This is a genomic window from Candidatus Nebulibacter yamunensis, from assembly GCF_024208055.1.
Lineage (GTDB): Bacteria > Pseudomonadota > Gammaproteobacteria > Francisellales > Francisellaceae > Caedibacter > Caedibacter lacustris.
This window is the reverse complement of record NZ_JAMBMW010000001.1, coordinates 1-57,671: the sequence shown is the minus strand read 5'-3', so window position 1 is coordinate 57,671 and position 57,671 is coordinate 1. Positions and strand designations below refer to the sequence as shown.

Here is a 57,671-nt window from a genome sequence, read left to right as displayed (position 1 = left end):
AGCTGCTTGCTTACCCCTAGAGTCAAAGGGTAAAGCCTAGTACCACTGCCACCTGCTAAAACTATACCTTTCATTGTACTTTGCCCATGGTTAAAAATGCTTTATACCAATCTATCGCTTCATCAATACCTTTCATGAAGTCATACTCAGGTTCATATCCCAACATTTTTTTAGCTTTTGAGATGTCCGCATTACTATGCTTAATGTCTCCTCTTCTTTCAGGACCAAAAACAGGCTTAATATCTTTGCTCAAGGCTTTACATAACACATTATATAAATCAATAAGGTATTCTCTACCACCATAAGCAATATTAAAAGCTTCACCTGCATATTTACTTTCCGCAAAACAAGCCTTTAAATTCGCTTCAATAACATTTTCTATATAAGTGAAATCTCGTGAATGCTTGCCATCACCATTAATCGTCGGGCGTTCATCATTAAGTAGTTGCTTAATAAATTTTGGAATAACTGCCGCATAGGCGCCATCTGGGTCTTGTCTTCTGCCAAAAACATTAAAGTAGCGCATACCATACGTATCTAAGCCATAGACTTTAGTATACAATCTTGCCCACTCTTCATTTGCTTTTTTGGTAAAGGCATATGGCGATAAAACATTGCCTTCCTTGCCTTCTACTTTTGGCAAATTTGGCTCATCACCATACACAGATGAGCTTGAGGCATAAACAAATTTTTTAACTCTAGATTGTTTAGCCGCTTCCAGCATATTAAGTGTACCCTTAACATTGATATCCTCATAAGTTAAAGGCATCTCAATACTTCTTGGGACACTACCCCATGCTGCTTGATGTAAAACATACTTAACATCTTCACAGGCATTTAAACACGTGTCAAAGTCTCTTATATCACCTTGTATAAAGGTATAATTTGCGTGGCTGTCAAACAATTTAACATTTTCTATTTTACCTGTTGATAAATTATCTAAACACCTAACTTGAACACCTATCTCAAGCAATGCTTCACATAAATTAGAGCCAATGAAACCCGCACCGCCTGTTACTAAAACGATATCAGACTCATTAAATGGTAAATCTTTATAATGCATTAATTTTGCTACTCCTACAGCCTAAATTTAGATAACTCTTTTTGGTATGTTGACTTCACGTCAACCAAAATATCATGCTTTGGCAATTGTAGCACGTCTTTATAGGCACTATGCGCTACGGCAACAATGCAAACATCATAATACTCACTCATCAGCTCTTGTGTTGTTTTTAACTTAATTCCCTGATATTTTTCAACCTCAAGCGGATCCGCATAGGAATCGTGTATATCTAAGCTAATGTGATAATCCTTAAGTTCATTGATTAAATCAAAAACCTTCGAGTTACGAATATCTGGGCAATTTTCTTTAAACGTCACACCCAATAGCGCAACCTTGGCATTTTTGATTAGCTTTCCCTCATGAATCATAGTCTTGACAACCTGTTCAGCCACATATTTCGCCATACCATCATTAATTCTGCGCCCTGCCAATAAAACTTCAGGATGATAGCCTAATCTCTCCGCTTTATATGTCAAATAATATGGATCTACCCCAATGCAATGCCCGCCAACAAGACCTGGATTAAGTCGCACAAAATTCCACTTAGTAGCTGCGGCATCTAAAACCTCTTGCGTATCTATTCCCATTAAATGGAAAATTTTTGACAACTCATTGACAAAAGCGATCCCTAAATCCCGTTGTGAGTTTTCAATTACTTTACTCGCTTCTGCCACTTTAATGGAGCTTGCCTTATATACACCAGCTTTAACAACAGAAGCATAAACTTCGGCAACAATATCGCAAATCTCGGGAGTTTGCCCTGAAACCACCTTAAGAATTTTGGTAAACGTATGCTCTTTATCACCTGGATTAATCCGCTCAGGTGAGTAGCCTACAAAGAAATCAATGCCACATTTTAACCCTGATTCTTTCTCCAAAATAGGGACACAGTCCTCCTCTGTCGCCCCTGGATAAACTGTAGATTCGTAAACGACAATATCGCCTTTTTTAAGTGCCTTTCCCACCGTTTTTGATGCGCTTAAAAGTGGGCTTAAATCAGGTTTGTTCGCATCATCAATTGGCGTTGGGACTGCCAGAATATGAAAATCTGCTTTTTTAAGCTCTCCAATATCATCTGTCAACAGTAAGTTCGCTGATTGTAACTCACCATCTGCTACCTCTAAGGTGTAATCATGTCCTGCTTTTAACGCTTTTATTCTATTTCGATTAATATCAAATGCGACCACTTGTTGCTTTTGACCAAAGGCAACCGCTACGGGTAAACCAACATACCCCAAACCAATAACTGAAATTTTTCTTTTTATCATCTTACGAACCTTATAGGAATTACGCACGTTGAATTTTAAATTGTGAATTAATCATAAGCAAACCATAATTTTTAATTTTTAACTCAACCTTCTATTTAACATAATACCCACCTGTCTTTGATGCCCCTCTAAATTCAACTTTATGTGCCTCTTTTAAGGTTTTAAGATGTCTTTCCAGTGTACGAAGCGCAACATGCAATATTTCACTCATTTGCTTTGAGTTCAAACCTGGGTTCTGCCTAATAAATTCATATAGCTTATTTGCTCCGCCACTTGCTCCGCCACTTGCTCCGCCACTTGCTCCGCCACTTGCTGCATTGGAATAAAAGGTCACCTTTATTGATAAGCCATCATATTCAAAGTCAGGCTTAGGTAACTTATGGTCATGAAAAGCTTGAATAATATCCAGCGTACCTTTTCCCCAACTCTCAATTAACCCTGCTTTATAAAACACATTGGCGATTACTGGATTATGCGGCATGGATGGGTGTGGTTTTGCTAATCTGGAAACGTTCATATTTTCTGGTAACGTTGCTCCGTTAAATATAACGAATTTGTTATCATACACCCTAATTTGCAGATTCACACTGATCATATAATCACGATGCACTAATGCATTAATAATGGCTTCTCGTAAAGCGGAATATGGATATTGAAGCTTTTCTCGGCGATAAATCCCTTCATAAGAAATATACGATTTTAAATATTTGCTTCTAAGCACGTCTAAAATTTTATCAACCTGATCAATTAAGTTACCCTCAATAATATCACTCGTTTGTATATCTGATTCAGTCAAAAAACGCCCTATTTTTGAATGCGATTGTATAAAGTATTTTTGTGGATTTTTAGCAAACAATAAGATAGCTGCTCTTTTGAAAAATTTACCGTCATGCAAATTCAACTTGGACAATAACTGTATAACATCTTTTTCCTGATCAATACGGGGAATCCGATCTTTAGCTAAACTTTTAAATTTCTCTATTGCGCTTAAATCTATCTCATCAAGTCCAAAACCTTCTACAGCCATATCATCCCAGGTTTTTCCATACTTTTTAAGTAAAAAATTAGTAAGGTTACCGCCATTTAACTCAATAGTATTGGCGCCACTTCTTTGATAAAATTTGCCACCATATGAAACTGGAGCGTATGTTTTGGGCACCATAATTTCAAGATACTGTTTATCATCAGCTTCTTTAATTACAACATCGACAAGAAGTCCAAGCCTACTGTTTATTTTATTTGGCAAAACCTCTGTAAACTCCGCAGCCTTACTTATCCCCACAATCGTTGCATTATCATCGACACCAATATAAAGCATTCCGCCATCTGTATTGGCAAAAGCACAAATCGTTTTGAGATATTCATCCTTCCATATCTCTTTAAATTCCAGTGTCTGCGATTCCTGTAATTTCATATCAACTCAGCTTCCTTTAATTTTGAATGCCTAATTTTAAATTTAGAATGAATCATGCACAAACCATAATTCATAATCATTACTTTTTGTCCACTTCCCCCTGTACAAAGCTGGATCGATCATCAATCTCAATAACAAGTTCTGGATAGTCTTACATAATAGAATGAGGTGCGCTTCCAGTTTTGTTATCCAAATTAAAAACTAAAACTTTTCCTCATGCTATGCAATCTCTACCTCCCAGCTTCGACCTCAAAAAGTTAAACATGGCGTTATATTAACACTAACACAAAGCCGCTTGATCAATTTTTTTGTTTCACCAAGTAGCCGAAACGCTTGGGTAGTCTCTTTCTTGATAAATTTTACCTACACAAACCTCGATTCATCATCAATTTCAACTTCTCATACAATAAAGATTGCCATTTCACATCATGTTAGCGAACTCTGGTTATTAGCTATCGTCTTTTAAGAACTTAATCTTATGATGAGGAAATATACACCCATTCGACGAAAATTAGCATTCAACGTTAATTAATTCTTTATGTCCAAGCTTAAAAAACAATAGCTTAGACTAACGATAACAAGTACATTATAGCTTTTAATATTTACTGTTTAAGCAGCTGAAATGGAGCATATTTCGTTTTTATCCGGTGCATTTGTTTTTATCATGATTTTTTTTGCTGGCTTTGTAGATTGTATTGCAGGTGGCGGCGGGATGATTACGATTCCAACTTACTTGAGTATAGGCGTACCTCCTCACTTAGTATTAGGGACAAACAAAATGGTAATGTCAATGGGCACTTTATCGGCTGTTATACGCCTTATTTATTCAGTTAAAATCTATTGGAAAACGATTATATTTGGCATTTTATTTGCGTTTTTAGGTTCACTCCTTGGAGCTAAACTTATCAGCCACTTGGTAAATTATCAATTGATGACTATTCTTCTTTTAATTGTTATCCCAACAATTTTGATTATTGGAACATTTAAAAACTATCGTGCTGAAAGTAGCTACCTACCTACAACCTTATTTTATGTGCGTTTAGTTTTGGTATGTTTTACTGTGGGCGCTTATGATGGTTTTTTTGGTCCAGGCACTGGAACTTTCTTATTTTTAAGTTTTATGTATCTTTTATCAATGTCAGCCAAGGAGTCAGTCACCAATGCCAAAATTGTCAATTTATCTGCTAATATTGGGGCGTTAATTTATTTTCTATCGATAGGCACAATTGATTGGTGTATTGTTATGATTGCTTTGCCTGCAGCAATAATGGGGTATTTGTTAGGAGCACAGTTCGTATTAAAAGCCAATGTCAAGTGGTTAAAGAAAATTGTGACATTTGTATTGCTTGGTTTAATGATTAAATTAGTATTCTTTAACTAAAAAAATAATATCTATTGACTTACTGTGTTGGCGGTTTTAAGTAAAAATAAACAACAGCGTTGCAACGCATAGCAAGCTTTTTTATAAATTCCACAGGTCATGAAAATTAAGTTATTGGTTCAAAGGCGTTAGTAAGTATATACTAGTTCATATTAATTAAGCAGCGTCAACTTAGTATTTAAACATGGAAAATAGTTTTAAGCGTGTTCCTAAAACAGGCGTTATTTATGTTATGTCTAAAGCCCAAGCACATGGGTTTTATTATGGTAATCCAGAATGGGCAAATTTAGGGCAAGGGGCGCCTGAAACCGGAAATATGCCAACAAGCCCAAAACGGTTAACAACTATCTTACTTGATCAAAATTCTTCAGAATATAGCCCTGTTTCAGGCGACGTTGAGTTAAGAAAAGCTGTAGCAGAATTATATAATCATCGTTATCGTTTTGATAAAAAATCACAATACACTTATGAGAACGTTGCCATTTCCTCTGGTGGGCGTCCTGCTTTATGTCGAATTGCAGCAACAATGAATAACATTAACCTTGGACATTTTTTACCTGATTATACGGCTTATGAAGAATTATTAAATGTGTTTGGTGGATTTGTTTCTATTCCCATCTCCTATAGAATAGCCAATGGTTTTAAGCCAGATATTGCCGAAATGGAAAGGTCAATGGTCAATATGGGCTTAGGTGCAATGCTTTTATCAAACCCTTGTAATCCTACAGGGCAGATCATTATAGGTAATGAGCTCAAGCAATTGATCGATGCAGCTAAGAAAATCGGTTGTGCGATGATTTTTGATGAATTTTATTCGCATTATTTATATGAACAGTCACAAAAAACGCTAAGTGCTGCATCCTATGTAAAAGACGTTGATAAAGATAATGTTCTGATTGTAGATGGCTTAACTAAAAATTGGCGCTACCCTGGTCTAAGAATTTCATGGACCCTTGGGCCAAAAGAAGTGATCGATGCAATTTCATCGGCTGGCTCATTTTTGGATGGTGGTGCGGTACACTCTATTCAAAAAGCAATTATTCCTCTTTTACAACCAAATCATGCTGATCAAGAGGCAGAATCGATTCAAAAGGAATTTGATAAAAAACGTAAATACATGATCCAGCGCTTAAAAGAAATGGGCTTTGTGCTACCTGGAATTCCAGAAGGCGGTTTTTATTGCTTTGCCTCACTTGAGAACTTACCAGAAACACTTGCAGATGGGATGAAATTCTTTAAAGCGTTATTACAATACAAAGTCATTTGTGTACCGGGTGAGTTCTTTGATGTCAATCCAGGGCAAAGGCGTAAGATGATCAATACGCGTTTGAAAAAGTATGTAAGGCTAAGCTTTGGACCAAGATTTGATGAAATTAAGCTTGGATTAGATAAAATACAGCAAATGTTAATAGACATTAACTTGTGAGTTTCTTGTATTTGATACGATGTGGATCGACTGAATCATCACCTAAGCGTTTTTTCTTATCTTCAACATAGGCTCCATAGTTGCCTTCAAACCAAACAACCTGGCTCTCCCCTTCAAAAGCAAGGATATGAGTGGCTACACGGTCTAAGAACCATCTATCGTGTGATATAATCATCACACATCCAGGAAAGGCAAGAATTGCTTCTTCTAATGCACGCAAAGTTTCAACGTCAAGGTCATTTGTTGGTTCATCCAATAGGATAACGTTCCCACCTTTGCGTAAGAGTTTTGCTAAATGGACGCGATTTCGCTCACCACCAGATAACTCTTTAATAAATTTTTGTTGATCGGAACCTTTGAAGTTAAAGCGACCAACATATTGGCGTGATGGAATGGTATATTTGCCAACGGTGATGATATCTAAACCATCAGAGATTTCTTCCCATACAGTCTTATTGTCATCTAGCACATCGCGCGATTGATTCACATAAGCAAGCTCAACGGTTTCACCAAAACTTACGTTACCTTGATCAGGGGTTTCAAGATCTGCGATCATCTTAAAGAAAGTAGACTTCCCAGCACCATTTGGTCCAATAATCCCGACAATTGAACCCGCAGGAACTTCAAAATTAAGCTTATCTATTAATAAGCGATCCCCAAAACCTTTGCTAATTTCATTGATATGGATGACTTTGTTGCCCAAACGTGGCCCAGGTGGAATGTATAAGTCTTGTGTGGCATTACGCTCCTGGAACTCTTGTGAGCTTAATTCTTCAAAACGTGCTAAACGTGCCTTTGATTTAGCTTGACGACCTTTTGCATTTTGGCGTACCCATTCAAGTTCTTGTTGCAATGCTTTTCTATGAGCGGTTTGTTTTTTATCTTCTTGAGCTAAGCGAGCTTCTTTTTGTTCAAGCCAGCTTGAATAATTACCTTTAAATGGAATACCTTCTCCACGATCAAGCTCTAAAATCCACTCAGCAACGTTATCTAAAAAGTAACGATCATGCGTAATCGCAACCACGGTTCCTTTATACTCTTGCAAAAACCGCTCAAGCCATGCCACACTTTCGGCATCTAAATGGTTAGTTGGCTCATCCAATAGTAATATGTCAGGTGAAGATAGTAGAAGTTTGCAAAGTGCAACGCGACGCACTTCACCACCAGAGAGTTTAGTGATATCCGCATCCCATTCAGGTAAACGCAAAGCATCCGCAGCAATTTCAAGTTTTCGCTCAATTTCCCAAGCACCTGTGGCATCAATTTTATTTTGTAATTCTCCTTGTTCAACTAAAAGCTTATTCATCTCATCATCAGACATTCGTTCGCAAAACTTCATACTGATTTCATCAAAACGTGTCAGCATTGCTTTTAGGTCAGCAAGTGCTTCTTCAACATTGCCTTTGACATTTTTTTTAGGATCAAGCCTAGGTTCCTGTGGTAGATAGCCAATTTTGACACCTTTTCGAGGAGCGGCTTCGCCAACAATTTCAGTATCCAAGCCAGCCATGATTCTAAGCAAGGTTGATTTCCCCGAGCCATTTAATCCTAAAACGCCAATTTTTGCACCATCAAAAAACGATAGTGAAATATCTTTTAAAATGTAGCGATTAGGTGGGACAACTTTGCCCACTCGGTGCATGGAGTAAATATATTGTTCAGACATGGTGATTTTAGTCCTGCGTTTGTTTATCTTAATTTAAATGGAATTTAATTTGCGTGATGATTTTAACAAAAAAACCTTAAATCCCCTTGTGCTTTTTGCTAAAAAATTTATAATCAGCCGTGATTGGTCGCTTAGCTCAGCTTGGTTAGAGTACTACCTTGACATGGTAGGGGTCACTGGTTCGAGTCCAGTAGCGACCACCAATTCAGCGCATTTCACAACGTTTTAAAAAGTCCAAAAATTCTTTTAAAAATACTGGATAGTCGAGTAAAGCAGAGGAAATTTCACTCTAGCTTTCACAAAACCGTATGCGACATATATCTATGCCTTTTCCTCGTAGTACCCTGCCTCACTTATTGTGTTTCTTGCAAGTTAACTTGACGATTATGGTCACGTTTTTTCTGTTTTTGTTCCTTTCGAAACATAGCCGCTTGCTTAGCGTCTTCACCAAGATGCGTCTCACCACGTTTATAAGCGAGTTGAGTTTGCTTTTCACGCTCTAAAAAACGCTTACGTTGCTTAGAAGTATGCTGAGCATAACATTGATGGCATGAGATGCCTTTCTCATACTCAGGTTTTAACTTATCTTCTTCAGTAATTGGCTTACGACAAGCATAACACTGATCATATTGACCTTTTTCTAGAGCATGATTAACGGCAACACGTGAGTCAAAAACAAAACACTCGCCTTCCCACATACTTTCTTCTTTTGGTACTTCTTCTAAATATTTTAAGATTCCACCCTCAAGATGGTATACCTCTTCAAAACCTTTTTCTTTCAAAAAGGCAGTTGATTTTTCACAGCGAATACCACCTGTGCAAAACATTGCAACTTTTTTGTGTTTATTTTTATCCAAATTTTTTTCAACGTACTCAGGAAATTGACGAAATGTTTCTGTATGTGGATTAATTGCATTTTTAAATGTACCAATTCCAATCTCATAGTCATTACGAGTATCAATAACTAACACATCAGGATCTGAAATAAGAGCATTCCAATCTTTTGGTTTAACATAAGTACCACATACTTTACGTGGATCAAGCCCCTCTACACCTAAAGTCACGATTTCTTTTTTAAGTTTAACTTTGGCATGGTTAAATGGGATATGATCATCATACGACTCTTTAGATGAGATATCGGCTAAGCGCTGATCGGATTTCAAATACGTAAGTACGGCTTCAATACCTTCTTTAGTGCCAGCAATCGTCCCATTAATACCTTCTTTAGCAAGCAATAGTGTGCCACGTACAAGGTTATTTTCCATCACCTTTAACAAAGGTTCTCTAAGTTCTTCAAAATCATCTAATGCGACAAATTTATACATCGCAGACACAACGTAGTTTGGCATAGCTATTCTTCATTTCCAAATTATTCAAAACTAAGCAACTGTATCCATCACAAATTTTTTTGGCATAAAACCTACAAAATCATTCGCAAAGGGACATAGCGCGTGAATATTTTGCATCACACTAGCAAAAGTGTACGCATTATACACCATTTAATCCGATCACCAAACACCTTAACTAGATTTGTTCAAGAATCTTGATTTAAAGCAAGTTTTTTGAGTGCTTTTACTACCCAAAAACCTTGCCAATTCTTTCTTTATTTTTACTTTTAATGATTTTGATATTGAGGAGTACTTTAATCTTAAAATAATCACGCCGCTTTTTTCAAAAAGCAAGTTAGTGCACGATAATGTAATTGGTCTTTACATAAATTCTATTTCAAACTTTTTACCCACACACTTATTTTTCAAAATATCACTCGTATTTTTCAGATTTTGATTACGTTCAATAAAACTAAATCACTGTCCACGCATAAAAAGCTTATCTAAATCTGCAACGCTTACTTTAACCCACGTAGGACGACCGTGATTACATTGATCCGCACGTGCAGTTTGCTCCATCTCACGTAATAAATGATTCATTTCTTGCAAAGTCAAATTATCATTTGCACGCACGGCTTTATGACACGACATCGTAGCTAAAATTTGATTAATGTAGTCATCTATCTCTTTAGATTGGGTACTCAACTCCAGACTTTTGGCAATGGTAAGCAATAAGTCCTCTATATGGCTACTTTTTAAATAAACAGGGATTTCACGCACCACCAACGTTTTCTCACCCAAAGGAGCATACACAAACCCCAGTTTACTTAACATTTTTTCATGTTGAAGAAGAACATCTAATAATATTGTACTTAACTCAAAAGTAATAGGTAACAGCAGTTGCTGAGAAACCACCTTGTTATTTGCCCATAATGCTTTTACTTTTTCATATAATACACGCTCATGTGCGGCGTGCATGTCAACAACAATTAAGCCATCTTCCGTTTGGGATAAGATAAAAATGCCATGCACTTGTGCTACAGCAAATCCTAATGGGTATTTTTTATCTTCTAGTTGCAACTGTGGAACTGTTTGTATTTCTTTTGTAGCTATCTCATGGTCGATATCTAACTCATCTAATGGCATACTCAACTGGGTTGCAGATTGCCATTTATCTTTTTTTATGGTTGTGTTTGAGGCAAGCTCTTCTGTTGATGAAAATTGATTTGCAGCTTTACCTATCAATCTTTCATACAACCTCAAATCTTGATTATGGCTTTGAGCAAGCTGGCTGTTTGAATAATTAGGTCGATTTGAATCATCTTGCCAATAAAGCCTTTTGTTATCAAGTTCATTTTTCTCCATTGGCTTTAAACTTGGTGCTTGATACGTCAGACTTTGCTCTTCTTCTATTTCTTCTTCATATAATGTTGGTCTTGTATGGGAAAGGGCATGATGAATCTTAGCAAATAGAAAATCATGCACCAAACGCGACTCTCTAAATCTCAGTTCATGTTTAGTTGGATGCACATTGACATCTACTGTGGCAGGATTGATGTTAAAGAATAAAATAAAAGCAGGATAACGTAAATGATGCAGCACATCTTTATATGCTTGTTTAATAGCATGTGCAATTAACTTATCTTTGATAATGCGTCCATTAACATAAAAATATTGTAAATCCGCACGTGATTTCGAAAACTGCGGTTTGGCAATCCAACCTTGCAGTGTCAAATCCATAGATGCCTCTTGGACTATAATCGCATTTTCAATAAATTCTTCCCCACAAATTTGTGCAATTCGAGCTTGTTGCTTTTGTGGTGTATCAGCAACTGGAAAGCTTTTCACTTCCTTGCCATTATGCAAAATTGTAAGCGCAATATCAAAATGACATAACATAAATTTCTTTATCAGATCATCAATATGTGCATATTCAGTACGCTCTGCTTTTAAAAACTTACGCCGTGCTGGTGTGTTATAAAAAACTTGAGCAACCTCTATTGATGTGCCTATTGGATGCGAAGCTGGAATAAGCTCATTACCCAACTGATTATTGATACTCCAAGCATGTGGTGCATTAGCTACTTTTGAAGTAATTTTAACTTTGGCAATTGAACCAATACTCGCTAACGCCTCACCTCTAAAGCCCATGCTTTGAATAGCTTCGAGCTCTTCTAAAGAATAGATCTTACTTGTAGCATGAGGTGTTAGTGCTAATATTAAGTCGTCTTTCTCTATTCCAAAGCCATTATCACGGAGCAATATTTTCTCTTTTCCACCATGCTCTAACTCAAGCATAATTTGAGTTGCACCTGCATCAATTGCATTTTCAAACAGTTCTTTCACAATCGAAGAGGGGCGCTCGATGACCTCTCCTGCTGCAATTTGATTAGATAGCTCCATGGAGAGCAGTTTGATTCTTCTAGCCATAGTTTAGCTCTACCTCTTCTTCCTTTTTTGCCAAGCGATTACACAGCATATGTGCAATCTGATATGCCACATCTAACTTTGACATTAAAGTCAATTCAAGCACTAAACGTCCTTTTCTATCGTATATTTGTACTTGATTTTGATCACTATAAAATGGAAAGCCCGTTTTATTATCCACTTGATTCAACACTAAATAATCAAGGTTTTTAGCACTTATCTTCTGTAAAGCATAAACTTTAGCATTGTCTGTTTCTGCGGCAAAGCCAACAACACATAATGGTCTATTCTTTTGCAAATTAGCAACGCTTTTGACGATATCTTCGTTTTTACTCAATTTGAGTATTAGCTCATCATCAACATCATTCATTTTCTTAATCTTATGAGTTGCATAACTTTGAGGTCTATAATCGGCCACTGCTGCCGCTCCAATAAATAGCTCTGCTTTGTCCACATATTCATGCACTGCATCATACATTTCTTTTGCACTTTTAACATAAATTGTATGAATACCATACGACGCACTAAGCTCCGTGGGACCTGATATCAAAACTACGCGCCAACCCAGATTATAAAAGGCATCCGCTAAAGCGTAACCCATTTTACCTGAGCTGTAATTTGAGAGATAACGAACAGGATCTAGCGCTTCGACTGTGGGACCTGCTGTAATCACAACGGTTTTATCAATTTTTGATATATTTTGCAATACCATTTTTGCAATAAGTTCAGGTTCCATTAATCGACCTTCACCTATCTCTCCACATGCCTGTTCACCTGTATCAGGTGCTAATAAGGTAAATTGACGTGCTACAAGCCTTGCAACATTTTCCTTTACAATGCTATTGTGCCACATCTGTTTGTTCATTGCAGGTGCAACATATATCGGCTTCTTTGTTGCCAATATAATATTTCCTAATAAATCATCTGCTATACCGTATGCTAACTTTGCCAAGGTATTAGCTGTAGCAGGCGCAATCAAGATTTTATCTGCCCAGCGCGCAAGTTCAATATGTTCAATCGGAGTTTCACTATATTCAAATAAATCCTGATAGCTTTTTTGTTTGCATAAGGCCTCAAAACTTAAAGGTGTTACAAACTCAAGTGCAGAGCGACTTAACACAACCTTAACATCACAACCAGCTTTGACCAACAACCTGGTTAACTCAAGCGCTTTATAAGCAGCAATACTTCCTGTTACACATAATAGGATTTTGTTCATTGAAAATACTCTCCATTAATCTAAAAAATATTCAGCATTAACAACGACGCGCACAAGCTTATATGGATCACCATCACCATATGAAGCATCTTGATTTGCAATTGTAAAGGCACCTTGTGTTGCTTGACGAATACTACCTAACTGTGTTTGTGCATTTTTAGCAAATTGTAACGCTGCTGTTTTTGCATTCTCCGTCGCTTCTTCTAACATTGTAGGCTTAATCTCATTGAGTAATGTGTACTTGTAACTGACATTGCTGTTACTAATTACAACGCCCTTTGCAACCAAATCACTTGTTTTTTGAACAAACTTCACTATTACATCCACTTGATCAGTAATAATGGTCATACTGCTATATGCACTATAATTCGAGGTATTAACTTGATCTTTATTATGTGTATTTTGATTTAATGAAATGCTTCCATATTGGAGGCTATCAATACTTAATCCTGCTGCTGTAATAAAATTTTTAATCACCAATTGATCGTGCTCAATCTTCTGATAAACTTCTTTTAAAGTATTGGCATTCACACTATAGCTGATATTCCAAATCGCTTTGTTTGCTTTTACTGTTTGTTCAGCCAACCCCTTAACACCAACATAACGGTTAAATGAATGAAAATTTAATATCCCATAAGCGATAAACGCACCACTTAACGCCACTCCAATGCCGATTGCAAAATAACCAAAAAAATTTGATTTTCTCATACTCATCACATTTTATCCTTATATAAATCACGACTAATATTAGTCAGCGCCTGTTCATAGAATCGTTCTATTTCATCGTTGGTATCAACTCCAAAAGAAATCTGTTGCAACAAACCATTCGATAATGCATAAACACAACCGTGGATCATAATCTCTTGATTTCTTTTCCACGCATCTTGAATAACTGTAGTTTTGGCAACGTTGACAACTTGTTCAACGACATTTAACTCACACATCACCGCATGTTTTTGCTGATTACAATTGATGCCTTTTGATAGTTTTTCACAACTACCACCTTGATCAAATGGAACAAGCAATGCTTTATGCTTATACTGCACATCTTGCACATGTCTTAACCAATTATCAATTAACCCATGAGATTCATTTAAAGTCGCGGCCTTTATCCCACCACAGCCATAATGACCACAAACTAAAACGTGTTTAACTTTCAACACATCAACAGCATATTGCAGAACCGACAAAAAATTCAAATCTGAATGCACTACTACATTAGCGACATTGCGATGCACGAACACATCCCCTGGCAATAATCCTAAAATCTCATTGGCAGGCACGCGGCTGTCTGAACATCCAATCCACAGATATTCTGGATTCTGCTGTTTTGATAACTTTTCAAAAAAGCCAGGATGGCTTTTGTTAATATCACTAACCCATTGGCGATTTTGAGCAATCAATTTGGTTAAATACTTCATCTTTACTCCTGTGTTTGCATTAACTAACCGTCATTTCACCACGAAGGTCTTTCTGTAAAGCCTCTTTTATTTCGTTTTGAGCTAACTCAGGAATACTTAATAAATAAAAAAGCTTGGTTAATGCTGCTTCAACGGTCATATCATAGCCTGAGATAACACCAGCTTTCACCAATCCAATTCCTGCTTCATAAGCCCCCATTTTGACACTGCCTTTCAAGCATTGCGTACAATTAATAATAATTACTCCTCTTTTACTTGCTTCGATCAACTCGTCAATAATCTCATCTGAGTTCATGATATTACCTGCACCATAGGTCTTTAAAATAAGCCCCTGTAAAGGTGGCTGTAATATCTTATTTAAAATACTGACATCCATCCCGGGAAAAATTGATAATATTGCGACTTTTGGCACACTCAAAGAATTAAATTCAATCTCAGTTGTCGCATTTTTGTTAACATGACGTATATAAGTTTCGTTTAACTCAATATCAATACCAACCTGCCCAAGTATAGGATAATTAGGCGAGCAAAACGCATCCATGCCAGATGAATTAATTTTAACTGCACGGTTACCACGTAATAGCTGCTTATTAAAGTAAATGCAAACTTCCTGTATGCGTTTATCTGCTGCCAAAATTAAGCTGTGCAGAATATTGTCTTGAGCATCTGATCTTAATTCTGAAATGGGAATTTGAGAGCCAGTACAAATAACCGGTTTGTTAAGATTCTTCAGCATAAAAGATAAACTAGAGGCAGTATAAGCAAGTGTATCTGTGCCATGTAAAACGACAAAACCATTATAAGCGTTGTAGTTTTTAATGATATCACGTGCAATTATAATCCAATCCTGAGGTCTAATATTGGCTGAATCAATTAATTTAGGGTATTCATTGATCTCAAAATCTGGAACGCCATTATGATAAAAGTCTTTAATTGTTTTAATCTTATCCAGCAAAAAACCTCGTTTAGGAGCATAGCCTTGATCGGTTTTTACCATTCCAATCGTCCCCCCTGTATAGATAACATAAATTTTTTTATCTTTAATTGAGCTTAATTGCATCTTTCCCTACCCCCATATTTGCCAGTTCATCCGCTCGCTCATTTAAAGGATCACCATTATGTCCCTTCACCCAGTGCCATTTGATGATATGTTTTTTTCGCAATTCATCTAACGTCTGCCATAGATCTTGGTTTTTAACAGGCTTATTGCTAGCTGTCTTCCAACCTCTAATAAGCCAATTATTTAACCATTCACTCACACCTTGCTGTACGTATTTAGAATCCGTATACAATTCCACTTCACACATTGTTTTAAGCGCCGATAATGCTTGAATTGCAGCTAATAACTCCATACGATTATTGGTTGTATTTTCCTCTCCCCCGTATAACTCTTTGATTTTAGATTTATACTGTAAGATTACACCCCAGCCTCCTTTACCAGGATTACCTCTACAGGCACCGTCCGTATAAATCGTTACTTTTTTAGGCTTAAAAATCATTTTGTTTCTCTTTCATTAAACCGTTTATAGCTTCCCTATTGTAGTGTTCATTCCAATTGCATATTTACCTGGGAGTTTAACCATATCTTTTGTCCCTAAAAATAATGGGCTTAGTGGGATAACTCGTTTGCTGAAGCTTGCATTAAACACATAAGAAAAACTCTCTGGTAACAAACAGGGTAACCATGTTTTTGTTTGTTGAAGTTTAAAGGTATCATAATAATGACTATCGATTTTATGCAATTTATGCTCTTTTAACACCTGATATACTAGGCGAAAAGGAAGCTCTTTATCATTAGCAGAAGTCTTGGATTGAACCACAATTAAATAACCATCATCACTTAGTACACGCGATGCTTCACTTAACAACTGTGTATACTTTGAATGATCTACGAAAGTGTTCTCCAGTAGAATGATGTCAAAAAATCGAGCAGGGAAAGGCCAATTTTCTTCTCTAAAACATGCTCCAAATGCAGCTTTAGTTTTTAAAAAACCACTTGCTGCATAGTGATGCAATGCAATTAACTTATCAAAGTATTGTGGCTTTTGATGACCTAGAAAAAACGCACGTTTAACACTAAAGCGCGATAAAACTATCTCTAAATCCTGCAATTGCTTTACTTGCATTGATCAGACCCTTTATCTAAATTACCGTTAGTTTAACGTTAATTAACGGTTTATTGAATGATTTTTTCCATCCGCTCAAAATAGTCAGGACAAGTTTTACTAACACATTCAGCTCCCTTGATGATAACTTCTGATTGTACCAGTCCAAGTAATGCTAAGGACATTGCAATACGGTGATCACTGTGTCCATCCACTTCGGCACTTTGCAAATGCGACTCTTTAGGATAAATATGTATACTGTCTTGTGTTGTTTTCACTTTAACACCTAAGCGTGTTAATCCTTCTGCCATCGCACTGAGACGATCCGACTCTTGCAAACGCGTATGAGCTAAGCCCGTGATATGCGTTTCTCCCTCAGCAAAACAAGCAATAGCAGCAACAGTCATAAAGGTATCTGAGAAATTACGCATATTGATTGTTACCCCTTTAAGCTTATCCGTACCATAAACTGTAATACCATCTTGTTCTTCACATATTTGACATCCCATCATTTTCAAAACTTCTAGAAAACGAATATCCCCTTGCTTCGCATTGAGTTTAACATGTTTCACTTTCATCTTGCCATTGGTAATGGCAGCTAGCGCCCAGAAATAGGATGCCGTTGACAAGTCTGGCTCAATTACGTAATGACAAGCTTGATAACATTGCTTTGCTGGCACACTATAAATATGATTTTGAACATTAATCCTAACACCGAAATCGCGCATCATCTGTACCGTCATATCAACGTAGGATTGTGGGTGATCAGTATTGGACTCAATGACTAAGCCTTCCTTAATAAAGGGAGCTGCCATCAGTAACCCCGATAAAAACTGGCTACTCTGACCACCATCAATAGTAAGAACACCTTGCTGGTTTAAGCTTTGAGCCTTTATAGTTATTGGTAGTTTATGTGTCACATCCTCATAAATCGCTTTCATTCCCATTGCTTCTAACACTTGTAATTGCGATTGAATTGGACGCGCCATCATTCTAGAAGCTGCATAGATATAATACTCTCCCTGCTCTTGCGCTGCACAAAGTGGAATAATAAAACGCGTTAATGTTCCAGCTTCATTGCAAAAAATGCGTGCATTTGTTTTAGGAAATTTACCTCCACCCCCTAAAATAGTGATTTTACCTTCCCATTTATTAAATGAATGTTTCACTTCCAGCGCTTTTAGTGCACCAACCGCTGCTAACACATCTTTACTTAAGGGCAGATTTTCAATAACTGATTCACCATTGGCTAACGCCGCAATCAATAACACGCGGTTCGATAAACTCTTTGAACCTGGTAAACTCACCTCTGCTTTGATTGGTTTTTTTGCAACTGATAAACTTTTTTGAGGCATCTTTTGGATTATTAACTATGCGCAATTTTAGTAGTGTATCGTCCATAATAAAATTGTCATTAGCTTTTTGCTCCTTTTGTATCCTCATGTAAAAACCTTGTTTTAACCTCGTTTTTCATATCGTCTTTTTTAAAAAACCATTACAATGTCCATTATTTAATTCAAACACATAATAATCCTCATGTCTGCTAAAAACTACAAATGGCCTTATCAACCACTTACAACAGTGTTCTTACTTGCACCTGTTGTATTTAGCTTTGCTTTAGCATTAGACACTTACATGCCTGTTATTCCTGAAATGAAACGCATTTTGAATACTTCTCAGGAAATGGTTCAGCTCACTCTGTCTTTATTTTTTTTAGTAACAGGATTTGGGCAGCTCATCTTAGGTCCTTTATCTGACCAATTTGGGCGTTATAAAATTTTGCTTAGCTCTGTTATACTCTTTTTCATTGGTTCATTATTATGTGCCAATTCTGGACATATAGGCGCCTTAATTATATTTCGCATACTTCAAGGTATAGGTGCTTGCGGGATGTCAGTCAGTGCATTTGCGATCGTTAGAGACGCTTTTTCTGGAAAACAAAGTGCAATGATTTATAGCTTTTTAAATGCAATGATCTCAGTCTCTCCTATTTTAGGACCTATCATAGGCGTTATCTTAACTACTTATTTTCCCTGGCACGCTATATTTTATTTCTTGGCAATTCTAGGGGCTTTTACCTTTATTTTGGTCATCTTTTTTGTTAAAGAAAGCTCACATCCAGATAATCGCAAAAGGTTTGATTCAAGCCTTATTGGTCGTTATTTAAATATTTGTAAAAGTTTAACTTTCTGGGCTTACACTTTTCCTGCAATTGCAGGGATTTCTGCCTTTTTCACTCTTTTTTCGATGACGCCTTATATTATCCAAACTCTTGATGAGGCACGCTCACAAATTGGAGTTTTCTTTGGAATGGCAGGTGGTGCCTTTTTAGTTGGTTCGATTATTTCAGGCACCATCGTCCATAAATTTGGAGTATTAAGAACTTCTATCCTTGGCACGATACTTATTTTATTTTCGGGCGTTTTATTAATTGTGATTTACCAGATCAATGGATTGAGTCTATGGGGATTCTTTGGTCCTAGTATGCTTGCGACTTTTGGTTGCGCACTTACTGCGGGCTCAGGCGCCAGCGGCGCGTTAGAACCATTTGGTGCATACCCTGGTGCGGCTTCCGCTATGCTTGGAGCATTACAACTAGGAGGAAGTTCAATCATAGGTTCGATTGCTACTTTATTTGCTATTAATACGTCTTATCCACTTGCTTGCACCATAATTATTACTAGTGTTATCAGCTTAGTTTTGCTTATAATTTTATCTTGGTTTTCATCTAAAACACATTAATCCTCGAATACTTAACAAAAAATTTCGAAAAATCATTCATACAGACTTAGATTATCTCTTTGCTATACGCTTATATTAGCGTTATAGTAATAAGGTTCTCTTATAGTAGTTCAACAAAAAGGAAGAAAAAAATGAAAAGACTCTCCATCCTAAGCCTTATTTCCAGTGCCACATTATTATCTGCTTGTGCAAGCTCGCCAAAAGCCGACACTCCAGCGTCACCACAACCACAAGGACCAAATAAAGTTATAACGCAAGCTATGCCTGAGACTTCTATGATAATTGAAGAGCAACCTCAAGATGTAATAAAACACACTAATCTTCCAAGCTCTAACGTTAAACTCAGCATTAAAGGCGATCGCTTGATTGCAAAAGTTTATACTAATTGGAATGGCGCAAAACAAGGCGACTTAAGACTACACTGGATTGCGCCAACTGATCCACATTGTCTCAGCAGCACTTTTCCAATCATGAAATACAAAGAAAATAACGATTATTCTTGGGCATATAGAACATTTGAGCACAATAGCGCAAACGGTACGAGCTCCTGTTATGGCACTTGGAAAGCAGAAGTTTTATACAAACCTACTAAAGTCGTAATTGGCAGCGCAACGCTTAATGTTCCTGCTAAAATCACAACAACGTCATCATCAAAAAAATAAGCTAAACCCACTTGATTTTACGCATAATAAAAATATGCACTACCATAATAATCACAAGCAAAATACAAACAATTAAAAAACCATGACGATGTTCCGAACCTGGAATACCTGCAACATTAATACCCAATAATCCTGTAATAAATCCCAACGGAATAAATATCACACTTACTAAAGACAAAATATACATCCTTTTATTGATTTGGTTTTGTTCATAGGAATGAATTTGCGCTTGAATAATTAAGCTTCTATCTTTCATTGCATCTAGGTCTTCTAGCAGCCGTATATTTGAATCCAGCGTTTGACGTAAATCAAAAATGTCATCGTCATCTAGCCATGTCAATTTATGTGCAGAGATTGCAAGAATCGCCTCCCTCTGTGGTAAAATATAACGCCTGATTCTGATGATTTTCTTACATATTTCATTGACTCTATCAGCCAAAATAATTGGTTTTTCATTTTTCACATCCTGCTCGATTTGGTCCAACTTTTGATCATACTCATCAAGTAACTGATCCGTGTGTGTGGTGATGTGTGTCAGCAAAACACTTAAAAAATCACTTGTACACTTCGGACCTTGCCCTTGAGTGAGCATCCTTTGAATCTCAATAACAGAATAAGGAGTTCTACGCTTGACCGTAATGATCAATTGTTCAGATAGCCACATCCGAATTGAAGTCATATCCTCTGGATTTTGACCTGTATTTAAATTGATTGCTCGAAAGCTAGCTAGCATGCTGTTATCAAAAATCAGCACCCTTGGGCGCGTTTCATGTGCACATAACATATCGATAATCGTTTCACTTACCAACATATGCTGTTGGAGAAACTTTTCAGCAACTGTTAAATCCAAATGGACCCACACTAATACATTTTCCTGCTTTATCTTAAACCAATCAAAAGCTTCTGGTATTATCGTTTGAGCAAAACCATTTCGATCCAGTGAATAAATGTTTACTTTACCCATCATTAACTCCATTTTGGTCTATCCTTCTAATTCTCTCATGACCACTGTAGAGAAAATAAAATCAAACTCAAGAAACTTGCCTGACAAATTATATACATTTTATGAGCAAATACACTTTATACTTTGGCAATATATTACTAAAATACCAAAAACATCTCGCTATTAAAACTAAAACAGTAAATCTGACTTATGCGTGATTATGCCAAAACCACAAAACACAATCAGCCTCAATCTAAGTACTTAAACAGTTTTAGTACACCAGAGCGTACGCTAACATCTAGAAAGCTTATTCTTGGCACGATTTTACTTACTTTAATTGCTGCATTTATTATTAGTTTCTATACCAGTAAGCCTACCACTGAAAGCACACAAAAAATCACAGCGCCATCCTCTTCGACTTTAAATACAATTTCCACGTTAACAAAGCAAGCGGAACAAATGGAAAATCAAACCACCAGAGATCATGGTGATACAGTTACCACAGCATTAGTACCTCTAAGCAAAAACAATCAAACAGACACTTCAACTTATAAACAAAACATTGACAAGGTAACAACAAATAATAAGAAACAAACCAATAATCCTTCCAAACAGGAACAAAAGAAACAAGATCAATCACTGCAATTTACTTTTTACGATACGCTAACCAATAAAACGGTCCAAGTTGATGCAAATCCTCAACCCATTAAACAATATCGTTATACCTACATGCTGCAAGTAGGTTCATATCGAAATCTAACGGACGCCAATGCCACACGTGCTAAGCTTATCTTAGCAGGGCTTAAACCCACTATTCAAAAAGTTGGGGATTGGTATCGACTTGATGTCGGACCTGTTGATAACCAACGTGATGGTGATGTATTAAAGCATAAAGTTGAAGCAGCAGGTATATCAGGTAGCATTTTACGCCAAATCGACAGGCAAGAAATAACTTAGACCACAAGTGAGTAATGATAAAATAATATTGCAACCTACATAACCGGATTATATTGATGCAGGCTTTTAAACATAATTTCACCGTTACAGAAGAATTTATCGATGTCAATAAACACGTAAACAATATTGTATACCTAAAATGGATGCAGGATATTGCTATTATGCACTCCAATGCTTGTGGCTGGACAACTCAGAGATACCATAAAAACCATTGCACATGGGTTGCTAAAACACATTACATTGATTATGTCAAACCAGCCTTCCTTGGAGAGATTATTGAAGCTCGAACCTGGGTTGAGGAAATTAAACGCTGTTCCGCTTTACGCAAATACGTGTTTACAAATAATAAAGGTGAAACAGTCGTTAAGGCTGAAACCAATTGGGTATTTATCAACACCATAACAGGGAAAGTTTTAAGCGTTCTAGCTCAGGTTCGCCACGATTTTGAGACCTTTACGTGCGTTGAATATGTTTAATAAGCTCCTTGGCAAGGTATTGATGAACAACCGTTGTTGGGTGTATTCCATTATAAAATAAAAAGCCTTGGCATAAAGGGGTTTCTTTCATTTGTACACAAGTAACTTTAACTGACTGATTCAAACCCAATTTTTGCAATATTTCATCTTTATTAAAATAAACTTCTAAAAATAATTTATCGATCGAATAAACATGGTTTGCTGGAAACACCCCAAATGTTTTTAATACAAGGTTGACACTAAGACCCGTATTATAAAGTTGTGAAACGGCTGATATTAAAACAGAGATACCTTGATACAAATATTTATTTTTTATATGTGCATCTAATAATCCCCTAACTCCTGGAACCATCGAAAAATCAGGTAAATTCAAGACGTAGATATTTTGCACAGACACACCTTTTACCATCAGGCGCTTCACCGCTTTAACAATATTATCAATCGGATGTGCTAAAGTTTGCCCATTTTGCGTTGCTATCCGAATGATGTTTTGGTAAAAGTCATTGCCACCTGCCCAAATAATGAATAACGAATTTGGATTAGGTCTATCATTGACATTTTTAAGGTATAAATCTATTTGCTTTAGTACGCCAGGCACACAATTATAATGACCATAATCACCAAGTCCATTAACACACTTAGCATTATTATCACGTCCCCAAGTGGTATCCGTTAAATAATAATCCCCAGTCTCAGCTGAAGCCACTGCAAATGAGGTATTTTGTGAATATGCACTATTGGGTGTTAGTCCCTTAATAAGCGTTAAATCTTTACCTGATTTTAAATCCATTTGTTCAATAAAATAATTTAACCATGTTTTACGCACAGGATAGTTAAGTGAGATTTCGCTTGTAATAGGAGCACCTATTTTATCCGTAATACCATATGGTTTTACCCAATAATTATTCCCTACTTGTGTCTGTGGTGGTGCACTATCGCTCAAACTATCACCAAAAACAATGATATTATCAAAAGACTTATATGAGACTTTCTTTATTGTACTTTGCTCAACTTCACAACTAATTATTACAACAATCGTAATTACAATCATAAATGCAATAAGCAAACTCCAAAAAATCCTTTTAACCATAAACACTTTCCCCTTTTATCGACTACCAAATATTGCCGAACCCACTCTTACTATCGTACTACCTACTTCAATTGCCGCTGCCATATCTTCAGACATTCCCATCGATAGCTGATCTAATTTAAGACCCAAACATGCATTAATATTATCTTTTAGTGTTGCCAATTTCTTGAAACTCACCAATTGCTTATTGTAATCGCCACTCTCTTGCAAAATACACATCAAACCGCGCAATATTAAATGGGGGCAAGCATCGTTGATTACTTTTACAAGTGCATAAATTTTATCCTCATCAGTTATTAAGATGCCCGCTTTTTGTGGTTCTAAATCCACATTGATTTGAATACACACCTGGATTTTTTTATTAAATTCTCTACAATGCAATTCCAGTTTTTTGGCATGTTTAATATCTGCTAAGGTATGTAACCAACTAAAATATTGAGCAATTTTTTTAAGTTTATTGGATTGAACAGCACCAATATAATGCCAACAAATATGATCTGACAGCTTGGGAATTTTAATCTCTGCTTCCTGGATAAAGCTCTCGCCAAAATTTCTTATTCCCTGTGAAAAAATTTCCTCAATTGCTTCAATTGTCTGCTTTTTTGATACTGATACCAACAAAGGTTTACTTGTCTTACCAATTGTTAATTGCCAAATTTTTTTTTGTAGCTGCTGTAAGTTTTGATGTAGTTTTTGTGCTTGAGCTGTATCCATCTGCTATAGTTAATTCAAAGGATCATTTGATTACGGAACATCATAGCATGAACTTGACACAATTATTATCACTTTGCGTGGAGAAAAAAGCATCGGATTTACACATTTCTAGTGGAGTTGCTCCCATTCTTCGTATTGATGGCACAATGGAAATCTGTGATCAAACGATTATTACAGCAGATGAAGTCAATACACTCATCCATAACATCCTGTGCAAAGAACAGCTTGAAAAATTTAAAACGCAACTCGAATACGACTTTTCTCTGCATAAAGATCAAATTGGTTCGCGCTTTAGAGTAAACATTTTTATGCAAAATCGAGGTCCTGCAATCGTCTTTCGTACCATTCCTGAGCAAGTCTATAGCTTAGAAGATTTGCACGCTCCAGAAATATTTAAACAAATTATTCATCAACCTCATGGACTTATTGTTGTAACAGGTCCAACAGGTAGTGGTAAAAGCACAACACTGGCTGCAATGATTGATCGTATCAATCAAACCGAAAAAGGACATATTATTTCCATTGAGGATCCCATTGAATTTATCCATAAACCTAATAAATGCCTGATTAATCAACGGGAAGTCAAACGAGACACGTTAAGTTTTAATAATGCTTTACGTGCTGCTTTACGCGAAGACCCTGACTATATACTTGTTGGTGAAATGCGTGATATTGAAACCATTCGCCTTGCGTTAACTGCGGCTGAAACAGGTCACCTTGTATTTACCACATTACACACCTCTTCAGCACCTAAAACGATCGACCGTATTATCAACATTTTCCCAGGAAATGAGCAAGCAATGGTACGTGCAATGTTATCAGAATCACTACAAGCAGTAATTGCTCAACGCTTAATTCGTCGTAAAGAAGGAGGTCGTGTTGCTGCTCATGAAATTTTAATCGCCAACACCGCAGTGAGAAACCTCATTCGTGAGAATAAAATTCCTCAGCTTTACAATGTCCTACAGACTAGCCAAAATAAAGGAATGCAAACCTTACAGCAAGCCCTAAATAAGCTATTTTTGTCTGGGATTATAGATGATAGCGAACTCAAAAAACATGAAAATACACAACCAACTTACGATTAACGTCGCCAAAAATCTGGGGTAAATAATACTAGGATAGTAAAAACTTCCAGACGCCCTAACAGCATTGCAAAATTTAATATCCAATGTGCTTGAGTAGGTAGCATTGCATAATTAACACCCACATGTCCAAGCCCTGGACCTAAATTCGAAATGCTTGCCGCTACAGCTGAAAATGCGGTAATTGATTCTACCCCCACACCCATCATACACAACCATAATATTACAAACATAATAAAATAAGCTGCCACAAATCCCCAAACACTACTCATGACAGCCTCTGACATCACTTTATTACCAAATTTAACAGGAAATACCCCTGATGGATGCACAAGCCTACGTGCCTCACGAAATGCTTGCTTGCGCAATAATACAGCTCTTACAATCTTAAGCCCACCTGAGCTAGAACCTGCGCATCCACCAATAAGACCAATCACCATTAGTAATATCGGAATAAATAAAGGCCATGAATGATAGTTTGAATCGGAAGTAAAGCCCGTATTAGAGACAAAAGAAACCACTTGAAATAAACCATCCCAAAACGCGAGATCATTACTCTTAGTTGCATCTTGAGAAATAAGTGTTAATACCACAATAACCATCATAGAAAATGCAAAGAAAATATAAGCTCTAAATTCTGGGTCCCTCCAATATACTTTTAATGATAACCTTCTAAATGCAGTAAAATGTAGCGCAAAGCTAGTGGCACTAACCATCATATAAAAGATACAAATGGAATAAATTAATGGCGTTTGCCCCCCCATTGAAGCATCACTTGGCGCAAACCCACCAGTGCCAATTGTTGAATAAGCGTAGCACACTGCATTAAACCAAGTCATGCCACCTAATTTATAACTTAAGATACAAAGGACTACAAGTAATAAATAAATACCCCACAATACCTTAGCTGTATCAGCAATTCTTGGAGTTAGCTTGTTTTCTTTCCAAGGTCCATTAGCTTCAGCACGATATAATTGCATACCCCCTACACCCAACATAGGTAAAATTGCTACCGATAAAATAATAATCCCCATTCCACCTAAGAGTTGTGTTTGTTGGCGATAGTATAAAATGCTTTTTGGTAATGAATCCAAACCATGAATCACGGTAGCACCAGTTGTTGTAAAACCTGATACCGATTCAAATACCGCATCAGAAAATTCAAGGTGCAACCCATTAGAAAGCATATAAGGAATCGAACCATATAAACCTAAAACCGACCAAATCGCAATCACAACAATAAAGCCACCTTTAATAGTAAGCTCTTTTTTAGAACGTGAACTTAGCAGCCAAAGCAGTAAACCTGAAATCATAGTGATGATAAAGCTCAACAGAAATGGCTTGCCATTGTGTTCATCATAAATCCAATTCACAATCATCGGTGTTAGCATCGTTAAGCTTAAAAACATCAAAAGTATGCCTAATACCTTAAAAATCGGACCTGGGCGCATAGAAGTCAACTTTCCTAGTATTTATTTACTCAGCATGTAGAGCTACGATTTTACTTACCTTTAAATCTCATCAACTGAAATTTTGGATAAACAGAAGCTGGCTGGTGAGTATATGTTTTTATCCCGCATTCTAGTATAATCGTCGTCAAAATAGAAACTATTCTTTAGGACAGCTTATGTCAATTATATTAAAAATGTTGCACCTTTTTGATAATAAAAAACAAAGAGAATACGTCAGTGAGGCTGGTCAGTTTTTATCGACTTATGATCGCGACTTCCCAACGCGTTCAAGCTCACAAAAAAAAGAAGCTCAAAAGCATCGTAATATTTTCAATCGTAAAACCGATGATTTTAAGTTATGAGGCTCAAATTATATACCTTATATAAAGTTTTCTTACCTAAATCCTAAAAGGTCAGACATCATCCTTCTTAATTAACTCTAAGCTTCGTGACTTATAAAGTTCAATAGGCTACATTGTATCAATTCATTGTCAAATCAACGTACCAAAAAAAATGACACCCTCTGATGCTCATGCACGACAACAAGCACTTAATCCAAAACAATCTTTTATCGTTCAAGCACCTGCTGGTTCTGGGAAAACCGAAACACTTACTCAGCGCTATTTAAATCTATTAGCACATGTCCAGAATGCACCTGAAGAAATTATTGCATTGACCTTTACAAACAAAGCCGCCAATGAAATGCACCACCGAATTTATCAGGCACTGATGAATGCTAATGGTGGGAAGCCTCCTTGTGAGCCACATAAACACTTAACCTTTGATTTAGCACAAAAAGCTTTACAGCAAAACCAGTTAAAAAATTGGCATTTGCTTGAAAACCCAAAGCGCTTACGCATCACGACCATAGATGCTTTTTGCCAATATTTGTCTAGGCACCTTATCTACGAAAGTGATGAAGCTTTTAGTGCAGATGTTACTGAAGATGCAAACTCACTATATGAACAAGCCATTGATGCACTTATTCATGACACAACTAACAATAGTCCTTGGCAAGATAGCCTGTATCGTATCCTACTACATTTGGATAATGACATCGAACGCTTAAAGTCTCTTCTGTCATCAATGCTTGCTAAACGTGAACAATGGCTGCCTATCGTCATCCAGCTTCAACTATTTAAAAATAACAGCTCTATCACAAAACAAGAAATTGAGTCAGGATTTTGTGCACTTTTCAACTCGCTAAGCACACAAGCTTACACTGTATTAAAGCTTGACGAGTATGAAGATAAATTCATTAAAATTCTTCACTTTTGTCACCCTGAGCTTAGTTCTCAACGTCTAAGTTTTACATCCAACAACGTTGAAATATGGCAATACTTAACTTCTCTTATTTTTACCAATAACAACGAATTTCGGAAAAGCTTCACTGCTAAACAAAAGCTCCCAGCTAAAGACCCCAATGCCAAAAGCCATACAAATTGGTTAATGGAATACATCAGTTTATTTTCAGAGAAAGAAAAAGAGCAAATAACAGCTATTATTGGCGAGCTTCGCCTATTTTCAAGCTTATGCTTTAGCTCAAGTGAATGGGAAATATTAAGTGCAATGACTGCCATTGCGATCCACTCTGTCCAATACTTAAAACTTATTTTTTCGCAAACGGCAAAAATGGATTTTAATGAGGTTTCATTGCAAGCGCTGTCTGCTTTAGGCAGTGAAAATACACCAACTAATTTGGCACTTTATTTAGATCATCAAATCCAACACCTCTTAATAGATGAGTTTCAGGATACATCTATTCTGCAGTTTACACTTTTGCAAATGTTAACTCTAGAATGGCAGCCCAACGATGGCAAAACACTTTTTGTCGTGGGTGATCCTATGCAATCGATTTATCGTTTTCGTCAAGCAGAAGTGAATCTTTTTTTACAAGTTAAAGACAACGGTATCAATCAGATTAAACCTAAATATTTACAACTTAGCTGTAATTTTCGCTCACAAAAATCAATTGTTGACTGGGTCAATAGCACCTTTGCTCAAATTTTCCCTAAGATAAATGATTTAAATTTTGGAGGAATTGCCTATGCGCCTTCAAACACACTGTCAGACAAAGTAAATCCCAACACTTTCACACAAAGCTATTTTCAAACCGCCGATGAAGAAGCAATACATATCGCTAATGCAATCAAATCTTATCAAAAAATTAATCCAAAGCATAACATTGCTATTTTAGTTCGTTCCAGAAGCCACCTTAAATCAATTGTACCGACGTTAAAGACACATGGACTTGCTATTATCGAAAACGAAATTGAAACACTTTATCAACAAGCAATCATTCTTGATTTGTTATGCTTAAGCTGTATTCTTTCTAACCCTCAACATGAAATATATTGGATCAGCTTGTTACAATCTAACTTATTTGGATTTACACTTCATGAACTTAATGAAATCAAGCATATTCAAATTATTGGCAGTGAAGAAAGTAATTTCATTCAACAGCTTACCCAATATCTAGCATCAAACAAGCAATACGCTCATCAGCAAAAAGCGGCTTATTTTATAGAATGGATACAGCATGAGGGCTTTATGGGTAATAAAGCGCCTCTTACTAAACGGCTTACCATACTTTGGCAAAAGGTTGATGGACCTATTATTCATCCACAACCAACACTTTATGACAATTATCTAGATATTTTAGATAAGCACCTAAGCATAGATAGGACAATAATTTGCGACACAACGCGCTTAATTGAAGCACTTAAAACCACGTATGCAAGTGCACCACCCACGGCAAATATCCACATTATGACTATTCATAAATCTAAAGGTTTAGAATTTGATTTTGTCATTTTGCCACAGCTTGAGAAAGCGACAAAAGCAGATGACAGTCAACTTTTTTTATATGAAACCACAAAGCTTGACGATCAACGCACTCACCTGTTGTTAAGTCCAATTAAACATAGTTGGGATGACACAGCTCCCGCCTTATATAAGGTCATTCAAAACATGCAGAAAAAACGCGCTTCTTATGAGCTACAACGCTTATTGTACGTTGCTATTACGCGTGCTAAATACAAAGTTTTACTTAGTGCCGTTGTAGATACCACTGACCAAGAAAATATTCGTATTCAAAAAAATAGCTTTTTATCTTTGCTACATCCTTTAGCACTAGATTGGAATTTTATGCTAAATGATCCACAGCTCAATCAAGTAGATGAAACTAAAAATCAGAATCAATTTTATAAACCCATCCAACAAGTAAAAAACTACACTATCTTGCCACTTTCGCAGAACCAAGCTTGCAATGCTCTTGACAACGCTAATTTAAACAACAAAAACCCATTAAATCATCCCGGCTTCAGTGAGTTTGTATTAAGTGATGAGCGGCGTATTGGTTCTGTGCTACATGCACTTTTCAATTACCTTTGTTACTTTCCACAGCAAGATTGGCAACCCTACTTTGAAGTTGCCACACATGAGTATGGATTAAAAAGTGACCTTAAAAAAAAGGCTTATATACAAGCCCACACCGCAATACAAAATACTAAGCAACATTACTCGTGGATATTCTCAGCAACTGGCTTTAGTGAACAAATCATGTTGAGCTTACGCTTTAATAAACCACAAAAACGTATCGCCGATAGAATTATCGCTACCAAAGATGGCTATCAAATCATTGATTACAAATTTACAACACCTGTAATAGGCGAAGCATTAGATGCTTTTTTAATAACACAACGTAAGCTATATTATAAGCAACTACTTATTTACCAGCGACAGCTTGCAAAATACTTTCAGCTAGATAGAAAAAAAATCATGCTCTACTTATATTTTCCGCTTATTCCTAATTTATTCAAGTGCTCTAGATGGTAACAACCAAATGACAAAGTAGCCACTTGTAAACCATTCCCCACTATTATTCATCTTCACTCTCTGGAGTCCAATTTGCTGGAGGCATAAGATAAATGACTTTCCAACCAGACTCAGGCGCATATTGGCTATCAGGCGATGCGACATGAATCTGACCTTTTTTATTAATAAAGAAAAGTGGAACAGCAGTTTGATTTAAGGATATAAATTGCTCCCAATTAAACTCATCTGTTAGCATTGTTGTTTTAACTTGGCCGCCTTGCTTTACCATGCTACGCAAAACCTGGTAGGATAAGTCTCTACTAAACAACCGTTTGGCAAATTTCTTAGTTAAATAAGTAAGCTTAGAATTTGCTTTGTTTTGCGCCGTGGGAAGCACAAAAACAGAAGTTTTCCCCTCAAACTCGCGATAATACTTAACCGCAGCTAAAGTATTCATTTGTTCGCTACTTGAGCATCCAAGCATTCTACCAATGCCTACTAAATTTAAGTGCCAATCAGCATGTTCAGAAACCGAGCTACCATAATAGCAATCCAACCCTTGCAATCGACAAGCTTGTACACTACGCCAACTGGTATCTGCAATCACAACATGAACGCCATTTTGAGTCAGCTCCTTGGCAATGCTACGTGCTAAAGTATTTCCGCCTATCATCAAAAAACCTCTTGGTTCAGGGGCAGATGCATGAAGTATTTTTGCTAAGAATGGAGCTGTTAGACTTTGGATAATGACCGTCCCTAAAATTACCATAAAAACAATTAATACTAATAGCTCGCCTTCTTCTATCAATTCCAGATTCTCAATCACTTTTATTGAAAAAAGTGCTGCTACCGCAGCTGCTACAATTCCACGCGGTGCAATCCAGCTAATCATCACACGCTCACGCCAATTAAGCTCACTACCTAAAATTGAAAGTGCTGCGGCAATAGGACGTACAATAAATTGTAACAATAACACTAAGATAATTGCTTTCCACCAAACTCCCTCCAGATATTCAAAGCTAACATTCGCACCTAAAATAATAAATAAACTTGAAATCAAAATAAGGCTTAAAGACTCCTTAAAATCAAGAATTTCCTCAATATGAGTATTGGGCATATTACCAACGATAATTCCCATCACGGTGACGATCAAAAGACCCCCACCTTCAACAACGTATTCAGCAATCACAAAGCTTGTTACTACAAAAGACAATACAAACATATTATTCAGATAGCTTGGCACCCATTGCTTTTTTAAAATCATCCCTAATAAAAATCCCGTGATAAGTCCGCCAATTCCACCAACTAAAAGCACCGATAAAATATGAGTGCTAATATACCAGAAAGCATCATATTGCGAAGCAGTGATCGCAGTAAAAACAATTACTGCTAATAATGCACCGATTGGATCAACGAGCATACCTTCCCACCGAATAATATTAGCAAGTTTTTCAGTGGGTCTCACACTACGTAAAATTGGCACCACTACGGTCGGTCCACTAACCGATGAAATAGCGCCAATAAGCGCCGAAACCTGCCATGAAATATTAAAAATATAGTGAACAAGCACAGTTGTTAATGTCGCTGTAATTAAAAGACCAATGGTTACGATGTTTCTAACCGTACCACCTAAACCTCTAATTTCACGAAACTTAAGAGTCATACAACCTTCAAACAAAATAATCGATACACAAATCGACACAACAGGATAAAGCATCTTTTCAAATAAAAAGGATGGACGCAGAAACTGATAATGTTCACCAAAGAGTAATTGACTCACAGGTCCTAGTAAAATTCCAACAACAAGCAAGAATAAAATTGCTGGTAATTTTAGCCTCCAAGCTAGCCATTGACAAATAAAACCCAACGATAAAATCACCATGAACACTATTGGAATATACGTTGGTGACAAAAAAAAGTTACTTACTTCCACCTAAGATAAAACCCTTCAATCAATTTGAATAGCATTCATTGTAACAAACGACAAGTGAAGCGAAAGTGTTTTTTATCTGCCGAAGCTCCTTCTCTTTACTTAATTAGGAGTTATCCTTAAACTCTCTTTTAAACACATGAATATCAGTAATAAAAGCAAGATCAAAACAATTGCTGCTCCAAACCACGGTGAGTAATCTAAAACAAAACCTACCATGTCATACATTTTAATGCCAATTAAACTAAATAATTGGATAAAGCCAACACTAAACGCAGCAAAGATAACAATTAATAATACCGTAATGTTAAAGTGCTTATATTTAGATGAATTCAAGCTGTTTGTATCAACCAGCTTTGTCATAATAATTGCATCCAACGAATCAACCCATGTCATTCCTAATGCAAATGCAATCGGCAAACACAAAATAAGCCATATAGACTCGCCCTGTAAAGACACACTTGCTGCCAACCCTAAAAGAGCGATTTCAGTAGCCGTATCAAACCCTAACCCAAACAAAAATCCAACTGGATACATTTTATAAGGTTTATCAATCAATTTAAAAATAGGTCTAAGCCAATGTGCTAAGGGCGAATGAAGATGTTTACTTTGGTTACGCCTAACCATATGGTACAAAGATACAACATTCATGCTCGCGGTAAGCCATAGAAATGTAATTGATACAATGCTACCGACAAGCGCACCTGTTGCTAACACACCTACTTTTTCTGTTTGAGTTAAACTTACACCGAGTATTACAAAAAAAGTCAGCAAAAATACGACAGTAGAATGTCCCAAAGCAAAAAACAAGCCTATTGTGATACTTGGTTTATCACTTGCTGCGAGTTTACGTGTAATATTATCAATTGCCACGATATGATCAACGTCAAAGCCATGTCTTAAACCTAGTACAAAAGCGATAAACACCATGCCTAATAACGACAAATGCTGATAGAACATCAATCCAAATACGACCCATAAAACTATACTAACTATAATAAACTTACCAAAAAACCGTTTATCACACATGACTATTTCTCTATTTCTGTACTGCTGATTCGCTCTAGATTTAAAGTTAAAAAATGTGCTGAACATGAAATACAAGGATCATAGTTACGTATCACCATTTCAGCGTACACTCTTAGCTCATCATCGGATTTATCCAACCCAAACTGAGTTAGTGATTGCTTTAAATCTGCTTCCATACATGCCAAGTTTTGCGCAGTTGGTGGGGTAATGCGTATTTTGGTAGCCCGTCCTTCATCATCAAACTCAAAGTAGTCAATTTGAATACCACGTGGCGCTTCACTTGCTCCCCACGCCTTACTTGCTTTGTAAGTCACATCCACATAAGGCTTTTCTGGATACTCATAATTTTTCAAAATACGTAAAATCTCACCTATAGCGTAATAGCACTCAATTGAACGTGCTAAGATGCTATGAAAGATGTTATTACTTGGGAAAGAGACGCCTGTGCTATTAGCTAAATCCTGTACTTCTTGTGGTAATTTATTAAAATTTAAATTTAAGCGTGTCAATGGTGTCGTCATATAAGGTTTATCATCACGTGTTGAATGCAGTGCCGTGGATTGTGGGGCATGAAATTCATAAAAATATTGATCCCAATCTTCAATTGGGAAGCTCTCTCCTTTATTTGTAACAACATGATCAGCAATAACCGGATATTGCCCACTTTGATCCATTAATGATACTTGTAAAATTTCATCAAAATTTACATCAGGATAAGGTAAAGTTGCAAACCACAGTACCACATCTTTAGCATCAGTCAATGCTTCTTGTAAGCGTGGAATAAGTGCTTTGATTTCTTTTGGTTTAGGCGCACGATAAAAACCACCAACTTTAATTGCACCAGGATGAACAGAACGCCCTCCAAAAAGAGCTAAAATATCATTGCCCAGGTGCTGCAATTTAACACCGCGTTTGATTTCATTTGGGAAGTCTTTTGCCATTTCAATCGCAGAATGATACTTTAAAAAATCAGGCGCTGCTAAAATGTGAGTATGTAGATAATGTGACTCCATCCACTCACCTAAATACATCACACGACGCATTGCTTTAATCCAAGAGGTCACCTCAACACCAAACGCTTTTTCCATTAACGTTACAACACTCATCTGATAGGCCATAGGACAAATACCACAAATACGTGCAACAGCATCAATGATCTCATTAGGCTCACGCCCTTCTAAAAATTTCTCAAAATAGCGCGGAGGTTCATAAATACGAACGTGACATTTGCTGATTTCATTATCTGTAATCTCTAAATCAAGCGCACCTTCTCCTTCAACACGCGCTAAAATAGGGACTTCTATTTTTTTAGTGCTTTTTGCAATGAAACTCATTGCTTATCTCCTGCTTGTTTAAAGCCTTGTTGCTGATTGTTGATAAAATGATATTTACGAGCAATTTGTTCATCAGTAAGCCCCATTGATTTAAGTTTTGCTGTCATTGCATCAAAATTGGCATATTTTGAAACACCATAACAGCCATAACAACCTCTATTAATTTTTGGACAAAGTGCATCACAACCATCAGCAGTAACAGGTCCCAAACATGGTTCATTATATGCAACTATGACACAAGTAATCCCTCTGTGTTTACAAGAAGTACACACAGGATCAACAATTGACTCGGACTCTACTTTAAACAATAACTGACGCACCATATGATACATCTGCTCACCACTGACAGGGCAACCTCTAACCTCAAAGTCCACTTCAACATAATCTTCAATTGCTTTAACCGTATCAAGCTCCTCTTTAGCAATCACATCCGTATGTTGTGGATACACCTCTTTTATCCACTCTTTAAACTCAGCTTTATTAGTGTTATTGCGTAGTGCTTGAATACCACCACTTGTGGCGCACGCACCCATTGCAATCAGATATCTACTATTGTCACGAATCCTTTGAATACGATGCACATCATGCTGGGTGTTAATACTGCCTTCAATAATTGCAATATCCACTTTACAATTTTCATCCACAGGACCTGCTTCTGCAAAATGCCTGATTTCAACAAGTTCTGATAGTTTCAGGAGCTTAACCCCATCATTAATAAATGCAAGTTGGCAACCATCACAAGAGCTAAACTTATGTACCGCCAGCGTTGGTTTACTTGATAAGCCACTTAATTTGTCTTGAGCTGACATCTTAGACCCCCTCAATAGATAGCAGTTTTTCTACAGAAGGATAAGCATAAACTGCACCATCTTTGCAGATAAATTCTTTACCCATTTGACAATGACCACAATGTCCAATTGCACATTTCATGCTCCGCTCTAAACTCACGAAAACTTGATTTGCCGGTACGCCAATATCAATAAAAGCTTTAGCAACATTTTTCATCATAATCTCAGGACCTACACTCATCACATAAGTATTTTGGTAATCCAGTTTAAGATCTTTTACTGTTGCTGTTACAAAACCGTTATACCATTTCCACGGTCCAAAAGGTTTACCTTCCGTTGTCGTAATAATCACTTCTGTATTGTGTGTGTTATGCCAACGCACGTATTTATCCTGATAGATTAATCCCACACTATGACGCACCCCTTGTACAACATAGAGCTTACCGTAGTTATCACGATTTTTTAGGATCATTTCTGTTGCAGCTACTAAAGGTGCATTCCCTAGTCCGCCTGTCATGATCACAACGTCTTTACCCTTGGCTTGTTCAATTGGCCAACAACTACCAAAAGGACCTCGAATACCAATTTTTTCACCTGCTTTTAACTTCTGTATGCCTTTTGTGACGCGTCCAACAACTTGAATGGTGTGCTCAAATAGCTCACGACTAAAGTCTCGATCATTAACGATTGAAATCGCGACCTCTCCTACCCCATATAAATAAATCATATTAAATTGACCAGGCTGAAAGCTATAAGATTGGCGCACTTTCTCATTCATTATACGCAATCGCAGTGTAAAAATATCTCCTGCATCCTTAATAAACTCAATAATTTCTGCTTCGTGTGGCAGGTAGGCATCTTGTGGATAAATCATTTATTTGTCCCCTGACAAATGATATTAATTTCTTCTGTGACATCAATACTCACCGGACACCAAGTAATGCAGCGTCCACAACCAACACAACCTTTGGTACGAAACTGTTCCCGCCACGTTGAAAACTTATGTGTTAACCACTGCCTATAACGATATTTTGGCTTGTCTCGATAAAGCTTACCATGCGTATAGCTATGATCTAAACCAAAGCAAGAATCCCACTCCCGTACATGTGTGCTTTCTTTGCCATCTAAACTTGGTGACTCTTTTTCAGTATGACAAAAACAGGTTGGGCAGGCTTGTGTACAATTTCCACATGATAAACATCGTTTAGCAACATCCTCCCATTGCGGGTGATCATGTTCTTCAAAAAGTGCTTTTTCTACTTGTGCTAAGGGAGGAATAGACTTGTTTTGTTTACCATATACACCATTTACCTTCTGATAGGCTATGTGCGTTTGCGCACCGCTGGCTACTTGCAACTGCAAATATTCAATGAGCATTCTGCCACTATCACCTCCAGACTCAACAACAAATCCATGATCAATTTCCGTCATCGCTAAATCGTAACCTTTATCAGCAAAAGGGGAATCTCCCAAACTTATGCAAAAGCAATTGCTGTGACAGGTTGTACAATTAGCTGCAATAATAAACATCGCTTCACGACGCACCTTATAACGCACATCTTGGTAAGCATTTTCAATAAATACACGATCTTGAATTTCAATTGCCCGTAAATCACAAGGTCTCACACCTAACACTGCATACTTTCGTTTATTTAAACATGACTCAAACTGAAGTGTACCATTTTTATCTCTCTTGACTTGCCATAATTTTTCTTTTTCCTTAAACAGCATCGGCTTAACAGACTGTACCGGTAAGCTCCATCCAAAAGCAGCTTTAGCATTGGTTTTTGTTACTTTATAATGCGCCGGAGATTGCTCATCAATGTATCCCCAGGGTAATTCGGCTGCTTTTTCAATATCATCATACACAATCGCACCTTCGCTTACTATTGGTGCTTTAACCATAAAACCCTCTTGTTTTAAATAATGAATCAAATCATCTAAACTCGTATGTGGTAAAAAATAAAACTGACTCATATTTTCTCCTTTTAGCAAATTCTTGGCAATTGCTCACCACTTAACCAATCAACGCGTCTGATACCACCAAAGCGTGTTTTCATCGTAACATAAGCCTCATTCTCACTTTCTATTTTTGCAATCACAGCTGCATCTTTTCCCTCTGGCTGAGATTGTAAACCTTGAAGGATTTTATCAGTTTCTTGTGCCTCACATACGATTAATACCTTGCCCTCATTTGCAATAAACAAAGGATCTAAGCCCAATAACTCACAGGCTGAACGGACTTCCTCACCCACTGGCAAAGCAGATTCATTTATACAAATACCAACTTGATACTGATAAGCCCATTCATTCAACGTTGCTCCAACTCCACCACGAGTTGGGTCACGCATTGTTTTGACTTTACAACCTGATTGATAAAGCATGTCAATTAAACGATTTAAAGGCATTACATCGCTTTTGACATTACAGTCAAAATTTAAACCTTGACGCTTAGACATCACAGCCACACCATGTTCTGCAATAAAGCCATTGATAATAATGTTATCTCCTTTTTGCAAGGGCGTTCTTGTAACGAAACTTTGTTCAATTACACCTAGCCCAGTTGTATTAATAAAAATACCATCTCCCTTGCCCTTTTCAACAACCTTAGTGTCTCCTGTAACAAGCTTAACTCCGACTTTTTTAGCAGCCTCTGCCATGGAGTTTACGATTTCTTTTAAATCTTTAAGAGGCAGCCCCTCTTCTAAAATAAATCCTACCGATAAATATAACGGCTTTGCGCCTCCTACAACAAGGTCATTGACTGTACCATATACCGCAAGACTTCCAATGTCACCACCAGGAAAAAAATAAGGCGTAATCACATAATTATCAGTGGTCATAGCAAGTTGACCTTTTATTTCTGGCAAGGTGGCTTGATCTTCACCTTGTAACAAGTAATCATTGGCAAATGCTTTTTTCATGAGCTGATCAATAAGGCGATTCATGGCTTTACCACCTGCTCCTATTGCCATATCGACTACACCTGTATTAAAGTTTATCTTCACACTCATACAGAAGAAGCCCTAGACCATTGATATTGATAATGCGCTGCACATGCGCCTTCCGAAGACACCATACAGGCTCCCATAGGTTGCTCTGGGGTACATGCCACACCAAACAACTTGCAGTCTTTTGGCTTTTTTATACCCCTTAAAATATCAGAACAAGCACATGCTTTGTGCTCAATACCTACAACACCCTGAGGAATGGCAAATTCCACTTCCGCATCAAAACGTGCATATTCTTGTTTAATTTTTAAAGCACTTTTAGGGATAAAACCTAATCCTCTCCACTCAAACGTTGGGCATAATTCTAAATAAGTATGAATAAGCCTTTGAGCAAATTCATTACCCTTTGCACTTACTGCGCGAATATATTGATTTTTTACGCCAATTTCATTGTTATTGATCATTTCTATCAACATTAAGATCGATTGCAATACATCTAAAGGTTCAAATCCTGCAATCACTATAGGCTTGTGATATTTCGTTGCTACAGAATGATAAGCATTACTACCAATAACAATACTCACATGTGAAGGACCAACAAAACCATTGATTTTAACTTCATCTGATAAAATCGCTTCCATTGCAACTGGTGTTAATACATGATTACAAAATATATAAAAGTTGCCTATATCAGATTTATTTGCTGTATCAATTGCAACAGCAGTAGGCGGTGTTGTTGTCTCAAAACCTATTGCAAAAAAAATGACTTTTTTATTTGACTGAGAAATAGCAAGTTTTACTGCATCTTCAATAGAGTAAACCATACGAACATCTGCACCACGTGCTTTTGCTTTTATCAGACTATCTTGGTTTGTACCTGGTACCCGTAACATATCTGCATAACTACAAAAGATGACATTCTCTTGTCTGGCTAAAAAAATTGCCTGATCAACACGTGAAACAGGTAAAACGCAAACAGGACATCCAGGTCCATGAATCATATGTACATTACTTGGCAAAAGCCCAGCAATCCCATAACGATGGATTGCATGTGTATGTCCACCACAAAACTCCATTAAATGATATTCTCTATCTGGTAATGCTACTTTTTGGATTTTTTCAATCAGCTTGTTTGCTACCCTAGGATCGCGAAAAACCTCAATATAATTCATGACTGATCCTCATTGTTTTAACATCTGAGCAAAGTCAGCTAAAGTCTGTTTGGCTTTTTCTTCATTAAGCTTACTCAATGCAAAGCCCACATGAACAAGCACGTATTCACCCACCTTAATATTTTCTGCCAGCAACACCAAAGAAATCTCTTTATGCACTCCACCAACATTAACAAGCGCCTGTTGATCTTTTTTAAGTGCAATCACTTGTGCAGGAATTGCTAAACACATTTTGTTTCTCCTTCTGGTATTTTTTAGCAGCAAACCAGGCTTGCCCTAAGCTCACACCACCATCGTTTACAGGGACAGACTCAGGAATATAAACAGTTAAACCCCTCTCTTTTAAATGCGCTAATAATAGCGTCAATAACACTTTATTCTGAAAACATCCACCACTTAAAATGACTTGTTTTATGTCTTTGACTTGTGCATTTTTATCCATCCAAACGCTTAACGCATATGCCAGCGTGCCATGAAACAAATTACTTGCCTGCGTTTGGTTTGAACTACTTAATAATGCTTTAATCAACCAAGAAATGTCCAATTGGTTGTTTGGATTTAATTTGAACAATGCTTCGTCAACGACAGGAGTAATTGCTAATGCTTCTAACTTCATAGCAGCCTCACCTTCAAAACTATTGTAATGACAGATATCTAGTAAACTTGAAATGCCGTCAAATAAGCGTCCCATACTAGTTGTAACAGGTAAACTTGAGCTATTTTGTTGTAACAAATCTAAGAATATTTTTGAATTTCGATGCTCTAACAAATACTTTGGTACACTAAGGGCAAGTTCAACACATAACGATAAGGCCATACGCCAGGGCTCTTTTTGTACTCTATCCCCACCTAGATAAATCATAGGACTAAGCTCACCTATTTGCTTAAAGCTAAGTTCAGCTATATTACAGTGATATAACTCACCACCTCTTGCAACCCCATCTTCTCCCATACCAAAGCCATCTAAAATAAGTGCTAATGCCTCTCCTTTGATGTTATGTTCAGCAATCACTGATGCAGCATGAGCTTTATGGTGTTGAATTTTATACAAAGGCAAATCAAGACGCTCAACAAAACTGGTTGTATAAAAATCCGGATGTAAATCACACCCTACTGCTGAGAACTTCATACCAAATAGCTTTTGATAATGGTGAAACGCTTTTTGAAAATACTCGATGCTATCCTGATTATCCATATCGCCGATATACTGAGACAAATATGCTTCACTCTTATCAATAAAGCAAAAAGTATTTTTTAATAACGCTCCAGCTGCAAATACGCTTGGAAGCTTCTCTTTTAGTGCTAAAGTTGTAGGTGTAAACCCTCTAGATCGACGAATCATCATCGATTTATTTGCCACAACTCGCATTACACTATCATCACTTTGCATAGCAATTTTACGATTATCATCAACGATTAAATCTGCAATAAAGTGTAATTTTTCTTTTGCTGCCATATTGTTCGCAATAATACTGCCACCAGATAAATTTGCACTTGTTACGATAAGAGCAAGATCATGAGCTTGTTGTAACCACTGCTGTCCTTGAGGTTTTCCTAACAGATAATAAAAAAGCAAATAATCTAACCCTGTTGCCGGCAGCATAAAACCGAGTTCATTTAAACCAGGAGCTAAGCTACTTGGTAGCTTACAATTTTCCTTTTTGCTCAATAATACAATTGGGCGCTGTGGCAAATGCAATAATGTCGATTCTTTGTCACCTACCATAACATATTGCTTTATGCTTTCCATGTTCAAAGACATTAAGGCAAACGGCTTCTGTGGTCGAAACTTCCGTTTACGCAACAAGCTTATGGCTTGTTCATCCTGGGCATTTAGAATCAGTCTAAAACCATTATGGCTTTTCAAAGCTAAGATTCTACCTTGATGTAAAATATCGCTCATCTCATGAAAGTGATGTGACAGTTGTGGCCCACATTTTTCACAAACCGTCGTTTGAGCATGATAGCGCCTATTTAATGGATCTTGATACACTGCCAAGCAAGAAGAACATAACGGAAAATCATTAAACGTTGTTTTATCACGATCGTATGGCAAGGCATCAATCACACTATAACGTGGACCACAGTGAGTACAGCTAACGTAAGGGTAAAGGTAATAACCACTATTTGGTGAAAAGAGTTCTTGTAAACATAAGGTACAAATGGCAGTGTCAATAGGAATTTGTGTTGCACTTTCACCTTGCTCACTCTTTAAAATTTCAAAAGTAGAATATTTTTTTGCAGAATCAACAATACTCATACTGATCATTTCCAATCTTGCTAAAGTTGGCAGATGTGTTTTGATTGCGTCAATAAACAACTGAGCATGTTTGAGTGTGGTGTCTAGTATAATTTCAACACCTCTTGGTGTGTTCTGCACACTACCATTTAACTTAAAATCACGAGCCAAACGATAAATAAAAGGTCGAAAACCCACACCTTGCACAACGCCGTTTGCTACAACCTTCACACAGCCTTTCATAATTTCATACCGTGTTTATTCTTTCTTTAATCAAACTTTTTAGCCAGCTAACCCATATATTTAACCCTTGACCTGTTTTTACAGATAACTCAAACACCCTTGCCTCAGTACGAATCTTACGTATATTATCTATACAGCGCTTAGTATCGAAATCAACATAAGGTAATAAATCTGTTTTATTGATCACAACGGTATCAGCATAATAAAACATATCTGGATACTTAAGAGGTTTATCATCTCCTTCAGTTGTTGAAATCACAGCAATCCGATGATGCTCTCCTAAATCAAACATAGCAGGACAAATCAAATTGCCAACGTTTTCAATAAAAACAAAGCTATTCTCTGCTATTGCTAAATGTTCAAATGCATGACCAACCATGTGGGCATCCAAATGACATGTTTTACCCGTATTGATTTGATAAGCCTGACCACCTACTTTACGTATTCTATCTGCATCGATTTCTGTATGTTGATCGCCTTCTACAACAGCAACTAAATACTTTTGTTGAAGTGCAGAAACTGTCTTTTCAAGTAGTGAAGTCTTACCAGAACCTGGACTGGATACAAAATTTAATGCTACAGCATTTCGTTTGTCTAAATATTCACGATTATGCTTTGCATGATAATCATTGACTTCTAAAATCGCCTTTTCAATTTCAATACTATCAATTCGATGCTCATAATGGTGGTGATCATGCTCATGATAGGTATTACCTTGACATCCACAAGTTGTACACATTTTTGCTCCTTAGATGTGAAAATAAAAAAACGTTCAATTGCTCATTTCAATATTTTTAACCAACATTTCTTGACCACTTAAGATATGCTTCTCATATGATTCACAATTTGGGCAAGCCTGATATAACTTAAATAATCGATACACATAATTGCATCTTAAACACAAAGCCTTACCTTCTTTGAGCTTGACCTCCAGCTGTGCTTTTTCTAAAAGGGTGTCTTTTGCCACAACTGGAAACCAAAATCGGATTGATTCAATATCAACTCCTGCAATCTCGCCTATACTCAGTATTACTTTATTGATCTTATTGGTGCTTTTATACTTCTTTTTTATAAGCTGATCAGATACGATTTTAATGACACTCTGACAAAGAGAAAACTCGTGCATATACTAATTGTCAATCACTTTATTTATTTGCAGAGTAACACAAATCACATTTTTCACTAAAGCGTGCACTACTTATATTTAACCTTTTTATGATACAACGCAAGTTTTTGTTGATTAGAGCTTTTCATTAGCGTCATTATCAGGTTATATTGAAAGCTCACTTGAGTGTAGCTTTTTTTCTCATGTCAGATAAACGATACTTTTTAATATTTAATTGCGGTAGCTCATCAATTAAATTTGCTTTGTTTAATCATCATCAAACTATGGCTATTTTTTTTGGAATTGCAGATAAAATTGGACAAAGTGATGCTTGCTTTTCTTTCGCAAATGCAGCACAAGATAAACAAACGTTCACCCAATCTAATATGAACTATAGACTTGCATTTGGTTTGATTGTAGAAACATTGAAAAGCTATGATTTTTTTGACTGCATTACAGGCATTGGACATAGGGTTGTGCACGGTGGTCATCTTTTCAATGAAGCTGTTATTGTTGATCAAAGCGTAATTACTAAAATCAAACAACTCATTCCTTTAGCACCTTTACATAACCCTGCAAATTTAGCTGGTATCGAATTTTGCTTAACGCACTTCCCTCATATTCCACAAGTCGCAATGTTTGATACCGCGTTTCACCACAGTATTCCTGAACATATTCATCGCTATGCAATTCAAGATACATTTTATTATGATCAACACGTAAGAAAATATGGTTTTCATGGCATTAGTCACCACTATGTTGCTAAAAATGCTGCACAATATTTAGATATCGAAAGAGGCAATTTTATCAGTGCACACCTAGGTAACGGTTGCAGTATTACTGCTATCAAAGAAGGTAAAAGCATTGACACCAGCATGGGATTTACGCCACTAGATGGTCTTGTTATGGGCACACGCTCAGGCGGCATAGATCCTGGAATATTTCAATATCTACACAAACAACTAAAAATAAGCATCGATGAAATCACCACTCTATTGAATAGACAAGGTGGTCTGTTGGCACTTTGCGGCAAAAGTGATATGCGCGACATTAGTAAAATGATTACTCAAGGAAATAAAAAAGCCGAAACTGCATTAGCAATTTTTTGTCACCGTGCTGCAAGCTTCATTGCAAGTTATATGATGTATTTTGATCGTTTTGATGGTCTTATTTTTACCGCTGGAATTGGTGAAAATAGTGCTTTAGTTCGCCAAAAAATCATAAATAACCTTAATAACCTTGGTTTTAAAATCAATGATAAATGTAATCAGGCACCAAAAACATATACTGAAATTCAAGCACACAACAGTAAGCGCATCATGGTACTTCCAACCAATGAAGAACTGATGATTGCACAAGCATGTCAGCACTTAATTTAAGTCACTTTAGGAAGGAATAAACATGCCACTCCCGATTGTTTTACTGCCAACCGGTCAAAGTGTTGGACTCTTTTCACTGAAACAGGGTTTAAAACATGCACTTGAAGAACAAGGTTATACGGTTAAACTGTTTAACCCTTTATTTGACTCTAACTTATCTTCTGTCGATATTGAACAATACTTTCGCCAAAATCGTGTAAAGGCATTTTTTGAGCACCTATTGAATATTTATGATCAAAAAAGCGAAGGAACTGATATTATACTAATTGACGGCATATTTATCAAAGAACACAATCATAATGATTTTAAATGGCTCAACACATTTACTTCTCTTTTTAATTCCACTCTGATTCATGCTTTTAATGCAGATGTCGTATTAATCGCAAGACAAGGCAATAAAAACCTCTTAGAGCTTGAAGCACAACTTGAACACTATAAACAGCAAATTCCTAGCCAATCGCTTGTTGGCGCCATTATCACCAAACTCAATGCCCCTATTGATAAATATGGTAATAACCGTTTTAGCTTATTAGATGAATCTTTACCTTCTGTTATGACTAACATGATCACAACAGCAAATATTAAGGAAATGCCTATTTTTAAAAACCATAATTTGACCCTGCTTGGTGTGACCTATTGGCAAGATAAACTTGCTTTTCCACGTGTTATTGATATTGCCAATTGGCTTGGGCTTTCAGCTGTACACGAAAACTTTGACCACAATCGGCGAGTTCAAGTCGTTACTATGTGCTCACGTACTATCGATCACGTTGTAGATGAGCTTAAACCAGGAGTGCTGATTATTACTGCTTCTGACCGTAGTGATATTATTTTGGCAACAACACTTGCGGCGCAAAAAGAAATTCAAATTTCTGGACTTATCCTTACTGCATTTTCACTGGTCAATAAAAATGTGATTGACTTTTGTTTACATACTGCTCAGCAAACTCAACTCCCGATTTTTGCGACTGAAAGTAAAAGCATTAGCACTATTTTAAAACTTGCCGATATTGACTATAGCAGCATTCCAAAAGATGACACTGAGCGCTTAGTGTTGCTTAAAGCTTTAATCGCTGAACATATTGATATTAGAAAAATTGAACAACGACTACAAAAAGGAACTATCAATAAAAAAATGTCACCTCCTGCATTTCGTCACTATCTTATTAAGCGTGCGACTGAAAAGCAAAAACGTATTGTGCTGCCAGAAGGATACGAACCACGTACAATTGAAGCCGCCATTTTTTGCACTAAACGTAAAATTGCTGAATGTATTCTACTTGGCAAACGCGAGAAAATTTTAGAAATTGCACAAAAGCATGGTTTAAGCTTCTCTGATACACTCAAAACAATTGATCCAGATAGCATCAAAGAAAAATATGTAGCACCTCTAATTGAGAAGCGTAAGCATAAAGGCATGACAGATGTTTTGGCGCGCGGGAGTTTAGAAGACACTGTCACCCTTGGCACAATGATGCTTGCCATTGGTGATGCAGATGGTTTAGTAGCTGGAGCACTAAATACCACAGCACATACCATCTCTCCTGCATTAAAAATTATTAAAACAAAACCTGAATGCTCGATTGTTTCTTCAGTTTTTTTCATGTGTCTAGAAGATCAAGTATTAGTTTATGGAGACTGTGCAGTTAATCCTGATCCTAATGCACAAGAATTAGCCGAGATTGCTATTCAAAGCGCAGAATCAGCTGATGCGTTTGGAATTGATCCTAAGATCGCGATGATCAGCTACAGCACCGGTCAATCAGGGTATGGCGTTGACGTTGACAAAGTGCGTCAAGCAACAGAAATCGTTAAACAAAAACGACCAGACTTAGTCATTGATGGACCTTTACAATATGACGCTGCAACAACATTGTCTGTTGCTTGCAAAAAAGCGCCACAAAGTCCAGTTGCAGGATATGCCACGGTACTGATTTTTCCTGACCTTAACACAGGAAATACGACTTATAAAGCCGTACAAAGAAGTGCTAATGTGCTAAGTATTGGTCCTATTTTGCAAGGTCTTAACAAGCCTATTAATGATTTATCACGAGGCGCTACAGTGGATGACATTATCTATACTATTGCAATTACCGCAATTCAGGCTGGAGCACATGAGAAAAAATAATAAAATAAACATGGTCGCAACGGGATATCCCATTTAAGAAACACTTATTTACCATACCTATTACCTTACTGCTTCCTAATTATCACGATCATACATCGCTTTAGCTATGAAGGACGTGCTCATAGTAGATCTTGCTAACCATAGGGGAAATAGCATCTTCTACCACCTGCGATAACTGACCATCCTTAACGAATAACCGCTCACCTTGAACGCCATAAAAAATGACATGACTGATATTCATATTCAACGCATTTGCCAAAGCAAGTGAAGGTGCCACACCAATATGATGAGATGATAGAGAACCCTTAATAAATTTAGATATCTCATTCGCTTTCAGACAAAGTATTTCTCCTATTCTCAGACCCGCATTCACCGCATCAATAAGAATAATTTTTTGATAACCCTGCTCTAAAAATCTAAGTAAATTCAAACCAGGTCGATCTACAATCTCAACATCAACTCTATGCTTGGCAATTAATCTTTCTTGGATGTTTTTAGCAACTAACCACCCAAATTGATCATCACCAAAAGGCGAACCAATTCCTACAATAAGGACTTTATGACTTTTTTTATTTCTCACACACCCTCTATGATTTAGTCACTTTATAAAACGAGTAAAATTGTAATGCATTGTTTTTAGATTTTCTTTTGCAATCTAAGTAAAAGCAAGCTTAACTGTTAATCTCTCTGGTTTTTAACGTATGCTTATTAGCAAACCAAAGATCAAAACTACATTCTAGTCATTGTTTTTTACTTAGTAGAACAGACGTTTGCAGTTGTATAAAATTTATATACCCTTTCTATATTCACTTTAATTCGGATTGTAACCTAAAAAATAAAAAAACATTCTGTAGAAAAAACTACCATCTTCAACGATTGTCATCTGTTTAATATTTCTATATGCTTAAACGTTCATGTGACTGCCAAACTTCCAAGTGCTTTTCATGCGTCTGAGTTTGCACAATCAATTACTAAAACTGAATCATTAAAGGATAAAAAATGCGTAGCCATTATAGCTCTGACATTAACGAAAAACTGATTGACCAACCAGTAGAAATTTGTGGTTGGGTACATCGCCGCCGTGATCATGGTGGTGTGATTTTTTTAGATATTCGCGATAGAAGTGGCTTGGTTCAATTGATTTATGAACCTCAAAACCAAGATGTATTCACACTTGCAGATCACGTTCGTCATGAATATGTGATAAAAGCTAAAGGTATTGTAAAAGCACGCCCTGAAGGTCAAGAAAATCCAAATCTCGCCAGTGGTAAAATCGAGATTGTTGGACATAAACTTGAGATTATCAGTCATGCCAAACCCATTCCATTTCAAATTGATGAACATCAACACGTTGGTGAAGATGTACGCTTAAAATTTCGCTACATTGATTTGCGACGTCCTGAGATTCAACAACGCTTGATTCAGCGTGCACGCATTTCACAATTCATTCGCCGATTTTTAGATGAGCAAGGTTTTTTAGATATTGAAACACCTTTTTTGACCAAAGCTACACCTGAAGGTGCACGTGACTATTTAGTGCCAAGCAGAAATCATCATGGCAAATTTTACGCCCTACCACAATCACCACAGTTATTTAAACAAATATTGATGGTTTCTGGTTTTGATCGCTACTATCAAATTGTTAAATGTTTTCGTGATGAAGATCTACGCGCTGATCGTCAACCTGAATTTACTCAAGTCGATATTGAAGCCTCATTTATTAATGAGGCACAATTAATGTCTATCGTGGAGAATATGATTCACTCTCTTTTCAAACATACAATCAATGTCGATCTACCACAGAAATTTCCTATTATGAGTTACGCCGAAGCGATGGATAAATATGGTTCTGACAAACCTGACCTGCGCATTCCACTTTATTTTGTTGATGTTAAAGAAATTATGAAAAATGAAGAGTTTAAAGTATTTTCTGCCCCTGCTAACGACAATAACTCTCGCGTCATTGCGATGCGTCTGGCACAAGGTAATAACAAGCTTACGCGTAAAATGCTAGATGATTATACAAAATTTGTCGGCATTTATGGTGCCAAAGGTTTAGCATATGTCAAAGTCAATAATAAAGCACAAGGTAAAGAAGGATTACAATCTCCTATTGTTAAAAATCTCTCTGAACAAGCTCTAGATAAAGTACTTGCTACAACGGGTGCTGAAGATGGTGATATCATTTTCTTTGGCGCAGGACGTACAAATATTGTTAATGACTCTATGGGTGCTCTACGCGTTAAAATTGGTGAGGATTTGCAATTACATACTAAAGAATGGGCACCACTTTGGGTTATTGATTTCCCGATGTTTGAAGAAGCAGATGACCGTTTATATGCACTACATCATCCATTTACTGCACCCAAAGTCGATTCATGTGAAACGCTGATTAGCAATCCAACACAAGCTTTATCACGTGCTTATGATATGGTTATAAACGGCTATGAAGTTGGTGGTGGTTCTATCCGTATTCATGATCAGAAAATGCAACAAACCGTGTTTTCTCTACTTGGTATTAGTGAACAAGAAGCCAAAGAGAAGTTCGGCTTTTTACTTGATGCTTTACAATATGGCGCACCTATCCACGGTGGTATTGCTTTTGGTTTAGACCGTTTAACAATGTTGATTACCCACACCACGAATATCCGCGATGTTATTGCTTTTCCTAAAACACAAACTGCAAGTTGCTTAATGACTGAAGCACCAACCGAAGTAAGTAAAGAACAGCTTTATGAGCTTGCTATTCAAACTGTTATACATGAAAAACCGCATAGCATAGAAAAACCCAAATATCAGACACTTTAAACAAGTAGGTTAAGCTTAAAACCATCTATCTTTCTCTTTTAACCATAAATCCTGCTGATTTTTTTCTTAATTTCCTCTACCATTTGACTGTTCATTTTTCGTTTTACACTTATTAAAAAAGGAACCATCATGTCAGAACATTTAGAACGAATTGCTAATGCCTATATACTTGAACAAAGGCGCACACGACGCTGGCGGATATTCTTTAGACTCTGCTGGCTTGTTGTTGCTCTTTTAATCATCGGTCTATTATTTAAAACTTTTAGCACCCCTCCCATTAAAACAGAAGACCACATCGCCTTGGTAAAAGTTGATGGTGTTATTGCTGATGATAGCAATGCTAATGCCACACGTATTAATAACAGCCTAGATGCGGCTTTTGAAGATAAAAACACCAAAGCTGTAATTATTGAAATCAATAGCCCCGGCGGCTCACCTGTTCAATCCGATAATATTTATGAACATATGCGCTATCTCCAAAACAAATATTCAAAAATTCCACTTTATGCCGTATGCCTTGATGTATGTGCATCTGGGGGTTACTATATTGCCTCAGCCGCTAAAGATATCTATACCAATAAAATGACTATCACAGGATCAATCGGTGTGCGTGCTGATGGATTTGGTTTTGTCGAGTTGTTAAAGAAAATTGGTGTAGAACGTAGACTCTATACATCCGGTAAAGATAAGGGGTTTTTGGATCCTTTTGAACCGCAAAGTGCAGCACAAGTAAAAGAAATGGAAGCAATGCTTACCCAAACACATCAAGTCTTTATCAATGCTGTGAAGGCAGTTCGAGGTGACAGACTTAACCTTAAAGCCGAAGATAAGATTTTTTCTGGCATGCCATTTTCTGGCATTCAAGCGAAAGAATATGGTTTAATTGATGACTTTGCATCTGTTGACAGTTTACAACGTGATAAATTCAATAATATGAAAGTCATTAATTTTACTCAACCGTTAAATCTATTTGATCAATTAAGTCAAAAACTGGGCACTGGAGTTATGTATCAAGCTGCTAAAGCCAGTAATTTGAAATTACAATAAAAAGATACGTGCCTCGATGAAATGGACTTCTAATCTAGATGCTCGCTCGTTTGAGCCAACTCAACTTCACAGAACCTAGTGTTAACCATTTAAATTACTCAGCAGCGCTTTACTTTATAATGGCATCCAGAGTGTAAAATTTCCGTTTTCTTTCAACCTGTCTTGCACCCTCTTGTTGAACTTGTAAGAACTCCTTACAAGTTGACTCTTCCGCCAATTCCCCCTCAGCATAGATGTTTTTCAGGTGCATGGTAATATTTTGCGGTTTCACCTGAAATAGTTCTGCCATGTGTGCCTGGGTCAACCACGCGGTTTCATCTTCAATGGTCTGGGTCAGCCAATTCAGAAACGCAGAGAATTCCTCGTAGCGTTTTCTGCCGTAAAGGGTGCGGCCGATATGCCAGTCGGATGTATGAAGGATTTTCATTGAGCCTCTACTGTTGTTTGAAGCTCTTCAACAGGTTCCTCAGTCACATCGATACTTTGCAGTAAAGCTGAATACTGATCGGGGTCATTTTCCTTGATTTTCCGCAAAATGAAGTTTGCTGTGGTCTTCATTTCTGGAACATCAATAGGTAAAACACTTCTCTCAAATACGCCCGCTAAATGGGAAAACTCATTGTTGATGCGATCCGTTAGTGACGCAGCCAATGCATCATCTCCGAAAAATCGCGCTAACTTGTCATCTTTTTCTACGGCATTGGGGTACTTGTAGTACAGGAATGCTTCAAGAAACTTCCGAGCATTGTTCCCGAAGTTGTAGTAGCAATCGTGATTCTCATTACATTCGATCTGGGCGTGGGCGCATTTATAAATTTGATGAAACAGGAAATTAAACTCTGTGACGTAGTCCTTGAGATACCGAGGCATCAATGTAATGTCACTGGCTTGATCCGTTCGGATAATGATGAAGTATTGAGACTTGTTTTTGTTCAAAGCGCCGGGAAGCCGCTTCAGATACTTCAAGAAATCCAGGTTGTGAGTCGAAATAAATAGCTGCTTAAAACGATCACGTTCCTTTAGCTCACCGCCATCTTCATATTTCCCCGGCGTTACAATCTCGGCATTAATAAGGCTGTAGACAAAAAAGATATGGTTTGCATCCAAGCTGGAAATGGGATCATCGATCCAGATGATCAGCTGGTTACCTTTAGTCTCTATGTCTTCAAGCTTGGCCATGAAGTAACAGAAAGCTATCAGGCTGCATTCACCCTCGCTGAGGTGGAATGCTTTTTTGTCGTTCCGAGTTACCTCAAACCTGTATCCAGATGATGCGTCCCCCGGGGTTTCTTCAATGGCTTTGAGGGAAAGGGACTGATGACCAAAGAAATTATTCAGATAGTCGTTTACCCGATCAGCTCCTTTGCTTTCATCTTTTAGCTGGGCCTTCAGTTCATTGATCTTTGCTCGCTTTGCATCGACCTTTTCCTTTGCAAATTTCTTAGCTTCTTCCGCCTTGCCCATTGTCTTATTCAGCGCATCAATGGCAGTGCATTCATCTTCATATTTTATATCGTTTATGAATGTATGAACTTCATGGAGGCGGAGAGCAGCACGAGCTTCCGATTGATCTGAGCTTAGTGAAGTCGTAAACTGGTTAGATTCGTTTCTGAGCTGCTCATACGAATCCCTGACCGCATTCAAATCTTCTTCAATAGACTCAGGTGTTTTAAACTCAAGAGGCGCAAAAATGTCATCTCTTCGTTTTTCGACCTGTTCTTTTATGGAGTTCAAGCTCTCACAGTAAGACGTTGATATGGTCGATAACTGTTCTGCCAGTGAATCCAAGTCAGCTGTAAAGTTAGTGTAGAAATCTGAGTTTTTGATTTTCAGTAGATTAGGAACTCGGGATCGCTCACGTTCAATCGATCCAAGTAGGGTTTCCAATGCTTGACGAAGCTCTTCAGACTCCTGATTAAAATGAATTAATGGTTTGCTCGTCATCCATAATGAAACGCAGGTTGTCCCGGACAAAGTCCTCATTGAAAACCCGAACAACCTGACCATGACTGGTTAGTGAGTTTTGGGTGGCAGTACTGCCGCCATTAAAAGCCAATTGAAACTCAGGTGAACTATATTTGTCTGAGATCGATCCGGTTTCGAGAGCTCTGAAAATCCGCGAGAGCGTTGTTTTACCGGAGTAGTTCCGGCCATAAAGAATATTGATCTTTTTAAACTCAGCGATGTTGTTGTCACCATCCCGCACAGACGATGCCCAGCGGAAGTCCTTAAAAACCGCTATGTTTTTGATCGAGTCAATTTTCTTTATCTCGCCGCTCATCGCTATTTGACCCCCTGATATTTTTTGAAGTTTTCAGCCTGCTCGAAGATCTCTTTATAGACCTCGTCGCGGTCCACAGGAGGGTATTTGTGCTTGGCAAGAAGGAGGATCAGCTCGACTTTCAATTCGGCTTTAATGTCATCACGTTCATTCCAGTCGGTAAATCTGGATTTATCATCAACGACTTTCTTAACCTCCTTGGCAAGACTCAGCAATTTGTCTTCCGGGTACTCAAAGTCATACTTGATCGCCAGAGCCAGCAGAATGTCATAAAAAGCCTTCTCCTCGAAGTCTATACCGAGGTCGCCGAAGGATTCCTTTTCCTTTTTGAGTGCATGGAACAGATCAATGATCTCATCGGTGAAGTCTTCCAGTACGTTGCTGATCAGAACATCCTGTTCCTTGCGTTCGTTGTATTTTTCCACAAGGGCTTTGAATTTCTTTGAGAAGTTTGTCCCTTTAATCTTGTTGACCTTCTTGAAGTCATCGATCGCTTTGGCCAGCAGTTGCTGCAGAAGTTTTATCTTGGTGTTCGGCAGTTTGATCTTTTCGATCTTGGCAAGGTAGTCATCATCAAAAATGTCGACTTCTTTACCGTGGTTTTCACCCATTTTGAAGATCTCTTCAACGCCGTCACTTTGGAGGGCTTCCTTTATCATCTCACGTACACGGGCATTCATTTGTGCCGTGTCAGGAGCATTGCCCTTTGTCAGCTTGAATACGATAGACCTTACGGCGAGGCAGAAGTGAATGTGGTCACGTTCCGTTTGGCTGAAAGCCTCACTTCCGCAACAAATGTCATAGGCGGCCTTTAAACGCTTAACCAAATACATGAAGCGTTTTTCAATCTCTTGAGTCACTTGAACAAATTCGGCCGCCATATTCAGGCATTCCAGCTGTTGAAGCGGGGAGCCGGAAAAGTATGCGGTTTTGTCGAACTTGTGAAACAGCTTGCCGAGCAGATCTAAATGGTCTTTGACAACAACAATCGACTGCTCGATCTCTTCAAAGTTTGAACTGTCGGTCTTGGAATACTGAGCAAGTGCCTGATTCATCTGACGCTTGATGCCGATATAGTCGACCACTAAACCTTTTTCTTTGCCTGCAAATTTACGGTTAACTCGGGATATCGTTTGAATGAGGTTGTGCCGTTGGATCGGTTTGTCGATGTAGATGGTATCCAGAAACGGGACGTCGAATCCTGCTGTCAGCCACATATCAACGACAATAGCTATTTTGAAATTTGATTTCCCATTCTTAAATTGCCTGTCCAGCTCCTTGCGGTAGTCCTTGTTTCCAAGAATGTCGTAAAGCTCCTTTGGATCATCTTTGCCACGGGTCATGATCATTTTGATCCGTTCCATTGGCTTGATTTCCTTGCGCTCCTTCTCGGTCAGCTCAGCACCTTCCTCACGGACCTTTATTTCCGCCCATTCAGGCCGCAGCGCGATAACTTCTTTGTAAAAGTCATAGGCAATCTGCCTGCTTGAACTGACAAACATGGCTTTGCCTTTTACGGTTGATCCTTCTGAAACCCGATTTTCATAGTGCTTAACAAAATCCTGAGCCAGCGCCTTTATCCGGTCGGGATCACCAAGGATGGCATTCATCTGGGCATTGGCCTTCTTGCTTTCCTCGATCTGATAGTCGGAAGCACCATCTTCCGCGCACTGGGCGTAGTAGTCTTCTATCTCCTCAAGTTTTCTGTTATCCAGCAGCACTTTTGCAGCCCGACCTTCGTATACAATACGAACCGTAATCTCATCCTTGACGGATTCCGTCATGGTATAGGCATCGATTACCTCACCAAACACGTCCAGAGTGGCATCAATCGGCGTTCCGGTGAAACCGACATAGGTTGCATTGGGAAGCGAATCATGGAGGTATTTGGCAAAACCAAAGGTGCGTGTAACGCCATTCTCTGTAACCCGAACTTTTTGATCCAGATTAATCTGGCTTCGGTGGGCCTCGTCTGAAATGCAAATCACATTGCTGCGATCCGTCAGCAGCTCAGTATCTTCAGTGAATTTGTGAATCGTGGTCAGGAAAACACCGCCGCTGTTACGACCCTTTAGTAATTCACGAAGGTGCTGACGGCTTTCCACGCTGATGATGCTTTCATCACCCACATAGCCTTTCGCATTGGTACACTGCCCGGACAACTGGTCATCCAAGTCAGTTCGATCCGTTATAAGGACGATGGTGGGACTGGAAAAATCCACGCTCTTCATCAATAACCGGGTCAGAAAAAGCATGGTGAAGCTTTTTCCGCAGCCGGTAGCGCCAAAGTAAGTTCCACCTTTACCGTCGCCCTCGGGCCTGCGATGCAACTTTATATTTTCATAAAGTTTTGTGGCAGCATAATATTGTGGATAGCGACAGACGATTTTTTCATCCTTTTTAGAGGTATCCGGGAAATAGATGAAGTTTCGGATAATGTCCCTGATCCGATGCAGGTTGAACATCCCTTTAACCATGGTGTAGAGGGAATCAATGCCATCTTTCTCAACAAGGTCTGCGCCATCGGTTTTACGCCACGCGTAGAAAAACTCATACGGGGCAAAGAAAGAACCGGCCTTATTATTGACACCGTTGCTAATCACACAAATCGCGTTGTATTTAAACAGCTCTGGAATATCCCGGCGGTACCGGGTTGTCAGCTGAACATAGGCATCGTGGATGGTTGCTTCTTCACGAATGGCGCTTTTGAATTCAAAAACCACCAAGGGCAAACCGTTGATGTATATAATGCCGTCAGGTATCCGTTTTTCGTATCCAAGGATTTCAAACTGATTCACCACCTTATAGATGTTTTGGGTGGCGTTATAAGGGGCAACTTCCTCGGCAACGACGGTTTCGACCTCCGTCGGCTTCGGCTCACGCAGTTCGGTAAGATCCCGATAATCCAGCAACTGGATATACAGATCTTTTTTGCTGCGGTCTTCACGCTTCAACAAAAAGCCATCAGAGACCATCTTCATGATGGCTTTGTTACTTTCATAAAGATCAGATGCGGAAAAGACCTCCAGCTTGCGAACAACCGACTCAACCTCACCCGAGGTAATGTTATCGGCTGCATACCGCTTAAAAAGATATGCTTTTAAATCTTCCTTGATCAGAACCTCATTGGGCTCTCTTGATATAGTTTGTCCAAGAACGTGCTCGTAGCCTTCAACTTCCAGAAGCTCGATGATTACAACTTCTAACTTTTCCTCTGTGAATTTAGCACTCATGAGCTATCCCTTTTTCTTTTTAGCCAACTCGAAATGAAAGCCCAAGATTGAATCCTCTGGCTTCTGGTCTTTCAGAGTTAGCCGCACAAATTCATCAATCGAAAATCCCTCATCAAAGTCATCACTGGGGATCATGTCTGAATTCAATGCACAGATGTATTGAAAATTATTTTCCAGCGCTTTTCGGTTCGCATGCATAAGCGCAAGTGCTCTTTGCCGAGAATCAACACCATCAAAAATGCTGCTGTCATGAAATAGAAAGTCTATGCCGCTTCGTTGGTTCATTAATTCAACAAGCATCAGGTCGTAGCAAAATATTTTCATCTTACCAACACCCTCGCTGCTGCTTTTATGAATCTCAACGTCAAGCTTATAGCCATTGTCAGTTGTGTTGACAATCAGATTTCCGGGCTCATCGTACAAAGCCTGAGAGTTCTCGTTGAATAGCGCGACTGCTTTCTCCCACTCGGTTCGATTTTGCTCATAATCACGCTGCAACTTTGTTTCTAATTCGATCTTTGAAGCCTTGATATCCTTTTTATGTTGAGCCATTTCTCGGATATTCGAAATCTTGTTCCTTATGACTTCAAGCTGTCCTTTTTTCTCAACCACACGTTCTTGAAGAACGGAAAACTCTTCCAAAGCCCCATGGGTTTCTAAGAGCCGGAGAAGTTCAGCTCGCTTATCAGATGTCGCCTTGATATTCTCTTCACTTGAAGCCAATGCATTTTTTAATTGGGTAATCTCTGATTCGAGAAACAGCTTACGGTTCTGGATAATTGCTTTGTGGAATCCTTTGGCCTCTTCAAGTGATCTTTTTATGTTGTCAGCGAAGTGTATACCGGCTTCTGAAAAAAGCTTTTCAACTGAGCTGGTATCGGGCGTTTTTTCTTCCGACACCGTTTTTTCATATCTTTCCTGCTTACGTCTTAACAATAGAGCCTTATTGGTAAGGTCATGTATTTCCCCGGTTAATCGATCTGCCTGTTCCTGCAATTCTTTATACTGGGGATGGACATTAAAAGACTTAATGGCATCAGATTCCTGCTTAAGCTCTCGTTCGATTCGAACCCGTTCCGCTTCTAACTCTCCTTGAGTGGCCACGATGCCCGCTTTGATCGCCGAGTTTAAGGCCTTTGTTGCGCTTTCTTTTTCCCTGATCTCCTGCGCTTCTGAAGCGTGCAACCAATTCAATCCCAGCAGGTATGCATTATTAGAGTTCTTTCCAAACCGTATTTAATCTAGCAAAATAGCTATTTAAAAATTAAAGGTGGATATGATCAATGAGATGGGAAACGATAAACAAGTTAGCAGCAGATGAGTTTCGTCGTTTAACAGGTGTAAAAAAGC

General features: G+C 37.7%; 49 protein-coding genes and 1 tRNA gene (1 of these 50 running past the window's edge). 14 read left to right on the top strand and 36 right to left on the bottom strand.

The genetic code is table 11. The annotated features are described in order from the left end of the window. From rfbA to M1V25_RS00235, 4 genes are all read right to left on the bottom strand, one after another. Window positions 1-74: the start of a glucose-1-phosphate thymidylyltransferase RfbA gene (gene rfbA / locus M1V25_RS00250; RefSeq protein WP_498842093.1), read on the bottom strand. It extends 802 nt beyond the left edge of the window; 74 of the gene's 876 nt are visible here — the first part of the coding sequence; its start codon is at window positions 72-74; its stop codon lies off the left edge, out of view. After that, window positions 71-1,063 carry an SDR family oxidoreductase gene (locus M1V25_RS00245; protein WP_498842092.1) on the bottom strand — a complete coding sequence of 331 codons (993 nt, stop codon included), beginning with the start codon at window positions 1,061-1,063 and terminating at the stop codon, window positions 71-73. The genes rfbA and M1V25_RS00245 overlap by 4 nt, the downstream gene beginning before the upstream one ends. 14 nt (window positions 1,064-1,077) lie before the next feature. Continuing rightward, window positions 1,078-2,331: a nucleotide sugar dehydrogenase gene (locus M1V25_RS00240; protein ID WP_498842091.1), complete on the bottom strand. Its 1,254-nt coding sequence runs from the start codon at window positions 2,329-2,331 to the stop codon at window positions 1,078-1,080. A gap of 91 nt (window positions 2,332-2,422) precedes the next feature. Beyond that, window positions 2,423-3,745, bottom strand: a complete 1,323-nt coding sequence (locus tag M1V25_RS00235; protein WP_498842090.1) for an RNA-binding domain-containing protein — start codon at window positions 3,743-3,745, stop codon at window positions 2,423-2,425. A 622-nt stretch (window positions 3,746-4,367) separates the two neighbouring features. Between M1V25_RS00235 and M1V25_RS00230 the strand changes: the two genes are divergently transcribed. Together M1V25_RS00230 and M1V25_RS00225 are read left to right on the top strand one after the other, a co-directional pair. Then, window positions 4,368-5,126 (top strand): TSUP family transporter, encoded by a 759-nt coding sequence (locus tag M1V25_RS00230; RefSeq protein WP_116963001.1) that lies wholly within the window; start codon window positions 4,368-4,370, stop codon window positions 5,124-5,126. A gap of 184 nt (window positions 5,127-5,310) precedes the next feature. Further along, window positions 5,311-6,552, top strand: coding sequence for a pyridoxal phosphate-dependent aminotransferase (locus tag M1V25_RS00225; protein ID WP_498842089.1), 1,242 nt, complete (start codon window positions 5,311-5,313; stop codon window positions 6,550-6,552). Here M1V25_RS00225 and ettA read toward each other — a convergent pair. After that, window positions 6,542-8,218: an energy-dependent translational throttle protein EttA gene (gene ettA, locus M1V25_RS00220; RefSeq protein ID WP_498842088.1), complete on the bottom strand. Its 1,677-nt coding sequence runs from the start codon at window positions 8,216-8,218 to the stop codon at window positions 6,542-6,544. The genes M1V25_RS00225 and ettA overlap by 11 nt on opposite strands. Before the next feature lie 125 nt (window positions 8,219-8,343). On the opposite strand from ettA, the gene M1V25_RS00215 reads away from it, so the two are divergent. After that, a tRNA-Val gene (locus tag M1V25_RS00215) sits at window positions 8,344-8,421 on the top strand. A 150-nt stretch (window positions 8,422-8,571) separates the two neighbouring features. Here M1V25_RS00215 and trhO read toward each other — a convergent pair. The 9 genes from trhO to aroA all read right to left on the bottom strand — a co-directional run bounded on the left by trhO (window position 8,572) and on the right by aroA (window position 18,073). Further along, on the bottom strand, window positions 8,572-9,567 hold the full coding sequence (trhO, locus tag M1V25_RS00210; RefSeq protein WP_498842087.1) for an oxygen-dependent tRNA uridine(34) hydroxylase TrhO: 996 nt from the start codon (window positions 9,565-9,567) through the stop codon (window positions 8,572-8,574). Between the two features lie 456 nt (window positions 9,568-10,023). Beyond that, window positions 10,024-11,976, bottom strand: a complete 1,953-nt coding sequence (mutL, locus tag M1V25_RS00205; RefSeq protein ID WP_498842086.1) for a DNA mismatch repair endonuclease MutL — start codon at window positions 11,974-11,976, stop codon at window positions 10,024-10,026. After that, on the bottom strand, window positions 11,969-13,192 hold the full coding sequence (coaBC, locus tag M1V25_RS00200) for a bifunctional phosphopantothenoylcysteine decarboxylase/phosphopantothenate--cysteine ligase CoaBC (RefSeq protein ID WP_498842085.1): 1,224 nt from the start codon (window positions 13,190-13,192) through the stop codon (window positions 11,969-11,971). The genes mutL and coaBC overlap by 8 nt, the downstream gene beginning before the upstream one ends. Before the next feature lie 15 nt (window positions 13,193-13,207). After that, entirely contained in the window at window positions 13,208-13,900 is a 693-nt protein-coding gene (locus M1V25_RS00195) for an SIMPL domain-containing protein (protein WP_157966522.1), read from the bottom strand. Between the two features lie 5 nt (window positions 13,901-13,905). Continuing rightward, window positions 13,906-14,613 (bottom strand): carbonate dehydratase, encoded by a 708-nt coding sequence (can, locus tag M1V25_RS00190; RefSeq protein ID WP_498842084.1) that lies wholly within the window; start codon window positions 14,611-14,613, stop codon window positions 13,906-13,908. Window positions 14,614-14,632: 19 nt separating this feature from the next. Then, complete coding sequence (gene ansA / locus M1V25_RS00185) at window positions 14,633-15,673, bottom strand: asparaginase (protein ID WP_192877916.1); 1,041 nt, start codon at window positions 15,671-15,673, stop codon at window positions 14,633-14,635. After that, entirely contained in the window at window positions 15,654-16,112 is a 459-nt protein-coding gene (gene rnhA, locus M1V25_RS00180) for a ribonuclease HI (protein ID WP_116962993.1), read from the bottom strand. Before rnhA ends, ansA begins: the two co-directional genes overlap by 20 nt. Window positions 16,113-16,136: 24 nt before the next feature. Next, entirely contained in the window at window positions 16,137-16,739 is a 603-nt protein-coding gene (locus M1V25_RS00175; RefSeq protein ID WP_116962992.1) for a methyltransferase domain-containing protein, read from the bottom strand. A 50-nt stretch (window positions 16,740-16,789) separates the two neighbouring features. Further along, window positions 16,790-18,073, bottom strand: a complete 1,284-nt coding sequence (gene aroA / locus M1V25_RS00170; RefSeq protein ID WP_498842083.1) for a 3-phosphoshikimate 1-carboxyvinyltransferase — start codon at window positions 18,071-18,073, stop codon at window positions 16,790-16,792. Between the two features lie 181 nt (window positions 18,074-18,254). Here aroA and M1V25_RS00165 point away from each other — a divergent pair, with 181 nt between their 5' ends. Both M1V25_RS00165 and M1V25_RS00160 read left to right on the top strand, forming a co-directional pair. Next, entirely contained in the window at window positions 18,255-19,460 is a 1,206-nt protein-coding gene (locus M1V25_RS00165) for a multidrug effflux MFS transporter (RefSeq protein ID WP_116962990.1), read from the top strand. 131 nt (window positions 19,461-19,591) lie between these two features. Beyond that, window positions 19,592-20,122 (top strand): TUL4 family lipoprotein, encoded by a 531-nt coding sequence (locus tag M1V25_RS00160; protein WP_116962989.1) that lies wholly within the window; start codon window positions 19,592-19,594, stop codon window positions 20,120-20,122. Between the two features lies 1 nt (window position 20,123). Here M1V25_RS00160 and M1V25_RS00155 read toward each other — a convergent pair whose 3' ends face one another. Beyond that, window positions 20,124-21,098: a zinc transporter ZntB gene (locus M1V25_RS00155; RefSeq protein ID WP_116962988.1), complete on the bottom strand. Its 975-nt coding sequence runs from the start codon at window positions 21,096-21,098 to the stop codon at window positions 20,124-20,126. Between the two features lie 177 nt (window positions 21,099-21,275). Between M1V25_RS00155 and M1V25_RS00150 the strand changes: the two genes are divergently transcribed. Then, a complete protein-coding gene (locus tag M1V25_RS00150) occupies window positions 21,276-22,022 on the top strand; it encodes an SPOR domain-containing protein (RefSeq protein ID WP_116962987.1) in 747 nt (248 codons plus the stop codon). A gap of 56 nt (window positions 22,023-22,078) precedes the next feature. After that, complete coding sequence (locus tag M1V25_RS00145) at window positions 22,079-22,498, top strand: acyl-CoA thioesterase (RefSeq protein WP_116962986.1); 420 nt, start codon at window positions 22,079-22,081, stop codon at window positions 22,496-22,498. Here the strand turns inward: M1V25_RS00145 and M1V25_RS00140 are convergent. Continuing rightward, window positions 22,476-23,588 carry an SGNH/GDSL hydrolase family protein gene (locus M1V25_RS00140; RefSeq protein WP_116962985.1) on the bottom strand — a complete coding sequence of 371 codons (1,113 nt, stop codon included), beginning with the start codon at window positions 23,586-23,588 and terminating at the stop codon, window positions 22,476-22,478. The genes M1V25_RS00145 and M1V25_RS00140 overlap by 23 nt on opposite strands. 15 nt (window positions 23,589-23,603) lie before the next feature. Then, entirely contained in the window at window positions 23,604-24,302 is a 699-nt protein-coding gene (locus tag M1V25_RS00135) for a YggS family pyridoxal phosphate-dependent enzyme (protein ID WP_116962984.1), read from the bottom strand. Between the two features lie 47 nt (window positions 24,303-24,349). Here M1V25_RS00135 and M1V25_RS00130 point away from each other — a divergent pair, with 47 nt between their 5' ends. Then, window positions 24,350-25,390 (top strand): type IV pilus twitching motility protein PilT, encoded by a 1,041-nt coding sequence (locus M1V25_RS00130; RefSeq protein WP_116962983.1) that lies wholly within the window; start codon window positions 24,350-24,352, stop codon window positions 25,388-25,390. Here M1V25_RS00130 and M1V25_RS00125 read toward each other — a convergent pair. Then, a complete protein-coding gene (locus tag M1V25_RS00125) occupies window positions 25,387-26,838 on the bottom strand; it encodes a potassium transporter TrkG (RefSeq protein ID WP_116962982.1) in 1,452 nt (483 codons plus the stop codon). The genes M1V25_RS00130 and M1V25_RS00125 overlap by 4 nt on opposite strands. A gap of 176 nt (window positions 26,839-27,014) precedes the next feature. On the opposite strand from M1V25_RS00125, the gene M1V25_RS00120 reads away from it, so the two are divergent. Next, a complete protein-coding gene (locus M1V25_RS00120; RefSeq protein WP_116962981.1) occupies window positions 27,015-27,200 on the top strand; it encodes a CBU_0585 family protein in 186 nt (61 codons plus the stop codon). A gap of 151 nt (window positions 27,201-27,351) precedes the next feature. Continuing rightward, entirely contained in the window at window positions 27,352-30,675 is a 3,324-nt protein-coding gene (locus M1V25_RS00115; protein ID WP_498842082.1) for a UvrD-helicase domain-containing protein, read from the top strand. A 43-nt stretch (window positions 30,676-30,718) separates the two neighbouring features. On the opposite strand, the gene M1V25_RS00110 is transcribed toward M1V25_RS00115, so the two are convergent. The 12 genes from M1V25_RS00110 to hypA form a co-directional block, all read right to left on the bottom strand. Continuing rightward, the gene (locus tag M1V25_RS00110; protein WP_157966521.1) at window positions 30,719-32,566 is read right to left on the bottom strand and encodes a cation:proton antiporter; all 1,848 of its coding nucleotides are present in this window, start codon (window positions 32,564-32,566) and stop codon (window positions 30,719-30,721) included. 120 nt (window positions 32,567-32,686) lie between these two features. Then, entirely contained in the window at window positions 32,687-33,613 is a 927-nt protein-coding gene (locus tag M1V25_RS00105; RefSeq protein WP_498842081.1) for a HoxN/HupN/NixA family nickel/cobalt transporter, read from the bottom strand. A gap of 2 nt (window positions 33,614-33,615) precedes the next feature. After that, window positions 33,616-34,947, bottom strand: coding sequence for a Ni/Fe hydrogenase subunit alpha (locus M1V25_RS00100; protein WP_192877915.1), 1,332 nt, complete (start codon window positions 34,945-34,947; stop codon window positions 33,616-33,618). Further along, on the bottom strand, window positions 34,944-35,756 hold the full coding sequence (locus M1V25_RS00095; RefSeq protein WP_116962977.1) for an NADH-quinone oxidoreductase subunit B family protein: 813 nt from the start codon (window positions 35,754-35,756) through the stop codon (window positions 34,944-34,946). The genes M1V25_RS00100 and M1V25_RS00095 overlap by 4 nt, the downstream gene beginning before the upstream one ends. 1 nt (window position 35,757) lies before the next feature. After that, a complete protein-coding gene (locus M1V25_RS00090; protein WP_116962976.1) occupies window positions 35,758-36,609 on the bottom strand; it encodes an FAD/NAD(P)-binding protein in 852 nt (283 codons plus the stop codon). Beyond that, window positions 36,606-37,712 (bottom strand): 4Fe-4S dicluster domain-containing protein, encoded by a 1,107-nt coding sequence (locus tag M1V25_RS00085; protein ID WP_498842080.1) that lies wholly within the window; start codon window positions 37,710-37,712, stop codon window positions 36,606-36,608. Before M1V25_RS00085 ends, M1V25_RS00090 begins: the two co-directional genes overlap by 4 nt. An 11-nt stretch (window positions 37,713-37,723) precedes the next feature. Continuing rightward, a complete protein-coding gene (hypE, locus tag M1V25_RS00080; RefSeq protein ID WP_116962974.1) occupies window positions 37,724-38,749 on the bottom strand; it encodes a hydrogenase expression/formation protein HypE in 1,026 nt (341 codons plus the stop codon). Next, window positions 38,746-39,858: a hydrogenase formation protein HypD gene (gene hypD, locus M1V25_RS00075; protein WP_498842079.1), complete on the bottom strand. Its 1,113-nt coding sequence runs from the start codon at window positions 39,856-39,858 to the stop codon at window positions 38,746-38,748. The genes hypE and hypD overlap by 4 nt, the downstream gene beginning before the upstream one ends. A 9-nt stretch (window positions 39,859-39,867) precedes the next feature. Further along, window positions 39,868-40,089 carry a HypC/HybG/HupF family hydrogenase formation chaperone gene (locus M1V25_RS00070; RefSeq protein WP_116962972.1) on the bottom strand — a complete coding sequence of 74 codons (222 nt, stop codon included), beginning with the start codon at window positions 40,087-40,089 and terminating at the stop codon, window positions 39,868-39,870. Continuing rightward, the gene (hypF, locus tag M1V25_RS00065; RefSeq protein ID WP_498842078.1) at window positions 40,052-42,340 is read right to left on the bottom strand and encodes a carbamoyltransferase HypF; all 2,289 of its coding nucleotides are present in this window, start codon (window positions 42,338-42,340) and stop codon (window positions 40,052-40,054) included. Before hypF ends, M1V25_RS00070 begins: the two co-directional genes overlap by 38 nt. A gap of 4 nt (window positions 42,341-42,344) precedes the next feature. Beyond that, entirely contained in the window at window positions 42,345-43,079 is a 735-nt protein-coding gene (hypB, locus tag M1V25_RS00060; protein WP_116962970.1) for a hydrogenase nickel incorporation protein HypB, read from the bottom strand. A gap of 33 nt (window positions 43,080-43,112) precedes the next feature. After that, entirely contained in the window at window positions 43,113-43,466 is a 354-nt protein-coding gene (hypA, locus tag M1V25_RS00055; RefSeq protein WP_498842077.1) for a hydrogenase maturation nickel metallochaperone HypA, read from the bottom strand. 182 nt (window positions 43,467-43,648) lie between these two features. Between hypA and M1V25_RS00050 the strand changes: the two genes are divergently transcribed. Next, window positions 43,649-44,824, top strand: a complete 1,176-nt coding sequence (locus M1V25_RS00050) for an acetate/propionate family kinase (RefSeq protein WP_498842076.1) — start codon at window positions 43,649-43,651, stop codon at window positions 44,822-44,824. 22 nt (window positions 44,825-44,846) lie between these two features. Next, window positions 44,847-46,952, top strand: coding sequence for a phosphate acetyltransferase (pta, locus tag M1V25_RS00045; RefSeq protein WP_498842075.1), 2,106 nt, complete (start codon window positions 44,847-44,849; stop codon window positions 46,950-46,952). A 100-nt stretch (window positions 46,953-47,052) separates the two neighbouring features. Here pta and M1V25_RS00040 read toward each other — a convergent pair whose 3' ends face one another. Further along, entirely contained in the window at window positions 47,053-47,532 is a 480-nt protein-coding gene (locus tag M1V25_RS00040) for a hydrogenase maturation protease (protein WP_498842074.1), read from the bottom strand. Window positions 47,533-47,951: 419 nt separating this feature from the next. Here M1V25_RS00040 and aspS point away from each other — a divergent pair, with 419 nt between their 5' ends. Together aspS and M1V25_RS00030 are read left to right on the top strand one after the other, a co-directional pair. Further along, window positions 47,952-49,760 carry an aspartate--tRNA ligase gene (aspS, locus tag M1V25_RS00035; protein WP_498842073.1) on the top strand — a complete coding sequence of 603 codons (1,809 nt, stop codon included), beginning with the start codon at window positions 47,952-47,954 and terminating at the stop codon, window positions 49,758-49,760. Between the two features lie 129 nt (window positions 49,761-49,889). After that, window positions 49,890-50,807, top strand: coding sequence for a S49 family peptidase (locus M1V25_RS00030; RefSeq protein ID WP_116962964.1), 918 nt, complete (start codon window positions 49,890-49,892; stop codon window positions 50,805-50,807). Between the two features lie 109 nt (window positions 50,808-50,916). Here M1V25_RS00030 and M1V25_RS00025 read toward each other — a convergent pair whose 3' ends face one another. From M1V25_RS00025 to M1V25_RS00005, 5 genes are read right to left on the bottom strand one after another with little or no spacing between them, the layout of a single operon-like run. Continuing rightward, entirely contained in the window at window positions 50,917-51,234 is a 318-nt protein-coding gene (locus M1V25_RS00025) for a hypothetical protein (RefSeq protein WP_498842072.1), read from the bottom strand. Next, the gene (locus M1V25_RS00020) at window positions 51,231-52,751 is read right to left on the bottom strand and encodes an AAA family ATPase (RefSeq protein ID WP_498842071.1); all 1,521 of its coding nucleotides are present in this window, start codon (window positions 52,749-52,751) and stop codon (window positions 51,231-51,233) included. The genes M1V25_RS00025 and M1V25_RS00020 overlap by 4 nt, the downstream gene beginning before the upstream one ends. Beyond that, window positions 52,723-53,088, bottom strand: coding sequence for an AAA family ATPase (locus tag M1V25_RS00015; RefSeq protein WP_498842070.1), 366 nt, complete (start codon window positions 53,086-53,088; stop codon window positions 52,723-52,725). The genes M1V25_RS00020 and M1V25_RS00015 overlap by 29 nt, the downstream gene beginning before the upstream one ends. Window positions 53,089-53,090: 2 nt before the next feature. Next, the gene (locus M1V25_RS00010; RefSeq protein ID WP_498842069.1) at window positions 53,091-56,321 is read right to left on the bottom strand and encodes a type I restriction endonuclease subunit R; all 3,231 of its coding nucleotides are present in this window, start codon (window positions 56,319-56,321) and stop codon (window positions 53,091-53,093) included. Between the two features lie 3 nt (window positions 56,322-56,324). Continuing rightward, window positions 56,325-57,506: a DUF2326 domain-containing protein gene (locus tag M1V25_RS00005; protein WP_498842068.1), complete on the bottom strand. Its 1,182-nt coding sequence runs from the start codon at window positions 57,504-57,506 to the stop codon at window positions 56,325-56,327. Between the last annotated feature and the right edge of the window lie 165 nt (window positions 57,507-57,671).

What these genes read in the sequence shown, in the direction of transcription:
- M1V25_RS00245 (WP_498842092.1), bottom strand. Translation starts at nt 1,063, where the DNA reads ATGCATTATAAAGATTTACCATTTAATGAGTCTGATATCGTTTTAGTA.
- M1V25_RS00240 (WP_498842091.1), bottom strand. Translation starts at nt 2,331, where the DNA reads ATGATAAAAAGAAAAATTTCAGTTATTGGTTTGGGGTATGTTGGTTTA.
- M1V25_RS00235 (WP_498842090.1), bottom strand. Translation starts at nt 3,745, where the DNA reads ATGAAATTACAGGAATCGCAGACACTGGAATTTAAAGAGATATGGAAG.
- M1V25_RS00230 (WP_116963001.1), top strand. Translation starts at nt 4,368, where the DNA reads ATGGAGCATATTTCGTTTTTATCCGGTGCATTTGTTTTTATCATGATT.
- M1V25_RS00225 (WP_498842089.1), top strand. Translation starts at nt 5,311, where the DNA reads ATGGAAAATAGTTTTAAGCGTGTTCCTAAAACAGGCGTTATTTATGTT.
- ettA (WP_498842088.1), bottom strand. Translation starts at nt 8,218, where the DNA reads ATGTCTGAACAATATATTTACTCCATGCACCGAGTGGGCAAAGTTGTC.
- trhO (WP_498842087.1), bottom strand. Translation starts at nt 9,567, where the DNA reads ATGCCAAACTACGTTGTGTCTGCGATGTATAAATTTGTCGCATTAGAT.
- mutL (WP_498842086.1), bottom strand. Translation starts at nt 11,976, where the DNA reads ATGGCTAGAAGAATCAAACTGCTCTCCATGGAGCTATCTAATCAAATT.
- coaBC (WP_498842085.1), bottom strand. Translation starts at nt 13,192, where the DNA reads ATGAACAAAATCCTATTATGTGTAACAGGAAGTATTGCTGCTTATAAA.
- M1V25_RS00195 (WP_157966522.1), bottom strand. Translation starts at nt 13,900, where the DNA reads ATGAGAAAATCAAATTTTTTTGGTTATTTTGCAATCGGCATTGGAGTG.
- can (WP_498842084.1), bottom strand. Translation starts at nt 14,613, where the DNA reads ATGAAGTATTTAACCAAATTGATTGCTCAAAATCGCCAATGGGTTAGT.
- ansA (WP_192877916.1), bottom strand. Translation starts at nt 15,673, where the DNA reads ATGCAATTAAGCTCAATTAAAGATAAAAAAATTTATGTTATCTATACA.
- rnhA (WP_116962993.1), bottom strand. Translation starts at nt 16,112, where the DNA reads ATGATTTTTAAGCCTAAAAAAGTAACGATTTATACGGACGGTGCCTGT.
- M1V25_RS00175 (WP_116962992.1), bottom strand. Translation starts at nt 16,739, where the DNA reads ATGCAAGTAAAGCAATTGCAGGATTTAGAGATAGTTTTATCGCGCTTT.
- aroA (WP_498842083.1), bottom strand. Translation starts at nt 18,073, where the DNA reads ATGCCTCAAAAAAGTTTATCAGTTGCAAAAAAACCAATCAAAGCAGAG.
- M1V25_RS00165 (WP_116962990.1), top strand. Translation starts at nt 18,255, where the DNA reads ATGTCTGCTAAAAACTACAAATGGCCTTATCAACCACTTACAACAGTG.
- M1V25_RS00160 (WP_116962989.1), top strand. Translation starts at nt 19,592, where the DNA reads ATGAAAAGACTCTCCATCCTAAGCCTTATTTCCAGTGCCACATTATTA.
- M1V25_RS00155 (WP_116962988.1), bottom strand. Translation starts at nt 21,098, where the DNA reads ATGGAGTTAATGATGGGTAAAGTAAACATTTATTCACTGGATCGAAAT.
- M1V25_RS00150 (WP_116962987.1), top strand. Translation starts at nt 21,276, where the DNA reads ATGCGTGATTATGCCAAAACCACAAAACACAATCAGCCTCAATCTAAG.
- M1V25_RS00145 (WP_116962986.1), top strand. Translation starts at nt 22,079, where the DNA reads ATGCAGGCTTTTAAACATAATTTCACCGTTACAGAAGAATTTATCGAT.
- M1V25_RS00140 (WP_116962985.1), bottom strand. Translation starts at nt 23,588, where the DNA reads ATGGTTAAAAGGATTTTTTGGAGTTTGCTTATTGCATTTATGATTGTA.
- M1V25_RS00135 (WP_116962984.1), bottom strand. Translation starts at nt 24,302, where the DNA reads ATGGATACAGCTCAAGCACAAAAACTACATCAAAACTTACAGCAGCTA.
- M1V25_RS00130 (WP_116962983.1), top strand. Translation starts at nt 24,350, where the DNA reads ATGAACTTGACACAATTATTATCACTTTGCGTGGAGAAAAAAGCATCG.
- M1V25_RS00125 (WP_116962982.1), bottom strand. Translation starts at nt 26,838, where the DNA reads ATGCGCCCAGGTCCGATTTTTAAGGTATTAGGCATACTTTTGATGTTT.
- M1V25_RS00120 (WP_116962981.1), top strand. Translation starts at nt 27,015, where the DNA reads ATGTCAATTATATTAAAAATGTTGCACCTTTTTGATAATAAAAAACAA.
- M1V25_RS00115 (WP_498842082.1), top strand. Translation starts at nt 27,352, where the DNA reads ATGACACCCTCTGATGCTCATGCACGACAACAAGCACTTAATCCAAAA.
- M1V25_RS00105 (WP_498842081.1), bottom strand. Translation starts at nt 33,613, where the DNA reads ATGTGTGATAAACGGTTTTTTGGTAAGTTTATTATAGTTAGTATAGTT.
- M1V25_RS00100 (WP_192877915.1), bottom strand. Translation starts at nt 34,947, where the DNA reads ATGAGTTTCATTGCAAAAAGCACTAAAAAAATAGAAGTCCCTATTTTA.
- M1V25_RS00095 (WP_116962977.1), bottom strand. Translation starts at nt 35,756, where the DNA reads ATGTCAGCTCAAGACAAATTAAGTGGCTTATCAAGTAAACCAACGCTG.
- M1V25_RS00090 (WP_116962976.1), bottom strand. Translation starts at nt 36,609, where the DNA reads ATGATTTATCCACAAGATGCCTACCTGCCACACGAAGCAGAAATTATT.
- M1V25_RS00085 (WP_498842080.1), bottom strand. Translation starts at nt 37,712, where the DNA reads ATGAGTCAGTTTTATTTTTTACCACATACGAGTTTAGATGATTTGATT.
- hypE (WP_116962974.1), bottom strand. Translation starts at nt 38,749, where the DNA reads ATGAGTGTGAAGATAAACTTTAATACAGGTGTAGTCGATATGGCAATA.
- hypD (WP_498842079.1), bottom strand. Translation starts at nt 39,858, where the DNA reads ATGAATTATATTGAGGTTTTTCGCGATCCTAGGGTAGCAAACAAGCTG.
- M1V25_RS00070 (WP_116962972.1), bottom strand. Translation starts at nt 40,089, where the DNA reads ATGTGTTTAGCAATTCCTGCACAAGTGATTGCACTTAAAAAAGATCAA.
- hypF (WP_498842078.1), bottom strand. Translation starts at nt 42,340, where the DNA reads ATGAAAGGCTGTGTGAAGGTTGTAGCAAACGGCGTTGTGCAAGGTGTG.
- hypB (WP_116962970.1), bottom strand. Translation starts at nt 43,079, where the DNA reads ATGTGTACAACTTGTGGATGTCAAGGTAATACCTATCATGAGCATGAT.
- hypA (WP_498842077.1), bottom strand. Translation starts at nt 43,466, where the DNA reads ATGCACGAGTTTTCTCTTTGTCAGAGTGTCATTAAAATCGTATCTGAT.
- M1V25_RS00050 (WP_498842076.1), top strand. Translation starts at nt 43,649, where the DNA reads ATGTCAGATAAACGATACTTTTTAATATTTAATTGCGGTAGCTCATCA.
- pta (WP_498842075.1), top strand. Translation starts at nt 44,847, where the DNA reads ATGCCACTCCCGATTGTTTTACTGCCAACCGGTCAAAGTGTTGGACTC.
- aspS (WP_498842073.1), top strand. Translation starts at nt 47,952, where the DNA reads ATGCGTAGCCATTATAGCTCTGACATTAACGAAAAACTGATTGACCAA.
- M1V25_RS00030 (WP_116962964.1), top strand. Translation starts at nt 49,890, where the DNA reads ATGTCAGAACATTTAGAACGAATTGCTAATGCCTATATACTTGAACAA.
- M1V25_RS00025 (WP_498842072.1), bottom strand. Translation starts at nt 51,234, where the DNA reads ATGAAAATCCTTCATACATCCGACTGGCATATCGGCCGCACCCTTTAC.
- M1V25_RS00020 (WP_498842071.1), bottom strand. Translation starts at nt 52,751, where the DNA reads ATGACGAGCAAACCATTAATTCATTTTAATCAGGAGTCTGAAGAGCTT.
- M1V25_RS00015 (WP_498842070.1), bottom strand. Translation starts at nt 53,088, where the DNA reads ATGAGCGGCGAGATAAAGAAAATTGACTCGATCAAAAACATAGCGGTT.
- M1V25_RS00010 (WP_498842069.1), bottom strand. Translation starts at nt 56,321, where the DNA reads ATGAGTGCTAAATTCACAGAGGAAAAGTTAGAAGTTGTAATCATCGAG.